The sequence below is a fragment of the Sorangium sp. So ce1153 genome (assembly GCF_051521595.1).
Lineage (GTDB): Bacteria > Myxococcota_A > Polyangia > Polyangiales > Polyangiaceae > Sorangium.
In genome coordinates this window covers 4,485,344-4,543,014 of record NZ_CP150361.1, presented here as the reverse complement: position 1 = coordinate 4,543,014, position 57,671 = coordinate 4,485,344, and the positions used below count along the sequence as shown (strand labels likewise).

General features: G+C 72.0%; 44 protein-coding genes and 1 pseudogene (2 of these 45 running past the window's edge). 16 read left to right on the top strand and 29 right to left on the bottom strand.

Annotated elements, in window-relative coordinates; genetic code table 11:
- The 6 genes from WME85_RS16215 to WME85_RS16190 all read left to right on the top strand — a co-directional run.
- Nucleotides 1–730 carry the 3' portion of a hypothetical protein gene (locus tag WME85_RS16215; RefSeq protein ID WP_437839251.1) on the top strand. It extends 155 nt beyond the left edge of the window, so the window shows 730 of its 885 coding nt (coding positions 156–885); the start codon falls outside the window, past its left edge; the stop codon is at nucleotides 728–730.
- 694 nt (nucleotides 731–1,424) lie between these two features.
- A complete protein-coding gene (gene tnpA / locus WME85_RS16210; protein WP_437828953.1) occupies nucleotides 1,425–1,763 on the top strand; it encodes an IS66 family insertion sequence element accessory protein TnpA in 339 nt (112 codons plus the stop codon).
- Nucleotides 1,757–2,179, top strand: a complete 423-nt coding sequence (tnpB, locus tag WME85_RS16205; RefSeq protein WP_437828956.1) for an IS66 family insertion sequence element accessory protein TnpB — start codon at nucleotides 1,757–1,759, stop codon at nucleotides 2,177–2,179. Before tnpA ends, tnpB begins: the two co-directional genes overlap by 7 nt.
- Nucleotides 2,176–3,852 (top strand): IS66 family transposase, encoded by a 1,677-nt coding sequence (gene tnpC, locus WME85_RS16200; protein WP_437828959.1) that lies wholly within the window; start codon nucleotides 2,176–2,178, stop codon nucleotides 3,850–3,852. Before tnpB ends, tnpC begins: the two co-directional genes overlap by 4 nt.
- A 339-nt stretch (nucleotides 3,853–4,191) precedes the next feature.
- Entirely contained in the window at nucleotides 4,192–5,187 is a 996-nt protein-coding gene (locus tag WME85_RS16195; RefSeq protein ID WP_437839249.1) for a hypothetical protein, read from the top strand.
- A gap of 144 nt (nucleotides 5,188–5,331) precedes the next feature.
- Complete coding sequence (locus tag WME85_RS16190; RefSeq protein ID WP_437839247.1) at nucleotides 5,332–5,577, top strand: hypothetical protein; 246 nt, start codon at nucleotides 5,332–5,334, stop codon at nucleotides 5,575–5,577.
- Nucleotides 5,578–5,791: 214 nt separating this feature from the next.
- On the opposite strand, the gene WME85_RS16185 is transcribed toward WME85_RS16190, so the two are convergent.
- From WME85_RS16185 to WME85_RS16175, 3 genes are read right to left on the bottom strand one after another with little or no spacing between them, the layout of a single operon-like run.
- Nucleotides 5,792–6,274 carry a hypothetical protein gene (locus WME85_RS16185; protein WP_437839245.1) on the bottom strand — a complete coding sequence of 161 codons (483 nt, stop codon included), beginning with the start codon at nucleotides 6,272–6,274 and terminating at the stop codon, nucleotides 5,792–5,794.
- Nucleotides 6,275–6,296: 22 nt separating this feature from the next.
- Nucleotides 6,297–6,644, bottom strand: a complete 348-nt coding sequence (locus tag WME85_RS16180; RefSeq protein WP_437839243.1) for a copper-binding protein — start codon at nucleotides 6,642–6,644, stop codon at nucleotides 6,297–6,299.
- The gene (locus WME85_RS16175) at nucleotides 6,641–7,351 is read right to left on the bottom strand and encodes an SCO family protein (protein ID WP_437839241.1); all 711 of its coding nucleotides are present in this window, start codon (nucleotides 7,349–7,351) and stop codon (nucleotides 6,641–6,643) included. Before WME85_RS16175 ends, WME85_RS16180 begins: the two co-directional genes overlap by 4 nt.
- A gap of 609 nt (nucleotides 7,352–7,960) precedes the next feature.
- Between WME85_RS16175 and WME85_RS16170 the strand changes: the two genes are divergently transcribed.
- From WME85_RS16170 to WME85_RS16160, 3 genes are read left to right on the top strand one after another with little or no spacing between them, the layout of a single operon-like run.
- Nucleotides 7,961–9,061, top strand: coding sequence for a PEGA domain-containing protein (locus WME85_RS16170; protein WP_437839239.1), 1,101 nt, complete (start codon nucleotides 7,961–7,963; stop codon nucleotides 9,059–9,061).
- Nucleotides 9,062–9,077: 16 nt separating this feature from the next.
- A complete protein-coding gene (locus WME85_RS16165; RefSeq protein ID WP_437839238.1) occupies nucleotides 9,078–10,682 on the top strand; it encodes a hypothetical protein in 1,605 nt (534 codons plus the stop codon).
- Nucleotides 10,683–10,721: 39 nt separating this feature from the next.
- Entirely contained in the window at nucleotides 10,722–12,260 is a 1,539-nt protein-coding gene (locus WME85_RS16160; protein WP_437839236.1) for a hypothetical protein, read from the top strand.
- 84 nt (nucleotides 12,261–12,344) lie between these two features.
- Here WME85_RS16160 and WME85_RS16155 read toward each other — a convergent pair whose 3' ends face one another.
- The 13 genes from WME85_RS16155 to WME85_RS16095 form a co-directional block, all read right to left on the bottom strand.
- Nucleotides 12,345–12,518: a hypothetical protein gene (locus WME85_RS16155; RefSeq protein WP_437839234.1), complete on the bottom strand. Its 174-nt coding sequence runs from the start codon at nucleotides 12,516–12,518 to the stop codon at nucleotides 12,345–12,347.
- A complete protein-coding gene (locus WME85_RS16150; protein ID WP_437839232.1) occupies nucleotides 12,515–13,447 on the bottom strand; it encodes a DMT family transporter in 933 nt (310 codons plus the stop codon). Before WME85_RS16150 ends, WME85_RS16155 begins: the two co-directional genes overlap by 4 nt.
- Nucleotides 13,448–13,460: 13 nt before the next feature.
- Nucleotides 13,461–14,201, bottom strand: a complete 741-nt coding sequence (locus tag WME85_RS16145; RefSeq protein WP_437839230.1) for an iron-containing redox enzyme family protein — start codon at nucleotides 14,199–14,201, stop codon at nucleotides 13,461–13,463.
- 71 nt (nucleotides 14,202–14,272) lie between these two features.
- Complete coding sequence (locus WME85_RS16140; RefSeq protein WP_437839229.1) at nucleotides 14,273–14,869, bottom strand: hypothetical protein; 597 nt, start codon at nucleotides 14,867–14,869, stop codon at nucleotides 14,273–14,275.
- 212 nt (nucleotides 14,870–15,081) lie between these two features.
- Complete coding sequence (locus WME85_RS16135) at nucleotides 15,082–16,413, bottom strand: DUF1254 domain-containing protein (protein WP_437839227.1); 1,332 nt, start codon at nucleotides 16,411–16,413, stop codon at nucleotides 15,082–15,084.
- A 397-nt stretch (nucleotides 16,414–16,810) separates the two neighbouring features.
- Entirely contained in the window at nucleotides 16,811–18,877 is a 2,067-nt protein-coding gene (locus WME85_RS16130; RefSeq protein WP_437839225.1) for a hypothetical protein, read from the bottom strand.
- A 74-nt stretch (nucleotides 18,878–18,951) separates the two neighbouring features.
- Nucleotides 18,952–19,359, bottom strand: coding sequence for a tautomerase family protein (locus WME85_RS16125; protein WP_437839223.1), 408 nt, complete (start codon nucleotides 19,357–19,359; stop codon nucleotides 18,952–18,954).
- A gap of 97 nt (nucleotides 19,360–19,456) precedes the next feature.
- On the bottom strand, nucleotides 19,457–19,873 hold the full coding sequence (locus tag WME85_RS16120; protein ID WP_437310210.1) for a MarR family winged helix-turn-helix transcriptional regulator: 417 nt from the start codon (nucleotides 19,871–19,873) through the stop codon (nucleotides 19,457–19,459).
- 295 nt (nucleotides 19,874–20,168) lie between these two features.
- The gene (locus tag WME85_RS16115) at nucleotides 20,169–21,707 is read right to left on the bottom strand and encodes a sigma-54-dependent transcriptional regulator (protein WP_437839221.1); all 1,539 of its coding nucleotides are present in this window, start codon (nucleotides 21,705–21,707) and stop codon (nucleotides 20,169–20,171) included.
- A gap of 332 nt (nucleotides 21,708–22,039) precedes the next feature.
- Nucleotides 22,040–23,452, bottom strand: a complete 1,413-nt coding sequence (locus WME85_RS16110; protein WP_437839219.1) for an SGNH/GDSL hydrolase family protein — start codon at nucleotides 23,450–23,452, stop codon at nucleotides 22,040–22,042.
- Between the two features lie 401 nt (nucleotides 23,453–23,853).
- Nucleotides 23,854–25,065, bottom strand: a complete 1,212-nt coding sequence (locus WME85_RS16105; protein ID WP_437839217.1) for an MFS transporter — start codon at nucleotides 25,063–25,065, stop codon at nucleotides 23,854–23,856.
- Nucleotides 25,066–25,230: 165 nt separating this feature from the next.
- Nucleotides 25,231–26,352 (bottom strand): Kazal-type serine protease inhibitor family protein, encoded by a 1,122-nt coding sequence (locus tag WME85_RS16100; protein ID WP_437839215.1) that lies wholly within the window; start codon nucleotides 26,350–26,352, stop codon nucleotides 25,231–25,233.
- 135 nt (nucleotides 26,353–26,487) lie between these two features.
- The gene (locus WME85_RS16095) at nucleotides 26,488–27,210 is read right to left on the bottom strand and encodes a hypothetical protein (RefSeq protein WP_437839213.1); all 723 of its coding nucleotides are present in this window, start codon (nucleotides 27,208–27,210) and stop codon (nucleotides 26,488–26,490) included.
- Nucleotides 27,211–27,335: 125 nt separating this feature from the next.
- On the opposite strand from WME85_RS16095, the gene WME85_RS16090 reads away from it, so the two are divergent.
- The 3 genes from WME85_RS16090 (at nucleotide 27,336) to WME85_RS16080 (ending at nucleotide 33,858) form a co-directional block, all read left to right on the top strand.
- Entirely contained in the window at nucleotides 27,336–32,432 is a 5,097-nt protein-coding gene (locus WME85_RS16090) for a sigma 54-interacting transcriptional regulator (protein ID WP_437839211.1), read from the top strand.
- Nucleotides 32,433–32,815: 383 nt separating this feature from the next.
- Complete coding sequence (locus WME85_RS16085) at nucleotides 32,816–33,265, top strand: BON domain-containing protein (protein WP_437839209.1); 450 nt, start codon at nucleotides 32,816–32,818, stop codon at nucleotides 33,263–33,265.
- 47 nt (nucleotides 33,266–33,312) lie between these two features.
- Complete coding sequence (locus WME85_RS16080) at nucleotides 33,313–33,858, top strand: DUF3341 domain-containing protein (RefSeq protein WP_437310201.1); 546 nt, start codon at nucleotides 33,313–33,315, stop codon at nucleotides 33,856–33,858.
- Nucleotides 33,859–33,938: 80 nt separating this feature from the next.
- Here the strand turns inward: WME85_RS16080 and WME85_RS16075 are convergent, their stop codons facing one another.
- On the bottom strand, nucleotides 33,939–34,538 hold the full coding sequence (locus WME85_RS16075; RefSeq protein WP_437839207.1) for a cysteine hydrolase family protein: 600 nt from the start codon (nucleotides 34,536–34,538) through the stop codon (nucleotides 33,939–33,941).
- A gap of 270 nt (nucleotides 34,539–34,808) precedes the next feature.
- On the opposite strand from WME85_RS16075, the gene WME85_RS16070 reads away from it, so the two are divergent.
- Nucleotides 34,809–35,726 (top strand): Ku protein, encoded by a 918-nt coding sequence (locus WME85_RS16070; RefSeq protein ID WP_437839206.1) that lies wholly within the window; start codon nucleotides 34,809–34,811, stop codon nucleotides 35,724–35,726.
- A gap of 167 nt (nucleotides 35,727–35,893) precedes the next feature.
- Entirely contained in the window at nucleotides 35,894–37,105 is a 1,212-nt protein-coding gene (locus WME85_RS16065) for a putative sensor domain DACNV-containing protein (protein ID WP_437839204.1), read from the top strand.
- Here the strand turns inward: WME85_RS16065 and WME85_RS16060 are convergent.
- The 8 genes from WME85_RS16060 to WME85_RS16025 form a co-directional block, all read right to left on the bottom strand.
- The gene (locus tag WME85_RS16060) at nucleotides 37,090–38,322 is read right to left on the bottom strand and encodes a PAS domain-containing protein (RefSeq protein WP_437839202.1); all 1,233 of its coding nucleotides are present in this window, start codon (nucleotides 38,320–38,322) and stop codon (nucleotides 37,090–37,092) included. The genes WME85_RS16065 and WME85_RS16060 overlap by 16 nt on opposite strands.
- Nucleotides 38,323–38,494: 172 nt before the next feature.
- Entirely contained in the window at nucleotides 38,495–39,532 is a 1,038-nt protein-coding gene (gene cheB / locus WME85_RS16055; protein WP_437839200.1) for a chemotaxis-specific protein-glutamate methyltransferase CheB, read from the bottom strand.
- Complete coding sequence (locus WME85_RS16050; protein ID WP_437839198.1) at nucleotides 39,529–40,359, bottom strand: CheR family methyltransferase; 831 nt, start codon at nucleotides 40,357–40,359, stop codon at nucleotides 39,529–39,531. The genes cheB and WME85_RS16050 overlap by 4 nt, the downstream gene beginning before the upstream one ends.
- A 10-nt stretch (nucleotides 40,360–40,369) precedes the next feature.
- On the bottom strand, nucleotides 40,370–42,730 hold the full coding sequence (locus WME85_RS16045) for a HEAT repeat domain-containing protein (protein WP_437839196.1): 2,361 nt from the start codon (nucleotides 42,728–42,730) through the stop codon (nucleotides 40,370–40,372).
- Nucleotides 42,727–45,264 carry a methyl-accepting chemotaxis protein gene (locus WME85_RS16040; RefSeq protein WP_437839194.1) on the bottom strand — a complete coding sequence of 846 codons (2,538 nt, stop codon included), beginning with the start codon at nucleotides 45,262–45,264 and terminating at the stop codon, nucleotides 42,727–42,729. The genes WME85_RS16045 and WME85_RS16040 overlap by 4 nt, the downstream gene beginning before the upstream one ends.
- Complete coding sequence (locus WME85_RS16035; protein WP_437839192.1) at nucleotides 45,254–45,688, bottom strand: chemotaxis protein CheW; 435 nt, start codon at nucleotides 45,686–45,688, stop codon at nucleotides 45,254–45,256. The genes WME85_RS16040 and WME85_RS16035 overlap by 11 nt, the downstream gene beginning before the upstream one ends.
- A complete protein-coding gene (locus WME85_RS16030; RefSeq protein ID WP_437839190.1) occupies nucleotides 45,685–47,871 on the bottom strand; it encodes a chemotaxis protein CheA in 2,187 nt (728 codons plus the stop codon). Before WME85_RS16030 ends, WME85_RS16035 begins: the two co-directional genes overlap by 4 nt.
- Before the next feature lie 7 nt (nucleotides 47,872–47,878).
- The gene (locus WME85_RS16025; protein ID WP_437839188.1) at nucleotides 47,879–48,262 is read right to left on the bottom strand and encodes a response regulator transcription factor; all 384 of its coding nucleotides are present in this window, start codon (nucleotides 48,260–48,262) and stop codon (nucleotides 47,879–47,881) included.
- A gap of 476 nt (nucleotides 48,263–48,738) precedes the next feature.
- Here WME85_RS16025 and WME85_RS16020 point away from each other — a divergent pair, with 476 nt between their 5' ends.
- The gene (locus tag WME85_RS16020; protein ID WP_437839186.1) at nucleotides 48,739–51,276 is read left to right on the top strand and encodes a hybrid sensor histidine kinase/response regulator; all 2,538 of its coding nucleotides are present in this window, start codon (nucleotides 48,739–48,741) and stop codon (nucleotides 51,274–51,276) included.
- Nucleotides 51,277–51,291: 15 nt separating this feature from the next.
- Here WME85_RS16020 and WME85_RS16015 read toward each other — a convergent pair.
- From WME85_RS16015 to WME85_RS16005, 3 genes and pseudogenes are all read right to left on the bottom strand, one after another.
- Nucleotides 51,292–51,367, bottom strand: a pseudogene (locus WME85_RS16015) (VOC family protein); the annotation flags it as partial.
- 36 nt (nucleotides 51,368–51,403) lie between these two features.
- Nucleotides 51,404–51,784, bottom strand: coding sequence for a response regulator (locus WME85_RS16010; protein ID WP_437839184.1), 381 nt, complete (start codon nucleotides 51,782–51,784; stop codon nucleotides 51,404–51,406).
- Nucleotides 51,785–51,866: 82 nt separating this feature from the next.
- Nucleotides 51,867–54,941: an ATP-binding protein gene (locus WME85_RS16005; protein WP_437839182.1), complete on the bottom strand. Its 3,075-nt coding sequence runs from the start codon at nucleotides 54,939–54,941 to the stop codon at nucleotides 51,867–51,869.
- 889 nt (nucleotides 54,942–55,830) lie between these two features.
- Between WME85_RS16005 and WME85_RS16000 the strand changes: the two genes are divergently transcribed.
- Entirely contained in the window at nucleotides 55,831–57,072 is a 1,242-nt protein-coding gene (locus WME85_RS16000) for an amino acid--tRNA ligase-related protein (RefSeq protein ID WP_437839180.1), read from the top strand.
- On the opposite strand, the gene WME85_RS15995 is transcribed toward WME85_RS16000, so the two are convergent.
- Nucleotides 57,073–57,671: the 3' portion of a hypothetical protein gene (locus tag WME85_RS15995; RefSeq protein WP_437839178.1), read on the bottom strand. The gene runs 118 nt beyond the window's last position; only the last 599 of its 717 coding nucleotides appear in the window; its start codon lies off the right edge, out of view — the gene reads right to left on this strand; its stop codon occupies nucleotides 57,073–57,075. It lies immediately after the preceding gene.

The following is a 57,671-nucleotide window of genomic DNA, read 5'->3' as shown; positions in this document are numbered from 1 at the left end:
ACCGTGCGGAACAAATACCAACGACCAGGGTTACTTTGAACTAGACTGTCCGAAGCTAAGAAGAATCTCGCTAGAGAAGGCGCAGGTTCTGATCAAAGATCCAGAAACCGATCAGTGGTGCCTGGGTAATGTTCTCGGGCGACTTCCCAGGTCTCATCGGTTCTATATATCGCGAACCGCTCACAACTGCTCAGCTACTTCGGAGGCGGCGACACAGCATAATTTGTATGACGATGAGACCGCCGACGGCGGAATCTTACCGTTTATGGACGCCGACGTCGAAGGCTGGTCGGTTTGGGACGCAAACGTTGACGACGATGACAGCAACGTTAAACATGGTCATCTTGCTATACGCATTGATGAATTTGTGTTCCCAGAAACAGAAACAAACCAACTATTTTTGAAAGTGGAAGTATGGTTTAAGAATGGTGACAGCGTTTCTTATAACCCTCCCATGGATAAGGTGGCGCTGGCCGCAAGTAGACGTAGACTTATAAAATTTAACGCTATATATGATTCGTATCGCTCAGATGCTCAAGATCTTCAGGATGTTCATGATCTTACCAGGTGCGCCATTAGTATTCGAGGTCGAGTGGGACACATGAATGATAATTTAACCATCAACGCTACTGTCCTCGTGAGATTCCGTAGCGGGTACTCGGCGTCCTGTATGCCTAAGTTGTCGAAGTGGCGTGGCCAGGCAAGTGAAAATTTTGTTGTTGCCCGATGAGCCTCATCGAATCATAGGTCCCTACGTTCTTGAGAACCGTTGCGTGTCCTTTAACTAGCGATTCGGTACGTTTTGCGGATATGTTGCTAGGATCGATGTTTTTCGCTGTTGTCCACATCCGGCAAAGGCGATCTCCATGATCGGAAGCCGCACGGATGGGGATGGCGATGAGCGGGCAGGCATGGCACGCGCCCGCCCGCCTGCTCATGGGCCGGCTTCGGTGGCGGCGTATGTAGGCTTTGGTCGTACCTGGCCGCTGTGACAACGGCCGTGGGGAAGGGTCGACCTCGGAGCCGCCATGCTGCGGGCCCGGTTCACGAGGCAGGGGGACCCCGGAAGCAGGGGGCAGCGTACAGGAGCCCCCGATGCGAGCCGGCGATGTCTGATTCAGTCATCCCGGGAAGCGGGGCGCGGTGTAAGTGAGGGATTTTGCGCGCCCGGAAGTGAGGGAATTTCACGGGCGACTGAGGTACCTCCCTCACTACCTGCCGCGCTGCCCTGGGATACCGCAAACGGTCTGGATGGGCTGGCTGAGCTTACCCTCCGGGACCGGAACCGCTCTTGGCAGGGCAGCCGCGCTGCCCAGGCGCAAGATCACGACGTCCGGCGGTCTATCGTAAGCGCCCAGCCAAGGGCATCGTGACCATCCGTGGGAGGCCGGCTACCTGTTCCCATCGCGACGAAGGAGGAAGCGATGGCGACGAGGGTGGAGTGGGCCGAGAGGGTGGCGCGATGGGAGCGGAGCGGGCTGAGTGCCGAGAAGTTCGCGCGCCGCGAGGGGTACAAGCCGAAGCAGCTGTACTGGTGGCGCTGGAAGCTGCGGGCTGACGGGCCCCCGCAGCCCCCGCCGTCGTCGGCGACGGAGCCGCCGCGCTTCCTGCCGGTGCACGTGGTGGCCGACGTATCGCCGGTCGTCGTGGAGCCGATCGAGATCGCGCTGCCCAATGGGCGGGTGGTTCGCGTTCGGCCGGGCTTCGACCCGGCCACCCTTGAGCGCGTGCTGGCGCTCGCCGCCGAGGAGATGCCGTGCTGACGCTGCCGCCGTCGGTGCGCGTGTACGTCGCGGCCGAGCCTACCGACCTGCGCAAGAGCTTTGATGGTCTGTCGGCGCTGGTCGCTCAGCGCTTCGGAGCCGACCCGCTCTGCGGGCATCTGTTCGTGTTCAGGAATCGGCGAGGCGACCAGGCTCGTGTGTTGTTCTGGGATCGTACCGGATACTGCATATTTGCCAAAAAACTCGCTCGCGGCCGATTCCACCTCGCCCGCGACCTGCCCAAGGGAGCGACCCACGTCGAGGTCGAGGCGGCGGAGCTGTCGCTGATGCTCGAAGGGCTCGACCTGTCGCAGGCCGTACGGCGCAAGCGCTGGAGGCCCGGCGTGAGAAACCTCGACGCGTCGAAGCAACGCTTGATGGATGCGCGCGGGATAGATATCCAGCGCGCCACGTGACCAGTCCCCCTCCGTCCCAAGCACAGCTCCCCGCCGACCTGGCAGATGTGCGGCGCAAGCTCGAGCAGCTCGCGGCCGATGGGCAGGTCCCGGCGCTCATCGAGCTGGTGCTCGGGCTTCTGGTCCAGCTGCGCGACAAGAACACCGCGCTGTCGGCGAGGCTCGCCAGCGCGCTGCGCGAGCTGTACGGCCGCAAGAGCCAGAAGGTCTCTACCGAGCAGCTGATGCTGCTGTTCGCCGAGCTCGGCGCCGAGGTGCCGCAGGGGTCCGCTGACTCCGCGCCCTCGTCAGAGCCCGGCGCGGAGGCTCCTGCGCAGCCGGACCAAGGGCTGGTGCCGCAACCTCCTGAGCCGCCGAAGCCGCCGCAAGGACGGCGTGGGCGCTCGCCGCTTCCCGCACACCTGCCGCGCGAGACGCGCGTTGTGCCCGTTCCGGAAGCCGAGCGGAAGTGCCCGCAGTGCGGCGCGGACAAGAAGTGCATCGGTCATCGTACGAGCGAAGTTCTCGAGTTCGTCCCTGCGCAGTTCCGGGTCATCGAGGAACAGAGGGAGAAGCTCGCCTGTCCGCGCTGCCCCGAGCAGGGGGTTACGACGGCGGACAGCGAGAAGGTGAGGGATCGGGGTCGCCCGGGACCGGGGCTGCTCGCGAGCATCATCGTCGAGAAGTTCGAGGACGCGATGCCGCTCTACCGGCAGGCGCAGCAGTACGCTCGCTTCGGCGTGTCGCTGTCGCCGTCGACGCTGGGCGAGTGGTCGGCGTTCGCGCTCGATGTGCTTGCCCCTGTGGCCAAGAGGATCCAGGAGCGCGTGCTGGGCTCGTGCTACCTGCGCGCCGATGACACCGGGATGCGCGTGCTGGATCAGGATCATCCAGCGGGGGTGAAGAGAGGTCATATCTGGGCCTTCGTCGGAGCCGAGCTCGTCGCGTTCCTGTACGCACCGGACTGGAGAGCGAAGCATCCGGCTGCGCTGCTGCAGGGCTTCACGGGCTACCTGCAGGGCGATGGCTACGCAGGGTACGGCGCGATGTTGCGCGGAGACGACGGTGGCGAGGTGATCGTGCCCGAGGAGCGCCGGCTCGGCTGTGGGATGCACATCCGCGCGAAGTTCGAGAAGGCGGCGAAGGGTGGCGATGCGCGAGCCGCTGTCGCGCTTGCGTACTTCAAGGCCATCTACCGCATCGAAGCGGCATGTAAAGTTGAGGCGCTGTCCGCGGAGGCACGCCTGGCGCGCCGGCAGGAGCTGTCGCTCCCCGTGGTCGAGGAGCTCTACCAGTGGATTCACGATCTGCACATGCGGCTCGTGCCAAGTACGCCGCTTTACGTCGCCACGCAGTACGCCATCAACCAGGAGGCAGCGTGGCGGCGCTGCTTCACGGATGGGCGCTTCGAGATCGACAACGGCGAAGTCGAACGGCGGATAAGATGTGTGGCGCTCGGAAGAAAAAACTACTTGTTCGCAGGCTCGGACAAGGGAGCTGAACGCCTCGCCGTCGGCTACACGGTATTTGGCTCGTGCCGGGTGCACGGAGTCAACCCGCTCGCCTGGGCGACGGACGTGATCGGCACGCTGCAGGCGGGCTGGTCGCGCGAACGACTGGACGAGCTGCTGCCCGACGCGTGGGCGCGAGCGTCGCTCGCGGCTCCGGCCGCTGGCGACGCCGACGCGTCCTGAATGGCGCGGAGCTCAATCTTCGTGCCGGGGGCGAGCACCTCGCCCCCCTGTCGTGTCCGCCCGCGTCCGCGCAGGCCTCGGGCAGGCGCCGCCCCCCGCCGAGCATCGTCGACCCCGGCGAGAGCCGCAAGGGGTCGCGCCCATGGCGATGGCTGGGCGCTTACGGTCTATCGACAGGATCGTGCCAGGCGCGTTGACGCATCGAGCCACGTCGTTATGCCTGGCCGGAACGTCCGGCGCGCGCCGGGCGCTCACCCCACATCCATCGCGGGGGTAGAGGGCGTCTGATTCCTGTCCTCCACGGCTCCGCGATGGAGACAAACGAGAGGTCATCCCCTCATGGCAAAGCCTTCTTCGGTCAAGAAAAAGCCGGCTCCCAAGAAGCCCTCGGCCGCGCCCCAGGCGGCGGCGGCTTTCGGCAAGGTACTCGCCGAGATCGAGGCGTTGAGCCCGGACCGGCTCATCCCCGTGAACCTCGACATCCCCCGCGTGGTCTCCCAGGTGCTCGGCGTTTCGCCTGGCCTCCTCGCGCTGCGCCCCGCCATCGCGGAGCACCTGCCCACGTTCGACGTCGCGCTGGTCGACCGGCTCGAGACCTACGCGCTCGCCGCCTGGTATGCGCACCTCCTGTCGCTCTCCAGCGGAGATGTCGAGAGCGCGCTGAAGCCACTCCTCGCCGACGCGGCTCCGCTGCGCGAGAACCTGCTCGGCGACGCCGAGGCGCTCGCTCGCCGCGGCTTGCTCGACGCGGAGACGGTCGCGGACATCCGCGCGGGTCAGGGATACATCGACACGGCCAACGACCTCGTGGCGCTCTCGGCGCTCTTCAGCGCAAGCTGGTCCGAGATCGCCGGCAAGACGGCGGCGACCGAGGAAGAGGTGAAGCGCGCCGGGGAGATCGGGCCGCAGCTGCTCGCCGCCCTCGGCGTCAGGGAGCACGGAAAGGGCCCCGGGCCGACCGAGGCCGCGGACAAGCGGGCGCGCGCCTTCGCGCTGCTCGTCCGTGCTTACGACCAGCTCCGCCGCGCCGTCGCCTTCCTGCGCTGGGACGAGGGGGACGCCGACGAGATCGCCCCGTCCCTCTACAAGGGACGCACGGGCCGGGCGTCATCGTCCACCGACAGCACGGCGGCGCCGCCGGGCGAGGCCCCGGCCGGGCCGGCAGCGTCGCCGGGCACGGTGGCCCCGGCCGGGCCGACGCCGTCGCCCGGCGCGCCGGCCCCGGTCACGCCGGCAGGTACGGCCGCACCGCTGGCCCCCGGTGCCGCGCCGTCCGGCACGGCGGCCCCACTGGCTCCCGGCGCTGCGCCGAGCGGCGCGCCCGCCGTCGGCTAGCCCCTCCCCGCTCGGTTCCGATGGCAGTTCACCAAGACAGCTCGGCTCTTGCTTGGTGGTACAATGCGCCATTCAATTCGCTCGACCAGCTGTTTGACGCTTGAGCTGTAATTCTCGGGTTCCACTTACGATCCCATCGCGCGGATGCTGCGGCTAAGGCGAGCATCCAGGCGGAGATGGTCTGGAAAACATCTGTCGGTATGGTTCGCCGTTGTCAGCGCGGGGGGGAAGCTCGAATGGACCAAGCGCGTCTCTTCCCTGCGTCATCATGTCACGTTCAGCGATGTTGATTTCGAGGACAAGACCGACGCCTGCGCGAACGGCACCGAGCCGACGAACGGTGAGGTCCGCGGCAAGGTCCCACAGGCGACCTACGACGGGCTGTCGTGAGTGCTCTCTCCACGGATGGCGGCGGCGCGCCTGGTTGCATGTCCGGCACGGATGATCCGGAGTGCGCCGCCATCTTCGAACGGCTCGGTATCGATATCGCCGAAGGGACGCTGCATCCCGAGGCGCAGGAGCTCTTCCGGGTGGAGTGAAGGGCGCGCGGTCCGCGCCGCCTCAGCGCGTTCCGGGGCTGAGGCGGTGCGTGGTCGGCGCCGCCTCAGCGCGTTCCGGGGCTGCCGCCGAGGAGCTGCTCGACCTCCGCCTCGTGCTCGGGGCAGCCGCGGGCGAGGAGCACGATCAACGAGGAGCCGTCGTCCCGCCCCTCACGCGCGAGCACGAACTGGGCGGAGGTCTCGAGCCGCGCGCCGCGCGCGCTCGGGTCCTCGGGCGTCACGCGGACCCGCGCGGCCATGAGCAAGCCCTCGTGAAACTCGAAGCGCGCAGAGAGGGGCGCCCTGGCGGGCGCCGTCTCGCCCCGCGACCATTCGATCGAAGGCCCGGCGCAGCCCGGGGCCTCGCTCCAGCGGCCGGTCGGCCCAGCGTCGAAGCGCCGCACGACCTCGCTCGCCGTCATCCCGAGCTCGATGCCGTGAACGGCGAAGGCGGCGTTCGCCGGCGGAGCGAAGGAGAGCGCCGCGAGGGTGACGATCCCCAGCCCCGCGGCGCTCAAGGCGGCGCCGAGCGCGTGGCCCCCATTCACGCGCCCGGCCCGTGCAGTCGGCTCACCTGCGCTTCTCGACCCGCGTAAGGACACGGCGTGCGTCCTCCGTCTCGAAGAAGTCGAAGGCGATGCGATCGCCGACCTCGATACCGTCGAGCTGCGACGGGCTCTGGGGTTCGAAAGACATCGTCATCGCGCTCATGTAGCCCGGGATGTCGTCGTGCGCGATGTTGACGTAGGCGCGCCCCGGGCCGAGCGAGCGGACGGCCCCGGTCGCATGGTGGACGCGCGGAGCGGCGGTGGATGCCGTCGAGCACGAGACCGTGAGGCTCGTCGCGATCACCGCCCCGAGCAGCAGGGACCGCGCGAGATGCGCGGCGCGGAGGCGAGAGCACATCGCTCGGTTCATGTCAGCTCCTTGGAGGCCAGTCGCTCCGCGTCGCGGACGAGCTCGTTCATCCGCTCTTCGTCGCCGATCTGGTAGTAGCCACGGACGCGACCGAGCCCGTCGACCAGGACGAACCATTCCCCGTGCATGATTGCGCCGAGCCCGGCCGACGGGTCGGCTCGCTCGAAGCGGATCTTGAACCCCTTCACCACCACGCGATTCAGCTCCTCGCTCCGACCAGAGAGGAACGACCAGGCCCCACGGCCGCTGCTGTAACGCGCGGCGTACGAGCGCAGCACGTCGGGTGTGTCGTTCTCCGGGTCCAGCGTGATCGAGACCAGGTGGACGGGGAGCGCCTGTCCGCGCGCCTCGCTGCGCTGGGCGAGCCGCTCCTGAAACGCCGCCATTTGCGCCGAGAGCCTCGGGCACGATACGGGACAGCTCGCGTAGAAGAAGTCGACGATGAGCGTCTGCCCGCGGAGCGACTCCCGCGTGACGGGGCGACCGTCCTGATCCGTCATCGAGAACGCCGGCATCTCGCCGAGCACGGGGGGCGAGGCAGGCGCCTCGCGCACGCGCGACATCACGCCAAAGAAGGCGAGCCCCGCCAGCGCAGAGACGCAGAGCCCGATCTGCACCGACCGGAGGAGCCCGCGCCGGCGGACCGGCGCCTCGTCGCCGGCCGATGATGACCCTGGAGACGTGGAGCAGAGGACCTCGTGTGCCATGCGCGCGACATTAGGTGATGCAAGCTGAGACGGACAATGCGTCACGGTGTCGCATCCCGTCGAACGATGCAGCGTATCGTTGCCTCGGAGCGCTCAGGGGCGCGCGGCGACCAGCGCGACATCGTGTCGCAGGGCCCTGGCCGGCCGGTGGCACTCGAGCAGCCCCCATGCGGAGCATGGCGGGAGCTCGGTGGCCGGCTATGTCCAGAAGCTCGCGCTCGACGACCTGCGCCAGGCTGTCCGTGAATCACAGCGGCCGAACCCGACGGCGAGCGGCACGCAGGCGTCCTCTTCCCTCCGCGCTTTGCGCCGAGACACCCCGGCAGCGGGCGAGGCGCCAGAAGAGATCGAACGCCGGGGAGACGGTCGCTCGCTTGGCCACAGAAGGCAGCACACCTGAGCCCCCTGGAAGGGTTCAGGAAAATGCACGGCACGTCGACTTTGGTAGCATGGTGTAGGACAGATGGCGGGCTCGTCCTGGTCGACGCTCTACACGTAGGGCGGATGACGGCGTTCCGGCTTCGGTTTCTCTCTTCTCACTTCCAGGCACTTGCAACGGCGATTTCCGAGGCATTGACGCCGTAACGCCGGCGTAAGTACGGTCCCTGCATGCGTTGCGTCGCGCATGCGTTCGCGAGTTTACTTTTCCTTGGAGTCGTAACCGGCTTCACGATCTCGGCCAGCGCTGAGGAGTTCTACCCGGAGCCACGGCCAAGCGACGGTTCATCGGTGAAGGAGCATGTTCGCCGTGCTCGTCGGGCACGCGATGCGGGACGGTTGGCCGAGGCACAAGCCGCCTACAAGGCGGCGCTCGAGGCGCTCGTCGCCGCGCCTGGCAGCGCGCGAGAGCGGGCAGAGATCGCCGGGGAGCTCGGGCTGTGTGAGCTCGCGCTGGGCCGCTACACGGATGCGGCCGAACACCTGGACTTCAGCCTTCACCAACGCGAGGCGCCTCCTCCGGCGCAGGAAAGAAGATTCGACGAAGGGCGGCGCAAAGCAGCGACGTACGTCGCGACGCTCATCCTCGCCGTGGATCCACCGGATGCCGAGGTCCTCGTCGACGGCAGAGCCATCGGCCGGACGGCGCGGACTTACAAGCTGTTCCTCGAGCCTGGCCACCACATGGTGCGGGCGCGCGCGCCCGGCCGGGAGGAGGCGCTTCATCAACTGCGTGCCGTGGCGGCCGCGGAGCACGAGATCACGATGCAGCTGCCGCGCACGGTGGCAGGCAGCTCCAGGCAAGCCGCGGCCCCGGCACCTGCGCCCTCGAGCACCGCCCCCACGGCGCACGCGCAGCCGCCTGGGCCGTGGGCTTCGTGGCCGGGGACGCTGCGCATCGCCGGCATCGGCCTGACCACGGCGACGGCTTCCTTCGGGGCCCTGTTCATGATCCATGCGCGGTCGGCCGACGGCGATCTCGACGAGCACAACCGCAAGCTCGACGAGCTCGGCGTCACATCGTGGGCTTGCCGGGACCCATCGCCGCCTGCGACGTGCTCCGAGCTGGCGCGCCTCCGACGACAGCGAGATCAGTTCGCCGCGCTCGGCACGGCGCTGATGGTCGCGAGCGGTGTCATCGGGGCCGCGACCGTCGCTTCGTTCTTCACGGATCTCGCTTTCAACCGCGCCGAGCCCACGAGCGCCCGCGTCGCGTTCTCGCCGGTCGCAGCGCCGCAGCAGGTGGGCCTCGTGGCGTATGGCACGTGGTGATCGAGGAGCCGACGACATGCGTTTTCTCCAGTGGCGACATCTGCGACGGCTGTGCGCCCTTGCTGCTCTCTCGACGGGCGGCGCGGGAACGCTCTCGGGCTGCATGTACGCGGAGGAGTGCGGCGACGACCGGATGTGCCTCGCCCCCCCGAAGTCGCCCTGTGAGGTGATCGAGCCCAGCGTGGGCCCCGTGATGGACGAATGCGGGGTGTTCGTCAGCGCCAGCGCTGGGGGGGATGGCCCGCGCACCGGTACCCGGCTCGATCCGTTCACCTCGCTGCAGCAGGCGATCGTGGAGGCGCAAGCGCGAGGCCTGCACCACGTCTACGCCTGCGGCGAGACGTTCGAGGAAGAGGTGACCCTGATCTCAGGGGTCCACCTCTGGGGAGGCCGCCGCTGTGACGATGGCGGCTGGGCGTACGGGTGGTCGTTCGACGGAGCCAATTCCCCGACCACCATCGCACCGCCCGTGGGGGTTCCGCTGCGGGTCGTCGGGGATGATGGAGCGGCGTCGACGATCTTCGGCATGCGCGTCGTCGCGGCGGATGCTTCCGCGAGCGACGGCAAGTCGTCGATCGCGGTGCTCTTGAGCCCCGGCGCGAAGGTGAAGGTGGTCGAGAGCGAGGTCTTCGCGGGGAACGGCAAGGATGGCGAGGCGGGCGAGGACGCGCTCAGCGTCCGGGCGGATGATGGCGTGCTGGGGAACGATGGCGCGGACGCCTGCACGGCGGACTTTGCGACGGGCGCTCTGCCCGTCGTGACCCTGTGCGACGACGGTATCGAGTCGATCGGCGGATACGGCGGCGACGGCGGGCTCGACGTGGGCGGCGATGGCGCTTCGGGGCAGCCGGAGCCGGCGGAGAACCTGGAAGACAACGGTTCTGGAGGGACCGGAGCGGACGTCGCGAGATGCGATGAAGGCGACGCCGGCGCTGATGGCGCTGACGCCGATCGCGCTGCCGGCGCGGAGGGCAGAGGCTACCTCACCGAAGACGGATGGGTCGGCATCCGCGGTGAGGACGGGAAGAAGGGCGGCGTTGGCCAAGGTGGTGGCGGCGGAGGCGGAAGCAAAGGACGAGGCGACATGGTCGCGTGCCGGGCGGGCAGCCCTCAGGGCGGGGCGGCCGGCGGCTCGGGCGGCAGTGGGGGCTGCGGTGGCCGGGGGGGCAAGGGCGGCGGCTACGGCGGGGCGAGCATCGGCATCGTCGCATTGCAGGGGAGCGCGCTGACGCTCGAGGCGACCCAGGTAGCCGCGGGCAACGGCGGCCGCGGTGGGGTGGGCGGAACGGGCCAACCGGGCGGCGGCGGTGGACACGGCGGCTATGGTGGAAAGCCTGCTCCCGGTGTCGGTGACATGTGGCCCGCGTGTCCCGGGGGCAAGGGAGGCAACGGCGGCCATGGGGGCGATGCAGGCGGCGGCCTCGGGGGCCCCTCCTACGGCGTCGCTTCCCTCGCTGCCTATGTGAGCCTCGGTCCAGACGCCCCCCTCCGCCCTGGAACCGCTGGTGATGGCGGTCCTGCAGGCAACGCACCTCCCGACGACCCCCTGGGCCAGGGCGAAAAGGGCCAGTCCCTGCCCTACGCTCAGTTCGATGCACCCGATCCTGCGCCGCCCCGTTGAAGAGCCCGAACCCCCCTGCTTCAACATCGAGGAAGAACCATGAGAATCACAAGGGCGATCTGCCTGTCCCCTACGCTGTTGCTCGTCGCGAGCGGCTGCGGCACCGCATCGGGCCCGAATGACCCAGGCGGAACGGCGTGCGACGGCGCGTCGTCGTGCCAAGGCGAGCCGCCGCCGGAGTCGGTCTGTCTCGAGCGTCTCGCCGACCATGTGCTGGAGGATGGGTGCGGTGTGTTCGTCGCTGGCTCCTTCGGCAACGGGGACGACGCAAACCCCGGCACGAGGGACAAGCCGGTGCGCACGCTGCAGCGCGGTGTCGAGCTCGCGCGTGGCGGACGAGGGCGCGTCTTCGCATGCAACGACGGGTTCTTCGATCCCCTCACGCTGCCGTCGGGCGTGGATCTCATCGGCGGATACAACTGCTTGTACTGGAATCATGAGCCCGGCGGGAGCCCGACGCATCAGATAACAAGAGAGTTTGACATCCTCCTGACCGTCGTGCCGGCGACCGACACCGACACGGGGGCCGCGGACGGGGTATCGACGATCGTCGACGTGCGGTTCAACGCGAACGGTCCGATCGCGGTACTGGTCCGCTCCAACACGGCCGTGGAGTTCCTCCGGAGCGATATCAAGTCCGACTACGGATGGAATGGCCGCGATGGCGAGAAATGGCCCTGGCCGAACCAGGCAGCGGAGGGACCCGATGGGCAGTACGGAGGCGAGTCGTGCTCGGCCGCTGTCGTCCCTGGCGGGGCTGCGGCGGTGAACCCGTGCGAGGGAGGAATCCCGAGCGTCGGTGGGAAGGGAGGGGACGGGCTTCCCGACGGCGCTGGCGACGGCGAGGACGGGCAGCCGTTCGCGCCGTCCAAGCCGACGTACGGGCGGGGCGGCGACGGGGACGTGGCAGGCACCTATTGCCAGGGAGGTCATGTTGCGCTCCACGGCGAGCCCGGTGTGGTCGGCGCCGCCGGCGACGGCATCGGGCGCATCACCGAGACAGGGTGGGAAGGGGGCAAGGCCGACGATGGAAGCAGGGGCATGCCGGGCCAGGGCGGCGGCGGGGGTGGCGGCCGTCGGGGCGGGCTCTCGGTGTGCGGTGCGGCGTCCAAGGGAGGCGCCGGCGGCGGCTCCGGCGGCGCCGGCGGCTGCGGTGGGCGAGGCGGCCGAGGGGGCGAGAACGCGCACCCGACCATCGCCATCGTCGCGCTCCACGCCAAGGTGACCCTGCGCGACAGCGTGATCAGGACGCGCGAGGCCGGACCGGGAGGCGACGGCGGGCCCCCCGAGGAAGGCGGCCGAGGTGGCCGAGGCGCTCCAGGGGGCGCCCTGGGAGACGGCACGTGGGGCTGTGACGGCAGCAGCGGCGGCGAAGGGGGGCCCGGCGGCTACGGCGGCCCCGGGCGTGGCGGCGACTCGATCGGCATCGCCCACCTCGACGACACGCAGCTCACGCTCGAGGGGGTCACGTACGAGCTGGGACCGTCGGGCACGGGCGGCACGAGCTGGGACTGGTCCGGCGAGACGGTGACGGGGCAGGACGGCAGCAAGTACGAGACGCTCCGTTTCCCCGAATAGGATCGGCAAGCGCGACGCGCCGGCGGGCTCGGCGGCGCTGGTCGACTTGGTGGCGCTTCTCCCTGGAGGAGATGATCCGGTCGCTCAGCGCTCCAGGAACTCGACGCCGGCCACCTCGATGCCGGCCGCGGCGCGCTGGTGCTCCGGGAGCTCGACACCGGCCGCTTCGACGCGGACCGCGGCGGCCGTCGTCCGCGCGGCGTACCTCGCACCCGAGCAGACAGCGCGGCCCGACGTCGAGGTCCTGACGGCCTTCACCCCGTGTTCTGGTGGCAGCGATACTCGGGATCTTTGTTGAAGGCGGAGCGGCGGAGCCACGGGTTCCACCGCGGCCGCGAGCTGGCCTGGACGAGCCCGATCCCGAGAAGGATGATCGCTCCTCCGGTGACGACCGTTGCGCTCAACGGCTCTCCCAGCACGACCCAGGCGATGGCGATCGCCGTCGGTGGAACCAGATACAGCAGGCTGGTGGTCCGACCGACGGGAAGCCTCGCGAGCGCGTACGACCAGGCCACGTACGCGACGGCGCTCGGGAACGCGCCGAGGTAGGCCACCGCGACCGTCGCCGCGAGCGGGGCCCGCAGGACCTCGGCCCAGAGCCCGCGCGAGAAGCCGGCGAGCAGCGCGGTTCCGCTCCAGACCGTGTAGCACGTGAGCTCCAGCGGGCTGTACCGCTGCAGGAGCGGTTTCTGCAGGACGAAGTAGACGCTCCAGGAGAGCGCCGCCACCACCACGAGCAGCCCCGCCGGCTCGACGCTGGTCCCCCGGCTCCTCCCGAGCACAACGCTCGCGACCCCCGTGAACCCCAGGACGAGGCCTGCCCAGCCGAGCCTGCCAAGGCGCTCCCCGAGCAGGATCCGGGAGAGGATCGCCGTGAAGAGAGGGGTGGACTGCGCCAGCAGGCTCGAGGCCCCGGCGCTGATCCCGCGCTGTCCGAAGTTCAGCGCGACGTGGTGGAGCCCGACCCCGAAGACCCCGAGCGCCCCGAGCCGCAGCAGGTCTCCCGCGCGAGGGACCCGGATGCCGGCCCACGCCGCATAGATGCACATCACGCACGAGGCGAGGATGAACCGCATCAACGCGACGTGGCCTGGCGAGTAACCGGTGAGCCCGAGGCGGATGCCGGTGGGCGACGACGCCCAGCACAGGATCGTGACCGCCACGGCTGCCGCTGTCCTGCGCTCCATGCTCAGGCAGCCTTCAGGCAGCGACGCGGATCCGGCTCATCTCCTCGTGTATGCCGCGCCAGAAGTCGGCCGTGATCTCCAGGAAGCGCTCGAATCCGCTCTTCAGCTCGGCGAGATCGGCGTCGCTCCGGCAGACCTGGTTGGCCGAGATCACGGCCTGCTCCTTGTGATCCTTCTCCGCCTCGCCGATGTGCACGTAAAAGTATTCGCAATTCTCGTGGAACTCATCCAGCGTACGGAAGAGATGACGGTAGTTGCGGGCCCCCTCGTACAGCCGGGTCAGCATCGAGTAGGCGAGCCATTCCTGAGCGAGCAGGGTACCGAGGACGATGCGCTCGCTGGGATCGGTGTAAAGCCGTCGCTGCTCGGCGACGAACCGCGACGTGGTGGGCAGGATCGGGAGCCGCTCCAGCTCGGCGAGCTGGTAGTCGCGGCCGGCGAGGCGCGACAGCAGCTGCGTCAAGAACTTCTCCAGGAGAACGATGTGCGCCTTCTTCGGGTTGCCGTAGCCGAACTCGGAGTGCAGATTCTTCACGATCTCGACCCGGGCAGCCAGATCGCGGGTGCCCAGGAACGAGAGCGCCACCATGGTGCTCGTGTTCGTCGTGCGAACCATGTAGTTGCGCGCGAAGATCTCCACGCGTTCGAGGTCGAGCATCGCCGACATCCAGGCGCTGTAGAAGTCGTTCCTGAGCGCTTCGTGCTCGAACACGCTCTCTGATAGCCTGGAGATAGCTTCTTTCACGTCAAGCATCGTGCGTTCCTCCACGGGATGGTCTGGCGCAGCGCGTGGGCGGCGCGGGGCGAGCGGGAGGGAGGTCTCCCTCAGTTGTCGCAGCCCTCGCTCCCGGCGGAGCAATACACGCTCCACCAGGGGTTGCAGTTGTCCGCGTCGCTGTCGTCGCCGTCGCTCATGGCGAGCAGTCCCGCGAAGCTGGTCGCGGCGTCCCCGTACCGCAGGTGCATGTGCTTCACAGCGCCGTCACCGTGGGGTGGGCGCATGATCACGTAGTGGAAGGGCTCGCAGCCATCTCCGCCGGAGGTGAGCGCGAACTGAAGCCACACGGATTCCGGGGTCTCCGGGAAGTAGTGGGGATCCGGAGCGAACCCCTCGTAGGCGTATCCGCACTGCTCCGCGAGCGGCGTCTCGCCTTCTCGGTCGCTGTAGAACGAGAACTCTTTCATCTGATGGAGGACGACTCGCCCTGGATTGCGCGGGTCGTCGGGGCACGCTGCGGCCAGCGGATCCGACGTGAATTCGCCGTCCACGCCGAGGTAGGGGACATCCTTGTTTGGCTCCTCGGGAACAGCTTGGGCCTCGTCGGAATCGTCGTTGCCGCAGCCGAGCACAACCACAGAGACGAGAGCGCCGCACAGCGCACCGATGAGTCGAGACGTCATCTTTCTGAGCTCCTCTGCCATCACGAACCGGTCGACCCCCGCAACGGCGGGGCCGAGAGGACCGTCATGTAACACACTTCTGTGGCGTGGTAGCACGAATTTTCAAATTCGTGCTACTGGGGCTCAGACGTGAGGGTGGGGGGATGGCTCGCGGTGCTGCGCGGCGGCGCGGGTGGGCGGCCTGGCTGCCGGCGCGCGGGCAGGCGTCGGCCGGGGAGCCCTCGTGCAGCGAGCTACGGCGCGGGCAAGATCGGGTTGAGCGGCGGCACCTCGTAGGGCTCCGGGCCCCAACTCTGGTCTTCCGGCATGTACACCCGGAGCACGAGATAGAACTCGGACTCCGGCGCCGGCAACCAGTTGCGCAGGGTGGGATCGGCGGGGTTCGTGGAGGGCGCCTCGCGCTGGATGTAGAGGGTCACGGAGCCGTCCTCCGCCTGGGCAAGATCGGAGTCCGATCCGAGGGAGTAGCGCTCGATCGGGTTGGGGACGAAGCCCATCGTGCTCTGGTCGTACATCGACAGCGACCAGAACGCCTTCGCGGGCGGCAGCCCGCCCTCCTCGAAGCGCATCGTGTAGCTCAGCTCGCCGGTCAAGACCCCGCCGACAGCGTCGTGGTAGGCGAGCGGATACACGGCCTCCCGGGGCGAGTTCATGTAGATGTGGCGGTGAGCGGCCTGGGCCCGCTTCCGGTAGTCCCGCCAGCCGTGGCCGAAGACCCGCGTGTCCCTCGGGGGGATGCTCCAGTCGTCGTCGCCGTTCCCCGCGCGCGCCCGGATCACATCGTAATAGGCGCTGGCGACCCCCTGGACCAGCGCCTGCTGGAGGTCCGGCGGGAACGCATCCAGGTTGAACGTCTTGCCTGGACCGACGCCGATCGCCGCGAACGCCCGCACCAGACGCTCGTCGACGCGCGGCGGCGCCTGGAAGGCGGTCAGACACCTGTTCACGAGGTGAAAGAAGCCAGGCAGCGTCGGGGTGTACTGCTGCGGCAGCGAGATCCGGGGAAATGTGAGCGCCGGCGCCGCGGGAGGAGCTGGTCGCTCGAGGAACCTGTGGAGCGGCGTGAGCCGGTACCGCTCCTGGAGCGCCTGCACGCTCGGCAGGTCCGCCTCGCCTTTCACCTGCGTCCGGCCGAGGACATACACGAATCGACTCTGGCTCTGGATCGTCTTCGCGACGCCCGGGACGGCCCCTTCCCAGCCGGGGCCCGCGATCAGGTAGCTGGCCGCGGCGAGCTCCCCCTCGTTCGTGCCGATGTAGCCGATGTTGTTCGTGAAGTAGTCGACCAGCTGGAAGCTGTAATAGCGGTCCTTGATCGCCGGCACGGACAGCACGTACGGCTCGGCGCGCAGGTCCAGCCACGCCTGCGAGTGGAGCGTGTCGTTGTTGGGCGTGACGACGTTCGTCTCGGGGGTGGCGAGCGACGTCGCGTTCCTGAACTGGTTGAACGGGTGGCCGTGCGCGACGAAGTTGTTGTACATCAGGCTGTAGTTCGCGACCATCGGGTAGCCATAGATGGCGGCCGCGCGGGCGAGGAACTGCACCTGGGCACGCGAGAGGGACATACCTTCTTCCTTTCGTGGATCGCTCGATCCCGGCAGGCAGGCGCGAGCCCGCCTCGCCGCAGCACGGCACGAGCGGCCGCGCTGCCGTATACGGACGCGGGTCAACAAACAACGTGCCGGCGTTCGCGATGTCGAACTCCGGCCTGGATCCCCGTGGGCGCGCGCGGACAGGCCTCCCCGCTATGCCCGCAGTGTCGCGGGACCGCGCGCGTCGAGGCGGGCTGTCCTCAGGTGAGGAGCGCTGTCCTCAGGGGAGCGGCTTCGATCGGGTGAGCCGGCAAAGCGAGCAAGGGATAAGGCGACATATCGAGCGAGCTCGACCTTGAATCAGGTTGCCCAGCGGATCGTCAGTGTCCAGAGCGAGCTCGACCCACGCGTCGGCTCGCCCGGCAGATCGTCAGTGTCCGTGCGGCTCGGGGACGAGCTCGCCGCCGTGGGTCAGCACATGCCAGCGCGCTTCCCGCGGCTCTGGCGCGGGCCAGCGCCGTCCCTGCGCGTCCGGCGCCGGCTTCGGGACCACCCGGAACCGCACCCGCCCGTCGCGCAGCGCCATCTGCGCCAGGTTCTGCGAGACTTCCACCTTGCGCGCCAGGACGAGCACCGGGTGACCCGGGCGATCCAGCGCCAGATCGAGCCGCCCGCCCGCCGGCGCCGCCGGCGAGCTCGCGAGGAGCGCCGCGCCGCCCGGAGCCGGCAGCACCGCCACGCCGTCCGGCACCGCGACCCGCCGCCACGCCTGCGCCGCGCCCGGCGGCAACGGGCTGCGCACGAGGGCCAGCAGCGGCTCGCGTCGGCCGGCGCTCGCGACGCTCGCGGGCGGCTTCGGCCCGAGCAGGAGCAGCGTGCCGTCCGGCGCCGCGACGATCTGCTCGACCTTCTCGGCCGGGATCGCGTGCTCCCCCTCGGCGCGCCACGGGCCCTGCGCGCCCGCCCGCACGAAGAGCGCCGCGCCCCCGCCGCCGCCCCGGCAGACCAGCACGCCGACGCCGGCCGCGTTGCGCAGCGCGACCGGCTGCGGGCACCCCTCCGGCGCCGCGACGGGCGTCACGGTGCCCGCGGCGCGGTCGACGACCGCGAACGTGGGCGGCCGCGCGAGGTGCGCGGCACAGGCGCCGCCCGGCGGCACGCGCGCCGGATCGCAGACGCCGTCGCCGAACGTGGCGACCGAGGTGCGCGTCGGTGGCGGTCGCGGCGGGACGCGCGAGAGCAGGCACAGCGCGCCTTCGCATGGGGCGCCGTACCCGCCCGTGATGCCGCTCACGACGCCGCCTCCCTCGTCGTCGGCCTTGCAGGGCGGCTCCCGTCCGACCGCCGCGGCGCCTCGCGCCGGCGGCTCGGGCGCCGGCGGGGCGACGGCGGAGCGGAGGGAGCCGGGCGCATGGGCCCGGATCGCGGTGGAGAGGTACAGCGCGGCGCCGAAGGTCTGCCTGCGGTACAGCAGCTCGGCGGGAGCGGCCCTGGTCCACTCCCGGCCGTTGCGGCTGAGCACGGCCGGGCAGACCGGATCGCCGTTCCAGATCCAGGAGCCGGCGCGCTCGACCGCGCGCGGCTGGAACGGGGAGCGGGCCCAGGTCTGCCCGCGATCCGACGAGAGGAACGTGTCGGGCGCCGCCGGGCGCTGCCCGCGTGCGGGCCCCTCGACGACGGCCGCGAGCACGCCATCGGGCCGCACGAGCACCGCGCGCACCGCCTTGCCCGGCGCGACGACGGCCGAGGTGAAGCTGCGGCCCTCGTCCGCGGTGACGCTGACGCGCTCCCCCGCCGCCGCCGCCACGAGGCCGCCAGCGGCGTCCCAGGCCGTCGCGCCGGGGACGCTGCCGCGCGGCTCGAAGCCGTCCGGCCGGAGCGCGTCGCGGACCTCGGCGGCGCGGTGGAGGGCCCCCTCCGGCGTGGCGGCGTAGAGGGCGTCGCCCCGCAGGCCGGCGACGCCGACCCAGGTTGAGCGCGCGGGCAGCTTCAGGGGGCCGACGACGCCGAGCTCCTCGTGGACCGCGAAGGGGCCGAGGCCGGAGCCTGTCGCGGCGACCGCCGTGCCCGCGGCGCCGGGCGTGCCCGCGGCGCCCGGCGTGCCCGCGGCGCCGGGCGTGCCCGCGGCGCCGGGCGTGCCCGCGGCGCCGGCGCCGTCTCCGGTCGCGGCGAAGACCGCGACGTGCGTGCCGAGGGCGACCTCGCGGTGGCCGCTGAACAGGTCCCGGTCGGCGCGCGCGCGCTCCGGCTCCAGGAGCGGCGGCTCGAGCCAGGCCGCAGGCGGGATCTCGGCGGCCGGCAACGCCAGCGGGGCCGACGGATCGACCGCGGCGGCCGGCGGAGCGACCGCGGCGCGTGATGGCGGCGCCACCGGGGCGGGAGGGAGCGCGATCGACACCGGCGCGACCGACGCCGGGGCTGGCCCGGCGGCGCGACCGCACGACGCCGCGAGCAGCGCCACCGGCGCAAACGACAGGAGCGAGAGCCGCCGAGTCACCTGCAGGGAGAGCCTCCTGCTCCACCTGTACCAGGCTCGCCCGATGGATCACCAGACGAGGCGACCGCGGTGGCTCATCCGGGCAGGAGCTTGCCGCGCACGTAGCGGTATTCCTGCGTGAGCCCGCCGTAGCCATAGGCCTCTGCGCGGACGTCGTGCACGTGGATGTAGCTCTCGTCGTGCAGATCGCCGAGCAGCCCTGCGAACGCCTCGAAGGCCGCGGCGATGTAGGCCGCCTTCTCGTCCTTGGTGTTGGTGCCGTCGACGATCTTGATATCGAAGTAGAAGCTGCGCTTGCCCTGCTCGGCGAGGGTCCTGCCGCCCACCACCCAGTGCTCGGGACGCACGAAGTCGAAGGTGATCGCGGTCAACTCTCGCTTCTTGCGCAGGATCCGCGTGGTGAGATCGAGCAAGATCTCGGTCGTCCGGTGAATGAGCTCCGGGCTGGGCTCGGCGCTGAGCTTGACATCGAGGATGGGCATGGCGGTTCCTTTCGTCGCGTGGGTTACCTGGTCACGGTTAATTAGCAAGCTAACTATCAGGCCGAGCTGCCGGGCACCCGGAGGGGGCCCGCGGCGGCTATCCGATCGCGGCGCGGATGCCGCGCAGCTGCCCGACGGCCTGCTCGAACACCTGCTTGCCGAGCGCCTGCTTGAGCTTCCTGGTGACCTCGGCGCTGGCGGCGTCGAGCGCCTCCGCGATCTGCTCGGCGGCGCGGGTCGGGTGGATGTGCTGCTCGCGCGCGTCGGCCTCGCCGGTCCGGCGCTCGACCAGCCCGCGGCCGACCAGCCCGTCGAGGATGCGGGTGGCGGTGGGCCGCGAGATCGTCATGATCTCGGCGAGCTCGCGCTGCGACAGGCCCGGGCGCCGGAGCACGACGCGCAGCAGGAAGCCCTGCGGCGGCGTGAGCTCGAACGGCGCGAACGCCGCGCTCCACGCGCGCTCGAGCAGCCGGGCGAGCGACGTCGTGTTGAAGTACAGGCAGTGATCGAACACGCAGAGACTCTAGCGCCAGATGATTAGCTATGCAACCGATTTCTGGAGCGCGGCCCTGGCAGAGACTTTGCACATTGGCAGCGGCGATGGAGGGTGAGATGACATGCTCGGGAAGATCTTGATGGAGGCGCGGCGCATCTTGCAGGGTCGCGGCTGAGGATCCCCTCGTTTGCAGCCGTGTTCAGAGGAGAAATTGAGCAGGGAGACGGGGAGTATTTTGAGATTTCCCTCCCCGCCTCCTCGCCTCCCTGTGAATTTTCCGGAGAAGTTGAGCGCGCCACGGTCGACCGGCTGCTCAGGAGCGCGGCCGGGGGATCCCGAGCCGCTGCCGGCGCTCCCACAGGGCCTTGCGGCTGATGCCGAGGCGACGGGCGATCTCGGTCTCGGTCAGCTCGTGCTGGTGCTCGAGGACAAAGCGGCGGAAATAGCCCTCGAGCGAGTCGGACGAGGGCGCGCCCTCGTGCGGGTGCGCGGGCGGGTGCGCGGACGCGGGCGGAGCGGGCGCCGGCGGAGCGGGCGGCGGCAGGGCGTCGAGCCCGAGCTGGGCCAGCTCGATCTCGCTGCCCTCGGCCAGGACCATGGCGCGGTGGACCGCGTTCTCCAGCTCCCGGACGTTGCCAGGCCAGGGCGCCGCCGCGATGGCGGCGCGCGCCTCGGGCGACAGCGTGAGCGGCGGCTGGCCCGTCGTCCACGCGCGCCGCTTGAGCAGCGACTCCGCCAGGCGCACGGCGTCGCCGGGGCGCTCGCGCAGCGGCGGCAGGCGGATCTCGAGGACCCGCAGCCGGAAGTAGAGATCGCTCAGGAACGACCCCTCGCGCACCATCGCCGCGAGATCCCGGTGCGTCGTGGCGATGAGGCGCACGTCGACGCGCCGGGCGCGCGCCGCGCCCACGCGACGCACCTCGCCGGTCTGCAGGAAGCGGAGGAGCCGCGCCTGGACCCGCGCCGGCAGCTCACCGATGTCGTCGAGCAGGAGCGTGCCGCCCTCGGCCGCCTCGCACAGCCCCGCGCGCGCCGAGAGCGCGCCGGAGAAGGCGCCGCGCTCGTACCCGAACAGCTCGGCCTCGATCAACCCCTCCGGGATGGCCGCGCAGTAGACCGGGACCAGAGGGAGCTGCCGCCGCGGGCTCAGCCGGTGCACGGCGCGGGCGAGCGCCTCCTTGCCGGTGCCGCTCTCGCCGAGCACGAGCAACGTCGCCTCGCTCGGCGCCACCTTGCGCGCCTGCGCGAACACCTCCCGCATGGCCGCCGAGCCGCCGACCATGCCCTCGAGCTCGTCGTCCGCCGGCGCTGGCGGCGTGGACGGCGATAGCGGCGCTGGCGGTGTGGACGGCGATGGCGGCGCTGGCGGTGTGGACGGCGATGGCGACGCTGGCGGCGTGGACGGCGATAGCGACGCTGGCGGCGTGGACGGCGATGGCGGCGCTGGCGCCGCGGACTGCGCGGCGCCCGGCGCGATCTCGGCGGGGGCGCCCTGCCCGGACCGCGCGCCGGCGAGGTGGTGCTCGACCAGGGCGAGGAGCTCGTCGTGGTCGAACGGCTTCGAGAGGTAATCCGCGGCGCCGCGCTTCACCGCGTCGACTGCCGCCTTCACCGTGGCGTAGCTCGTCATCAGCACGACCGGCGCGCCGCCGCACCGACCGACGAGCTCCGTGCCCGGCGCGCCGGGCAGGCGCACGTCGGCCAGCACCAGATCGAACGCGCGGAGATCGCGGTCCGCCTCGGCCTCGGCGATCGACCCCGCCTCGACCACGTCGTGTCCGTGGCGAGCGAGCAGACGCCGGAGCTCCGTCCGGATGATGACCTCGTCCTCTACCAGCAGGATCCGGCTCATGCCTCCGCCTCCGGCCAGGGCTACTCAGGACCGCAACGGCTGAATGCTCACGAATGCACAGCGCGACGCACCGACATGAAGCCGATCGGGCGTCGACAGGATCGCTAGAGCGACAAACGGGTTGAAACCACGAGAAAAAACAGGGATTTTCACAGGGAGGCGGGGAGGCGGGGAGGCGGGGAGCGAGAGACGGCAAGAGAAAGAAATTCATTTCTCTTCCTCCCCGCCTCCCCGCCTCCTTGTGAAATTCTCCGGGTCTCAACGTGATCGGTGTTCGCCGGGCGCGCACGAGCTCCACGCGCCCGGCCGTGCTCCCCGGAGCTACCTCGACGTCACTTGGTGAACAGCGAGAGGTCGACGGCCTTCGCCATCGTCTCGAGACCCGTCGGGTTCAAGTGCAGCCAATCGTCGAAGTCGAGGCTATCTTGCAGCTTCGAAGGATCGTTGGGGTCGCGGACCGCCGCGTCCAGATCGATGACCGCGTCGTACTCGCCGCTCGTGCGGATCCACGCGTTGACCTCCTGACGGGCGGCCTCGCGCTCGGTGGTGTAGTAGTCGTGGCCGTTGAACGGAAGGATGGGCACGCCGTAAACGAGCATCCCCTTGTCGTGGGCCTTGTCGATGAACTCGCCGAAGGCCGAGATCAAGCCGTCCGCGACGGTCGGGCCGGAGCCGGCGGCGGAGGTCCCGATGTCGTTCACGCCCTCGAAGATGACCAGCCAGCGCGCGCCGCGCTGGTCGAGGACGTCGCGCTGGAAGCGGGCCTTGGCTGTCGGCCCGAGCCCGCCGGACAGCACGTTGTTCCCGCCGATACCGAGGTTCAGCACGGCCACGTTCTCGGTCCCGGGATTGGCCCGCAGCCGCCGCGACAGGAAGTCCGGCCAGCGCGTGTTCCCGTTCGTGACCGAGCCGCGGCCATCCGTGATCGAGTCGCCCAGGATGACGATCGCCGCAGCCGTCGAATCGGCCATGACGTCGAGCCCGGTGATGTAGTACCAGTGATCGGTCTTCACCGGAGAGGACAGCGCCGCCGACGAGACCCCATCACCGGTCTGGATGTACGAGGTGGTCCGCGAGCCCGGGTGCCCGGTGATCCCGTTCGGGACGTTGCCGAACCGGATGGTCACCGCCAGCTTGCTGATGGGCTTGAGGCTGTAATCGACCGGATCGGAGAAGACAGCCTCGCCCACCGGGATGGTCACCGAATCGGCGCCCGCGAAGGTCAGGGCGTGATCGGTGCCCGTGTCGATGCCGTCGTCGGTCGTCGAGTCCGCGATGTGCACGGACTGCATGGTCACCGGCCCGTCGCCGAACTCGTTCGAGAGCCGCAGCCGCACGTTGCTGCCGCCGATCGAGGTATACACGACCTGACGCAGGGTGTTGTTGGCGAGGCCCGGCGCCGGCGGATTGTTGTTGGTCTCGGTCAGCTGCGGGCCGGTCGTCCAGGTGCCGACCCAGCGCCGCTCACCGGCGCTGCCGCCGGCGCCGCCATCGCCCCCCGACCCGCCGGTGCCGGTCGCTCCGCTCGCGCCGGCCCCGTTGCCGCCGCCGCCCTCCCCGCCGTCGCCACCTTGCCCGGTGCTGCCAGCGCCGCCGCCGGTGGCGCTGGAGGTCGTCGGCGCGCCGGACGACGCTGACGTGGTGGTCGAGCCGGAGCCGCTGGTCGAAGCCGTGGATCCGGTGGAATCATCATCGCCGCAAGCGGCGACCGATACAAACAGAAGAGCCCAGAGAATTTTCCGCATGGTCATCAACCCTCGAAAGGTTGCTCCGTTCGTGATCGCCCGAGTTCCCCCGCGGCGCAGCGCCCCAGCCCTCTGCCCCTTCAGCCCATCCGGCGCAAGATCGGCAGATCCAGATAGATCCCCGCCCTGCGTGATGCGGCTACCGGGCCGGTCAAAGAGTTCAATCAGATGGCAGCGTTGCCCGCCGTCGGTGCCGGGCGGCGCGCGCGAGAGCGCGAGTCGATGCCATTGCTCCTCACACGCGCGCTCTGCTGTACCACACGAGGATTCGAGGGCCTACACGTTTCACCGCCGCACGACGCGCGGATGGCCTCATTGGGCGAGGCCGCGTTACGATCGGTAACACCTCGGCGGCATCGCGGTGCGGCCGGCAACACGGGGCCACGCCGCGCCACGGCCTGTCATGCGTGGTCCGGATCGAGGGGGCGGCGTGGTCCGCGGGCGCCCCGCGCCGACCAGAGCCACAGCAGCGCCAGCGCCGTCGCCGACATGCCCCCGCCCGCCGCGCACACGCCGCCCCACCCCCAGCGCGTCCAGGCCGCGGTGCCGAGCCACGCCCCGGCCGCGCCGCCCACGAAATAGGTCGTCATGTAGATCGTGTTCATCCGGCTGCGCGCCTCGGGCCGGAGCGAGTAAACGCGCGCCTGATTCGAGATCTGGTTGGCCTGCGCCCCGAGGTCGAGCAGCACCACGCCGAGCGCGACGCCCCACAGCGACCGCCCGAGCAGCCACAGCACGCCGAAGGAGGCGAGCAGCACCGCGATCGCGAGCGCGTTGATCCGCCGGTCGCCGCGCACGTCCGCGTACCGGCCGACGAGCGGCGCCGCCGCGGCCCCGGCCACGCCGACGAGGCCGAAGAGGCCGGCCGTCTGCGGGCCGTGGTGCTCGGGCAGGCTCTCGAGGTAGAGCGCGAGCGTGGCCCAGAACGCGCTGAAGGCGCCGAACGTGAGCGCGCCGAGCGCGGAGTGCAGCCGCAGCACCGGCTCGTCGCGGGCGAGGCGCCCCAGCGAGCGGAGGAGGGCGAGGTACGGCATCGGCGTGACGGGCGGCTGCGCCGGGAGCGAGAGGCGCAGCACCGGGCCGAGCGCGAGCATCACCCCGGCGGCGAGCCAGAACACGGCCCGCCAGCCGAGGTGCGTGCCGACGAAGCCGGCCACCGTGCGCGACAGCAGGATGCCGATGAGGAGCCCGCTCATCACCATGCCCACGACGCGCCCGCGCTGCGCGTCCGGCGCGAGCTGCGCCGCGAACGGCAAGATCAGCTGGGGCACGACGCTCGCGATGCCCACGGCGAAGCTCGCGGCGACGAGCCACGGCAGCCCGGGCGCGAGCGCCGCGCCGACGAGGGACGCGCTCGCGAGCGTCGACATCACGACGATGAGCCGCCGCCGCTCGTGGCTGTCGCCGAGCGGCACGAGGAAGAGCATCGCCGCCGCGTACCCCACCTGCGTCATCGTCGGCACGAGCCCGAGCAAGCCGCCCGCGGGGGCGCCAAAGGCGCGGCCGATGTCGGCGAGCAGCGGCTGGTTGTAATAAAGGTTGGCCACGGTGGCGCCCGCGGCCGCCGCCATCAGCCAGACCAGCCCGGGGCGCAGCGACCCGGGCGAGGACATGGAGGAGGTCTGCATGGGAGAAGGAGGGCAGCGCAGGCATACGCCGCGTGCCCTCCCGCATCAATCGCACAAGCCTGTCCGGCTTCCCCTGATCAGGGAGGGAGAGGTGCGGGAGCTATCGAGTCGCGTCGCGGCACGCGGCGCGGCCGGCTCCCGCGGCGCCCGTCACCCGCGGGGGCACTCGCCGAGCAGCGCCACCGAGACGCCCGACTGGTGCGCGGCGCACGCGTTGCTGTACGTGCGGTCGTCGCAGCCGCAGACCGGGTCGTAGTTCGCCGTGCACGCCTCCGGGATCACCTCGCAGGTGCCCGTCTGGTCGGCCGCGCCGCAGATCGCATCGAGGCTGTAGTTGCAGAAGGACCCGGGGTCGCACGCGAAGCCGGCGAGGCCGCCGCAGATCTGCCCAGGGGCAGGCGCGCACTCGCCGCGCGACGCGACCGACACGCCCGCCGCGTTCGCGGCGCACTCGTTGCCGTACGTCTCGCCGTTGCAGCCGCAGACCGGGTTGTACTCGAACGTGCACGCCTCCGGGATCGGCGCGCAGGTGCCCGGCGCGTCGAACGTGCCGCACGCGGCCTCGGGCGCGAAGTTGCAGAAGAACCCGGGCTCGCACTCGACGCCGCCGCGGGAGCCGCAGAGCTGCTCGGGGGGAGGCTCGCACTCGCCGCGCGACGCGACCGACACGCCCGCCGAGTTCGCGGCGCACGCGTTGCCGTACGTCTTGCCGTCACAGCCGCAGACCGGGTTGTACTCCTCGGTGCACGCCTCGGGCGTGGGCACGCAGACGCCCGTCTGGTCGGCCGCGCCGCACTGGGCGTCGGGCGCGAAGTCGCAGAAGAACCCGCGGTCGCAGGCGAGGCCCGCGATGCCGCCGCAGATCTGCTCGGGGGGAGGCGCGCACTCGCCGACCGACGAGATCGACACGCCCGCCGAGTTCGCCTCGCACTCGTTGCCGTACGTCTTGCCGTCACAGCCGCAGACCGGGTTGTACTCCCTCGTGCACGCCTGAGGGATGCGCTCGCAGGTGCCCGTCTGGTCGGCCGCGCCGCACATGGCCTCGAGCTCGTAGTCGCAGAAGAAGCCGCGCTTGCAGCTGAGGCCGAGGAGGCCGCCGCACGCGCTACCCACGTGCCCGCCGCCGCCCCTCACCTCCTCCGCGCCGGAGTCGGTGTCGGTGCTCCCGTCGCTCACGTCCACCTGACAGCCCACGGTGAGCGGGATCATCGAGAGCGCGAGCCAGAGGACGGAACCGATACGGCTGCTCTTGATACGATTCTGAACGTTCATGATCTTCCTCCAACAGAGGCCCCGCCGCTGCCGGCGAGGCGAAAGACACGAGCGAGCCCCCTCCCCTCTCGAGAAGGGGCCCCTGGCGCCGAGCGCGAGCGCGGCGCGAGATCCGATGTCGTCTCCCCGGCCGGTCTAGTCGGGGAGCGTGAGCGTCAGGGCGCGGCGAGCGGTCTCGGGCGCCGTGATGTCGAGAAACAGCACGTCCTCGCGCTCGATCCCGCCGCCGTCCGCGCTGACGGTGACGAGGGTGGACTCGCCCGCCGGCACCACGAAGGCCGCCGCCGGGCTGACGCTGAACGGCCCGCCTTCGCGGCGCAGGCGCGGCGCCTCGATGGACACATCGTCGGCGCACGTGTTGCGGACGACGATGTCGCGGGCGCCGCCCTCGAGCGCGACCCACACCTCGGGCTCGGTCTCGAGGCACGGCAGGAGATCGAGCACCCGCTCCGTGGACCCGGCGGGCGACGCGGCGAGCAGCAGGTCCACGGGCGTCGAGCGGCGCTCGTCCTGCTTCACCTGGAGCCGCAGGACGTTCTCCGTCGAGGCGTTCAAGGTGATGAGGAAGCCTCCGTCCTCGTTCACCTCCGCGAGCACCGGCGCGTCCGTCGTGTCGAGGTTCGTCACGACGATCAAGCCCTCCGCCGGGTCGACCGCGCCCGGCATCCCCTCGAGGGAGATCTGGTTCTTCAGGATCGAGATCTCCCCGCTCACCCCGATCAGCCCGCCGTCCAGGATCGGATCGCGGACCGGCGGGCTCGGTTGCGGGCTGACGACGCAGCCGCCGAGGAGCACCGCGAGGAGCGCTCCGACGGCGCCCCGCCGGTCTCCGTGTCTGGCTGTGGTCCGCGTCGCCATGCCCTTCCCTTCAGCAAGGGTAATGCCGAACGAAAAGACGCGGAAATACGCGCGAAATTCAAGGCACAGGTGTCTCATTTAGTGTCTCACTGTCTCAGGTGGCACATCGGTGATACACTGTGCACGTGATCCCCGCCGAGGGAACCCTCGTCGCCCGCCGCTACCGGCTGATCCGCCCGCTGGGGCGGGGCGGCCTCGCCACGGCGTGGCTCGCGCGCGACGAGGCGCTGGGGCGCGACATCTGTCTCAAGCTGCTCGGGCGCGCGCGCAGCGCGGAGCGGGCGGCGTTCCGCGGCGAGTTCAGGATGCTGGCGGGCCTCTTCCACCCCCACCTCGTCCGGGTGCACGACTTCGGCATGCTCCGGGAGACCGGAGAGCCGCGGTTCTACTTCACCTCCGAGGCGGTGCTCGGGGCGCCCCTCGACGAGTACGTGACAGGCCGGCGCTTCGAGGAGGTGCGGGCCGCGATCGTGGACGTGCTCGACGCCCTGCGCTTCCTCCACCGCGCGCGCATCCGGCACGGCGACGTGAAGCCGGCCAACATCCTCGTGGGCGCCTCGGGGCGCGCGGTCCTGATCGATCTGTCGTGCGCGGCGCGGGTCGGCGCGCGGCCTGACGGCGGCGTCTCGGGCACCCAGGGGTTCCTCGCGCCGGAGGTGATCCGCGGCGAGCCGGCCGACGGCCGCGCCGACCTCTTCTCGCTCGGCCGCACCCTCGGCGCGATCGCCCCGCTGCTCGCGGAGCCGCTGCCGGAGGCGATCGGCGGGCTGGCCGAGCGCCTCGTCCGGCCCGAGCCGCGCGACCGGCCCGCCGACGCGGGCGAGGTGCTCGACTGGGTGGGCGCGTCGCCGCGCGCGCTGGCCCCGCCGCCGCCGGAGCCGCCCCACCTCGTCGGCCGCGACGCGGAGGTGCGCGCCGTGGCCGAGGCGCTCGCGGCGCTCGAGCGGGGCGAGCGCGGGCCGCGCCTGTGCGTGATCGCCGGGGAGCCCGGCTGCGGGAAGAGCCGCCTCCTCCGCGAGGCGAAGTGGAGCGCCGAGCTCCGGATGGAGGCCGTCGAGGGGTTCGCGCGGGCCAGCGCGCCGGTCGCGTCGATGCTCGGCCGCGCGACGGGCGAGGAGGGGCTGCCCGCCGGGGCGCTCGGCGCCCTGCGCGCGCACGAGCGGCTGACGCGCGGCCGATCGGGGGCCGGGGCAGAGCCGCTGGTTCTCGTGCTCGACGACGCGGACGAGGTGTGCGGGGCGGACCGGGAGATGCTCGAGGCGCTGGTCCGCCTGCTGGGCCCGGAGGATCCGGTGCTGCTCCTCGCGACCGAGCGCATCCCGCACGGGGGCGGCCGGGCGCCGCTCGCCGCCGTGGCCGCCGAGGCGGGGCAGAGCGCGCGCGAGGTCGCGCTGCCGCCGCTCGGGCGCGAGGCGGTGCAGCGCTGGATGGACGACATCGGCCTGGGCGACGCGACCGAGGCCGTGCTGCGCGCGAGCGCGGGGTGGCCGGCGGACCTCGTGGTGACCGCGGGGCGGGTCGCGGAGAGCGGGGACGTCGCGGGGCTCGACGCGACGACGCCCGGGGCGAGCGCGCGCTACGCGCTGCGGCTGCGGGGGCTGCGGGGGACGCTGCGCGACGCCGTGGCGACGCTGGCCGTGCAGGGCGGCGCCGTGGCCGACGAGGAGCTGCCGTCGCTCGGGCTGCCGGTGGCGCACCTGGCCGAGCTCGCGGCCCGCGGCGTCGCCGCCCGCGCCGCGGGGGGCTGGACGCTGACGCGCGCCGGGCCGATCGCCGCCCTGCTGGAGGCGCTCGGGGGCGAGGCGGTGCGCGCGGCGCACGCGCGGGTCGCCGGGGCGTACCCGGCGCGGGTCGAGCAGCAGGTGCTGCACCTCGCCCTGTCGGGCGACGCGGGGGCCGCCGAGCGCCTGTTCCTGGCGCGCCGCGCCGAGCGCGACGCGGACCCGCGGCGGTGGGCCGCGGCCGCGGAGGCGCTGCTCGAGGCGGCGACGGCGGCGGAGACGCGGCTCGAGATCGCGTCGACCCTCCAGCGCGGCGGCCGCGCGGCGCGGGCGCGCGAGGTGCTGGAGCAGCTGCTCGCCGCGGGACAGGAGGCGGGGGTCGGCGCGCGGCGGGGGCAGGCGCTCGTCCGGCTGGGCGCGTGCCTGCTCGAGCTGGGCGACCCGACCGGGGCGCTGGCGCGGCTCGAGGAGGCCGAGGGGGCCGAGCGGGAGGCGGGGGGCGCCGCGGCGTCGTCGCCGTTCACGCCGCGCGAGCGCGCGGGCCTGGCGGACCTGGCGAGCCGGGCGCTGCTGCGGCTCGGATCGCACGCGGAGGCGCGCGCCCGCGCCGAGCCGGCGCTCGCCTGCTGCGACGACCCGGAGGTGCTCGCGAGCCTGCACGAGGACGTGGGCGTGGCGGCGAGCTACCTCGGCGAGCGCCGGCTCGCCGGGCTGCACCTGGGGCTCGCGGCCGGGCTGCACCGCGACCGGCGCGCGCCGCGGGCGCTCGTGCGGGCGCTGTCGTACCAGGCCATCGACGCCTTCCGCGCCGGGGAGGTCGAGCCGGCGCTCGTCGGCTACCGGCAGGCGCTCGCCACCGCGGAGGAGCACGGCCTCGCGGACCTCGTCGCGCGGTGCAGCCTCAACGTGGGTACGGCGTGCCACCAATCGGGCGAGCTGGGCGAGGCGCTCGCCGCCTACGAGCGCGGCGCCCGGCTCGCCTCGGCGCTGGGGCAGGCCGACCTGGTGCTCGTGCTCGACTTCGACCTGGCGAAGCTCTGGGCCGACGTGGGGGCGTTCGAGCGCGCCGCGCGCGTGGCGTCGCGGGTGGAGGCGGAGGCGGCGCGGCGGGGGGCGCCGTTCTTCGCGGCGGCGGCGGCGTCCGTCCTGGGTGATTGCGCGCTCGCGGGCGGCGACGCCGAGGAGGCGGCGCGGTGCTTCGAGCGCTCGCGGCGGGGGTTCGAGGCGCAGGGCGCGCAGCGGGAGGTCGTGGAGGAGGAGCTCGAGCTGTGCCGGGCGCACCTGGCGCGCGGCGCGCTGGGCGAGGCCCGCGCGGCGCTGGGACGGGCGCGCGAGCACGGCGCGGTCCGGGAGGCGCCGGACCTGGGGGCGCGCGCCGCGCTGCTCGAGGGGCGGCTCGCGCTGCTCGAGGGCGGTGACGGCAACCTCGGTGAGGGCGACGGCAACCTGGGTCGGGCCGACGGCAACCTGGGTCGGGCTGACTCCAACCTGGGTCGGGCCGACGCCAACCTGGGTCGGGCTGACTCCAACCTGGGTCGGGCCGACGCCAACCTGGGTCGGGCTGACTCCAACCTGGGTCGGGCTGACGGCAACCTGGGTCGGGCCGACGCCAACCTGGGTCGGGATCTCGCCGCGGCCCGGGAGCTCCTCGAGCGCGCCCTCGGGCTCGCCGAACGCGCGGCGCAGCCGGATCTCGTCGCGGACGTACGCCTGGCGCTCGCCGACGCCGAGGAGCTCGCCGGCGAGCCCGAGGCCGCTGCCGCGCAACGGGCGCGCGCGACCGCCGCCTGGACCGCCATGGCGCGATCGCTTCCCGAAGCGCTGCAGCACGCCTTCTGGACGCACCCCCGCCGCCGCGCCGCGCGCCCCGCGCCAGCCGACGCCGCGCCGCCGCCAGGGGGCGCCGAGGCCCAGGCGCAGCCCGCGTCCGGGCGCGCCGCCAAGCTCGAGCGGCTGCTCGAGGTGTTCCGCAAGCTCAACTCCTCCGTCGAGACCGCCGACATCCTCGCCATGGCCATGGACGCCGCGATCGACCTCACGGCCGCCGAGCGCGGGTTCCTGCTGCTCGAGCAGCCGGGCGGCGAGCTCCGCGTGACCGTCGCGCGCAACGTCGACCGGGAGAAGGTCGGCAGGAGCCACCTCAAGTTCAGCTACAGCATCGCCGAGCGCGCGATCGCGACGCAGGAGCCCGTGGTCACCGTGGACGCGCAGGAGGACGAGCGCTTCCGCGAGCACGCGTCGGTGCACGCGATGCGGCTCCGGTCCGTGATCGCCGTGCCGATCCGGTCGCCGGACGGCGTGCTCGGCGCCCTCTACCTCGACAACCGCTTCCGGCGCGCCCGCTTCGCCCCCGAGGACGTCGACCTGCTCCTCGCCTTCGCCGACCAGGTCGCGCTCGCGCTGCGCAACGCGCGGCTCGTCGAGGACCTGCGCCGCCGCACCGTGGAGCTCGAGGCCGAGCGGCGCCGCGTCGAGGAGCTGCTGCGCGGGCAAGCCGCCGAGATCGACCGCCTCCAGGAGGAGGTCCTCGTGCGCCAGCAGGCCCTGGAGCACCGCTACGATTACGGCGCCATCGTGGGGCGCGGCCCCGCGCTCCGCGCGGTGTTCGCGACCCTCGACCGCGTGGTCGACACGCCGGTCAGCGTGCTCGTGACCGGCGAGAGCGGCACCGGCAAGGAGCTCGTCGCGCGCGCCATCCACTTCGCCGGCCCGCGCAAGGCCGGGCCGTTCATGGGGATCAACTGCGCCGCGCTCCCCGCGGCGCTGCTCGAGTCGGAGCTCTTCGGGCACGTCCGCGGCGCGTTCACGGGGGCCGACAGGGACCGGACCGGCCTCGTCGTCGCGGCGCGCGGCGGGACGCTGTTCCTCGACGAGCTGGGCGAGATGCCGCTCGAGGTGCAGGCGAAGCTGCTCCGCGTGCTCCAGGAGCGGGAGGTGCGCCCGGTCGGCAGCGCCGAGGCCGTGCGCGTCGACTTCCGCCTCGTGTGCGCGACGAACCGCGATCTGCTCGCCGAGACGGCGCGCGGGCGCTTCCGCGAGGATCTCTACTACCGCGTCGCGGTGGTCCAGATCGGGCTGCCGCCGCTGCGCGACCGGCTGGAGGACCTGCCGGAGCTCGCCCTCCACTTCGTGCGCCGCGCCGCCGAGCAGCTCGGCCGCCCGGCTCCGCTGCTCTCCCGCGAGGCGCTGCGGCGGCTCGGGCAGCACGGCTGGCCCGGCAACGTGCGCGAGCTGGAGAACGTGATCACGAAGGCCGTCGTGCTCTGCGACGGCCGCAAGATCGGACCCGATGACGTCGACCTGCCCCGGTCCCGCGACCGCGGCGGCCGCGGCGCGCCGCGGTCCCCGGGCGACGAGCGCGCCGCGCTGCTCGGCGCGCTCGAGCGGACCGGATGGAACGCGCTGCAGGCCGCGCGCGAGGCGGGGATGTCCCGGGCGACGTTCTACCGGAAGCTGCGGCGGCTCGGGATCGAGCGCCCGACGAGCGCCCGCGAGGACTGACCATGTCCGCGCCCTCGCGCGCCGCTCGATCTGACTAGCTCCAACGCCGGCGACGCGCGCTCTTCGCGCATCCGTCACAGGCGCACACGCCACAGGCGCACGCGTGCCGCAGTTTCGTCCGCGATGACCGATTCTCCTGATCTCGATGGCGGCTGCACGGGGCAGTTCGCCTCACGTGGGGCGGTCCGCCATGAACTTCACCATGAGCCCGGTTGCCGCCCTGCGGCGCGGTCCAGTTCACGGATGAGCCTTTCACGATGCAGCGCGGAAAAAGCCATCTCATCAGCGCGGGTGAGCTCCGGCATTGTCCGTCCTGGCCAGAGAAGCGACCCGACAGGCGCTCTCTGCTCGCGGTGGCCCGCGCCTTGCGAGGGCGCCGGGGCATGAACACAGCGAAACTCTTCCTCTTGATGTCTCTCTCGATCGCGGCCGCGGCTGGCTGCGACAGAGCGGAAGGCACGCCTCGCTCGGACAGCAACAACACCGCGACGGTGCCGGGCGAGGTCGCCCAGCGGGCGAACAACCCCACGCCCGCGGCGGCTGACAACACCGACAAGAACGATCGCGATCGCGATCCCGCCGCGCTGACCCCCGGGGATCAGGGCGAGAACGAGACCGATCGCACGATCACCCAGAAGATCCGGCAGGCGGTCGTGGCGAACGACACGCTGTCGATGAACGCCAAGAACGTCAAGATCATCACCAACGGGCAGGTCGTCACGCTGCGCGGCCCGGTGAAGAGCGACAAGGAGAAGGCCGATATCGCCGCGATCGCACAAGGGATCCCGGGCGTGCAGAAGGTGGATAACCAGCTCGAAGTCGACGTTGACTGAACGAGCTCGAGCTGACTGAACCAGTCCGATCCGAAAGGAAGACACCAATGGCAACGAAGAAAGCGGTCCTGGGCCTCGTGAGCACGCTCGCTCAGGCAGACATCATCGTCGGCGAGCTCCAGCGCGCAGGGTTCCTGACCAGCGACATCTCGGCGCTGTTCCCGGACAAGCACGGGACGCGGGACTTCGCGCACGAGAAGAACACGAAGGCGCCCGAGGGCGCGACGGCAGGCGCCAGCGCGGGCGGCGCGCTCGGCGGGACCATCGGCCTGCTCGCCGGCATCGGCGCGCTCGCCATCCCGGGGCTCGGGCCGTTCATCGCGGCCGGCCCGATCATGGCCGCGCTGAGCGGCGCCGCGGCCGGCGCCGCGCTCGGCGGCGTCACCGGCGCCCTGATCGGCCTCGGCATCCCCGAGGTGGAGGCCAAGCAGTACGAGGGCAAGATCAAGGGCGGCAACATCCTGATCTCCGTCCACGTGGAGAACAGCAACGAGCGCGCGCTCGCCAAGCAGGTCCTGGAGCGCGGCGGCGCCACCGACATCGCCGTCCTCACCGAGGAGGGCCTCTCGACGAAGGACAGAGCGCTCGCCTGAGCGCTGCTCGCGTGATCGCGCGATCGCGTGACGCTTGACCAAGAGCAGCTGCCCGCCTGAAGCCCTCCCCCCCAGCGGCGTCAGGCGGGCAGTCGCTCGAGGTCGATCTCGTCGGACGGGGTGACGTCGGCCTTGAGGAAGCGCTGCATCTGGCGCAGCGCATAGGCGTTGTCCTCCTCGCCCTCCGACGCGATGCAGTCCGAGGGGACGAGCAGCCGGTAATCGCGCATGTAGGCGTCGTTCGCCGTGAACAGGACGCAGATGTTCCCCGCCATGCCGGTGAGGATGAGCGTCTGCACGCCGAGGGATTCGAGCAGGATCTCCAGCGTCGTGCCGTAGAAGCCCGAGTGCTTGGGCTTGAGCACGAAGTAATCTTCCTCTCCAGGCCGCAGCAGCGCCGCGATCTCGCGGCCGCGCACGCCGTCCTCCAGGCAGTGCTCGATCTGCCGGTGGAAGTTGGACTGCCACCGACCGAAGTTGTCGTTCACGTAGACGGCGGGGATGCCGGCGTCGCGACACCGCTCCTTCAGCGCCCGGATGCGGTGCGCCATCGGGAGCCCGTGGGCGAGCAGCCGGTCGCCTTCCGGGAACTCCAGGTCGTTGATGACGTCGATGAGGAGCAGCGCCGTCCGGCTGTCGTCCGGCGCAGCTCCGTGCAGATCGTGGGTCCGACGCGGCATGTTGGCTGTTCGTTATACAGCGATCACAGACGAGCGGGGCCGCAATCGTCCATCGATCACGGGCGAGCGGGGCAGCAATCGTCACGCCGCGCAGCCCGATGTGGCGAAACGCGACATCGCGACCGGGCGGGGCGGCCGCCGCGGGCGCGAAGCGCTGGAACGGCCGGTTCGGGCCGTCGGCCGCTGGCTTGCATTGCTCCCGGGGACACACAGCGAACGGAACTCTGGGTAGGAACTCTGGGTAGGAACTCTGGGTAGGAAGGAGAGCGCATGCCGCGCAGCATCTGGAAAGGGAGTATCAGCTTCGGCCTCGTGCAGATCCCGGTGGCCCTCTACCCTGCAGAGGAGCCCAACGAGCTCCACTTCACGCAGCTCGACAAGCGGAACATGACGCCGATCCGCTACGAGCGCGTGAACCGGGAGACGGGAGAGCCGGTGAGCTGGGACGATATCGTCCGCGGCTATCCGTACGAGAAGGGCGAGTATGTCGTGATGTCCGACGAGGACCTGCGCCGCGCGAACGTCGAGGCGACACAGACCGTGGACATCCTCGACTTCGTGGATGAGTCCGACATCGACCCGATGTACTACGACAAGCCCTATTACCTCGCCCCCGCGTCGCAGAACAGCAAGAAGAAGTCCCCGGTGACGGCGTACGTGCTCCTGCGCGAGGCGCTGCGGAAGACCGGCAAGGTCGGGATCGCCAAGGTCGTGATCCGGACGCGCGAGCACATCGCCGCGGTGCGGCCGCGCGGCCGCGCGCTCGTGCTGAACCTGCTCCGGTTCGCGCACGAGCTCCGCACCGACGAGGAGCTCGATCTGCCGGAGCTGGACGCCGAGGGGAAGGGGCTCGGCAAGCGCGAGCTCGAGATGGCCGAGCGGCTCGTGGCCGAGATGGCCACGGACTGGAAGCCGGAGAAATACAAGGATGAGTATCGCGACGACGTGATGAAGCTCATCGAGAAGAAGGTGAAATCCGGCCAGACCACGACGCCCGCGGAGCCCGACGAGGAGGAGGACAAGCGCCGCGACACGGGCACGGTCGACCTCATCGCGCTGCTCAAGAAGAGCCTCGGCCAGAAGGGCGGGAAGGCCGCGAACGACGACAAGGAGCCCAGCGAATCCAGCACGAAGGTGCGCAAGACAGATACCCCGAAGCGGAAGAGCGGCTCTCGCCGCGCCGCGTAGCGCCCGGGCACCGGACCCGAGGACGCGCGCGGCGCGAGGAGCAGAGGAGACCGAGGAGAATCGGCCTCTCTGCCGCCTTGCGTCGCGCGCCGCTCTCGGGGGTTCGCAAGCGTTCGCAGGCGGCCGGCCGGGCTGACCGGTGACGCACAGGATGGTATACCGAGCTCATGCGCCCCAAGTATCCTGCGGATGTGACGGCAGCGTTCCTCGAGCTGGAAGGGCAGTCCCAGCTCACGGCGCACAGGCTGGCGCTCACGCCCAGGGACGCTCACGGGGCGCCGGCCCTCTCGGCGGACGTCCTGACCCAGCTGATCGAGACGATGTTCTTCGCGTCCATGGCGACCGAGGAGGGGCGCCTCAACCCGGTCGGCGTCGTCTTCGCCGGGGCCCCCGCCGACCTCGAGTCCGACGGGCCCGCCTGGGATCTCGTTCGCTTCGGGTCCACCGTGCAGTTCGACGTGGAGCACGTGGCCAACCTGGCCTCGGCGTGCGCGTGGCCGCGCTCGTTCCTCGCCGTCGTGCCGAGCGAGGGCTCGCTCGTGATCGCCGGCATCGCGACGCCGCACAGCCGGCATGCCTTCGATATCGATCAGCTCGTGCGCGTCGTCGTCCCGAAGCCGGGCGTCGTGGCCGTGTACCGCGGTGAGTGGGAGATCGTCCGCTACGAGCGCGGCGCCCTGCGCACGTGGATGCCAAAGCACCGCCCCCAGCTGGACTCCATCGAGAGGAGCGTCTGCGGGGACCAGGCCAGGCCGCTCATCCGGAACGTGCGCAATTACCTCCTGCGCGTCGTCGAGGGGATGGTCGAGCTCGGGCGCGGAGGGCTCCTCGCGATCCTGGGGCCAGGCGAGGGCTTGCCGCAGCTCTTCGGCGAGGAGGGGAATCCGTTCGACACCGAGGTCAAGCGGCTGGATCCCGCCCTGTGCCTCGGCTCGGCCATCCTGGACATCGCCGAGGCGCGCCCGGTCCAGCTGGCGATCGATCCGCGGCTTACGCCCGGGAAGGCGCCGGCGTCGCCGGGAGAGGCGCGCGACCCGGAGCGCGCAAGGACGAGCTCCGATCGCGTCCACCGGCTGCTCGACCTGATCGTCCGGCTGACGACCGTCGACGGCGCGGTGGTGATGAGCCACGCCCTCGACGTGCTCGCGTTCGGCGCGAAGCTACCCCCGGCGAAGACGATCATCTCCGAGATCTTCGCCGCGACGCCCGATCAGCGGATGGATGCGAGCTGGTGCCTCGACGCGCGAGGCACCCGCCACAGGGCGGCGGCGGCGTTCGTGGCGGGGTATCCGGAGCGGATCGCGTTCATCGTCTCCCAGGACGGCCTCGCGGCCACGTTCCAGGAGATCGAGGGGAAGGTCGTTTACTGGCCGCTGTGACGGGGCGCCAGGGCCGCGCGCTCCCGCGCGGGGCGCCCCTCCCGCGCCATCTGCTGGATGCAGTGCTGGAGGCCGGAGCGAAGGTTCGTGTGCACCGGGATGCCGGAGAGATCCACGCCGAGCGAGATGATCGTCTGGGCGACGGTCGCGCGGATACCAGTGATCACGGCCTCGGCGCCGAGCAGGCGGATGGCCCGGACGAGATCGATGAGGTAGGCCGCTGTCTGCGTGTCCACGATGTCGACGCCCGTGAGATCGATGATGGCGTACTGCGACCCCGAGCGGCTCACCTCGCCGAGCAGGTTATCCATGAGCTCCGAGGCGCGCGCGCTGTCCACGACGCCGACGAGAGGCGCGGTCAGCACGCCGTCCCACACCCGGATGATCGGCGTGGAGAGCTGCTGGATGAGCCGCTGCTGGCGCTGGATCAGCTCGAGCTTCGTGCGCAGCTCGCCCTCGGCGCGCTTCGACTCGGTGACGTCGAGCGTCACGGTGATGACGCCCTGGACCTCGCCGCGCTCGTCCAGATCCGGCACGTACCAGCTCTCCCAGCAGCGGTCCATGGCGGACGCCACGGCGCGCGTGCTCCGCTTCTCGTGCATGGCTTCCTTGACATGATGCAGCATGTCCCGCGCCCCTTCGTGGTCGCCCCAGAGCTGCCAGAGGCTCTGGCCGACCCACGATCGGCGCTGCGCGCCCGCCAGATCGACCGCCATGCCGTCGTGGAAGATGTAAGTGCCCTCCTTGTCGACAGCCCAGATCGCGATGGGAAGCGAGTTGAGGACGACGCTGAGGACGCGCTCCTCGACCGTGGGATTGCGGGGGCTCTGGCCCGGGACAGGCAGCCCCATGCAGATCCAGGACATCGGCCGGTCCCCCTCGCCGGCCACCACGGGCTGATTGCGCCACTCACACGCGAGCGTGCCGCCCCCCTTCTTCACGCAATCGAAGACCCGCGGCTCACCTTCCGCCAGGGCGCGACGCCACGCCTCGGCTTGATCGCCAGCGAAGAGGAGCTCGGCGATGCTCCGGCCGAGGGCCTCCTCCTCGCTGAAGCCGAAGCACCCCGCGGCGCCCTCGTTCCAGCCGGTGACGACGAGCTCGGCGTCGTGACGGATGACCGCGAAAGGAGCCCGCTCCAGGAGCTCGACCGATGCAACCGCGAATCTCTCGCTCTCGGTGGACCTGACCTGGGTGGCGGATGAGGGTAGTCCCATGATGATCCAGCCATCGTAAAAGGTGAAGGCCAGATCGATCAAGCGCCGTGAAGCCCTCGGCACAATGGCTCCCACGTCGCACCTTCTCCGTGCCGCGTGTCGCGCGCCACGCGCCACGCGACACGCGCCACCTACGGCGCGAAGGCACAGCCGGTCTGGCGTGCGGCGCAGCTCAGAGGTGGCGCACGATCGCCGCCGCCATCTCGTCGATGGGCGCCTCGGCCGCGGCGAGCCCGGCCTCCATGACGCGGCGGGGCATGCCGTAAACGACGCAGGACGACTCGGCCTCTGCGAGGATCTGCCCGCCCGCCTTGCGGATCGCGCGAGAGCCCTCCAGGCCGTCGTCCCCCATGCCGGTGAGCACGACCGCGAGGACGCCCGACCCGAACTCGGCGGCGGCGCTCGCGAAGAGCAGGTCCACCGACGGGCAGTACAGCGACATGCTGGATGCCTGCGCGAAGCGCACGCTGGCGCGCTCCAGGTGCCGCCGGATCTCGAGGTGCCTCCCGCCGCGCGCGATGACGGCGAGCCCAGGCCGGAGCTGGAGGTCGTCCGAGGCCTCGACGACCGAGATCGCGCTCGCCTCGTCCAGGCGGCGCGCCAGCGACTCCGTGTAGCCAGGGGGGATGTGCAGCGCGACGACGACCGGGACCGGAAGACCGCCAGGCAGCGCCGTGAGCAGCCGCGTCAACGCCTGAGGGCCGCCTGTCGACGTGCCGATCACGACGACCTGCGTGCGCGCCGCGACGGGGATCACGGCAGGCGGAGGGGGCGGCGGCGGCGGCCGAGGCTCCAGAGGCGCGCCCTTCGCCCCGGCCGCGGCGATCACCTTGCGGACCAGCTCGTCCGAGAGCTCGAACAGGCGATCGGTGGCGAGCGACGTCGGCTTCTCGACGAGGTCGATCGCGCCCTGCTGGAGCGCCTTGACGCCGAGCTCGCTGTCCGCCTCGGCGTTGCTGACCACGATCACCCGCGGCGCCCCCTCGCGCGGCAGCGACCCGAGCACGCCGATGCCGTCGAGGTTCGGCATCACGAGATCGAGCGTGATGACGTCCGGCTTGTAGCGCGCGATCTTCTCCAGCGCGTCCAGGCCGTCCATGGCCGTGTCGACGACCTCGATCGAGGAGCTCGCGCCGAGGACCTGCCGCAAGACCTTGCGCACGAAGGCGGAGTCGTCGATCACCAGCACGCGGATTGGAGACACCGTCATCGCTCTGCCTTCCGATAAACGAACACGCCACCCCGCTCCTCGCAGGAGAGCGCGGTGCCGAGCCGCAGGAGCGACTCGGAGACCCCGACCAGGAGGACACCGCCCGCGACGAGCGCCCCCGACAGGTTGCTGACCACCCAGCGCGCCGTGTTGTCGTGGAAGTAGATGAGCACGTTACGGCAGACGATGACATCGAACTGCCCGAGCGCCGCCACCTCGGTGGCGTCGAGCAGGTTGATCCGCCGCCAGTCGATCGCCCGCTGGAGCTCCGCGCTCACGGTCACGCGGTCGGGCGCGACCTGGAGCCAGCGGGCGGCGAACGCCGGCGGCGGGGCGTTGCTCCGGAGCGCGCGCGGCCCGAACACGCCCGCCCGCGCTCGCGCCAGCGCCCGCGCGCTGATGTCGCTCGCGACGAGCTCGACCTTGTCGAGCAGGCCCCGCTCGGCCAGGAGCATCGCGATCGTGAGCGGCTCCTCCCCGCTCGCGCAGGCCGCCGACCAGATCCGCGGCCGCTCCCCCGCGGCCACGCGCGGCGCGATGAACTCCGCGATCGTGACCTCGAGCTGCGCGAGCTCGCGGAAGAAATACGTCTCGCTCACGACGAGCGCGTCGGTCAGCGCGTCGATCTCGGCCCCGCCCGCCGGGTCGTAGCGGAGGAAGTAGTAGTAATCGAGCAGCGAGTCGAAGCCGAGCTCGAGGGCGCGCACGGAGAGCTTGTCGCCGAGCAGCTCGCGATCCCCCGCGTCGTAGTGGATCCCGATCTTCTCGGTGATGAGCGCGGTGAAGATCGCGAAGACCTGCGGGGAGATGGGGAGGCGGCTCGTCATGACCACGCCCTCATGCCCACTGCGAGAGAACGGAGGCGGACACCCGCCGCACCTCCGGGTCCGGATCGGTCCGCGAGGCGTGCTCGACCGCCGCGAAGGCCTCCCGCGTGGCCACCGCGGCGAGCGTCGTGGCCGCCGCCTTGCGCGCCGGCGCGTGCGGCAGCTGGAGCGCCTCGAGGAGCGCGGCGTGCGCCTCGGGCAGCCGCATCCGCGCGAGCGCCGCGGTCAGGAGCGGCGCGAGCTCGTCGTCCGCCGCCGCCAGCGCCCCGAGGATGCCGTCGATGCGCCCGGGCACGGGCGTAGCCAGCGCGGCGAGCAGCGGGGCCGGCGCCCGCGAGGCGACGAGCAGCGCGATGAGGCTCCGCGTCGCCTCGACCCCGGGCCGCCCCGCGATGAAGCTCTGCGCCGCGGCGCGCACGCTCTCGTCGGCGTCGCCCGCCGCGCGCACGAGCGCGGGCAGGACCTCGGGCGACGAGAAGCCGGAGATCGCCGAGACGCCGACGAGCCGGGTCGCCACGTCGGAGGACGAGAGCGCGCCGAGCAGCGTCGGCAGCGACGCCTCCCGCCCGGCGATGCCGAGCCCGATCAGCGCCGAGCGCCGCATGTCGGTGTCGCTCTCGCGCGCGGCCGCCTCGAGCGCCGCGAGCGCCAGGTCGCCCTTGATGCCCGACAGCGCCTCGACGGCCGCCACGCGCACCTGACCGCTCTCGTCGCGGAGCCTCTCGGCGATCGCCCCGGCCGCCGCCTCCCACCCGAGCTTCCCCAGCGACTGGCAGGCGTAGTAGCGGACCCAGGCGTCCTCGTCGCGGAGCCCCGCGAGGAGCGCCTCGATCACGCGGGGATCGCGCTGCGATGTCTGGCCGAGCGCCCGCATCGCCACGGCGCGGACCCGCCCGGAGGGGTCGGCCGCCACGGAGACGAGCGCCTCGATCGCCCCGGGCTCCGCGCAGCTCGCCAGCCCGTGGATCGCCCGCTCGCGCACCCGCAGATCGGGGTCGCGGAGGCCCTCGATGAAGATCGGCAGCGCCGAGGGGGGCGCGAAGTAGGCGAGGATCCGGAGCGCGCTCCGCCGCGCGGCGGGCGTCCCCTCGCGCGCCGCCGAGAGCGCGAGCGCCTCGACCTCCGCGCCGCCCAGGCACTGGATCGCCGTCATCGCGGCGTGCACCACGCGGGGGTTCGGGTCGTCGAGCAGCGGGAACAGCGCGCGCGCCGAGCGGGGCTCCGCGATGCGCCCGAGCGCGTCGCACGCCGCCGCGCGGACCTCGGGGTCCGGATCGTCGAGGCAGGCCTCGACGTCGGCCGCCGCCGCGGCGCCCCGCACGAGCGGCAGGAGCAGGAGCCTCCGGGCGCTGTCGCCGTCGCGCAGCGCCGCGAGCACCCGGGCGTCCGCGCTCCGGGAGAGCCGGCCGAGCGCGTCCGCCGCGGCGCTCGCCACCTGGGGCTCGGCGTCGAGCAGGCGGGTCAGCTCGAGGAGGACGTCCTCGCCCCCGATCGCGCCGAGCACGCTGCAGATCATGGCCTGCTCGGCAGGATCGGACCCGGCGAGGCTGTGGGAGAGCCGCCGCGCCGCGCCGGGCGCGAGCGCCTCGCTCCGGAGCGCCTCGTCGATCGGCTCGACGGTCCCGTAGCGCTCGCGGTACCGCTCGCGCAGCTCCGCGAGCGCCACCGCGGAGACGCGGGCGACAGCGTCGCTCGGGCGCCCGAGCAGGCGCACCAGCGGCGCCACCGCGCTCCGGCTGCCGGTGCGGCCGAGCGCCCGCGCCGCCTCGAGGAGGTACCGCGGATCGTCGAGGAGCGACGACAGCGGGCCGATCGCGCGCGGATCGCCGCTGCGGCCCAGGACGTCGATCGCGGGGAAGACACGGAAGAAGTTCCCGCTCGTGACGGCCTCGACGAGCGAGTCGACCGCCGCCCTGCCGCCGACGCGGCCGAGCGCCTCGATCGCGGCGACCGCGACGTTGTCGTCGTCGTGCGACGTGAGCTCCGCGAGCCGGGACACGGCCCCCGTGCTGCCGCGCCGGCCGAGGATCTGCGCCGCGTCGGCCACGATCGCCGCGCGGGGATCCCGGGTCAGCGCGAGCACGGGCCCGTCGACGTCGGCGAGGGACGCGACGAGCGCGTCGACCGTGGCCGCGATGCGCGCCTCGCTGTCGCGCCGCGCGCCGAGGCAGTCGCAGAGCGCCTCGACCGCGGCGCCGCCGAGCGCGGCGAGCGAGGCGACGACGGCCCGCCGCACGCTCCAGCTCGGGTCAGCGAGCATCTCGATGAGCCCGGGCACCCCCGGGCTCCCGGAGGCGGCGAGGCGATCGACCAGCTCGACGCGCTGCCGTTCGGGCTCCGAGAGGGCGAGCGGGGGCCGCCTCGAGCTCACGCGGGCTCCGGCGGCGCGTGGGGCTGCTTCCCGTTCGCCCTGAGGTGCACGACGGCGGCGGAGACGCCGGCGATCGTGTCCACGTGCTCCGCGCTCGCGTGCCGGATCTTGCCGACATGCTCCAGCACGTAGCCGGCGTCGGTCGCGACCGCCCCGGAGTCCCTGGCTTGCTTGGCGAGGGCGGCGAGCAGATCGCGCAGCGGATCGCGCAGCCGGGTGAGCGAGGCGGCGTGCTGCTCGCTCCGGGTCGCGTGCTCCGAGGCCGACCCGGTGACGGCCTGGAGCGCCGTCGCCTGGCGGCTCGTGCCCGAGGCGAGCGCGGCGACGGTCCCTACGTGATCGGTCACCGCCCGCGCCGTCTGCCGGGCGATGCGGCGCACGGCCTCGCCCTCCTTGACGAGGGCCGACGTCGCCTTGCTCTGGTCCGCCGCCGCGGAGGTCACCTGGGCCGCGAGCCGCGCGACCTGGCGGGCCGACGCCTCCAGCTGCTTCGCGGCCCGCGCCTGGTCGCCGGTCCCCCGCGCGGACTGGGCGGACAGCTTCCGGATGTCATCCATCGTGCGCGCCACCTCGGCCGCGCCGCCCGCCTGCTCCGCGAGCCCCGCGACCATCCGCTGCGCCGCGCCGGCGGCGTCCTGCGTGAGCGCCGTGATGCTGGCCAGGGCGCGCGTCTGCTCGGCCATGGCGCCGCTGGTCTGGCTGGTCAGCGAGCGCATCTGCGCCGCGACCTTCGCGAGCTGGGACGCCCCCGTCGCCTGCTCGTCCATCGCCCGCGACACCCGCTCCGCGCTCTGGGTGAGCTGCGCGTTGACCTTCACGGCGTCGCGCAGCGCGTGCGCCTGCTCGGCGGTCGCCTCCTTGGTCTGCCGGGCCATGCGGCGCATCTCGGCGCTGCCCTGCGCGAGCGCCTGGATCGCCCTGGTCTGCTCGGCGGCGGAGCGCGCGATCGCCTTGCCCTCGTCGCTCATGCGCGTCGCCGTCTGCGTCAGCGAGCCCACCGCCTGCACCTGATCGGCGTTCGCCCGGTCGATGTCGCGGATCGAGCGGCCGAGCTCCTCGACCCCCTGCAGGATGCTGCCGAGCGCCTGCTCGGCGTCGCCCGCGAGCCGGGTGCCCTCGTCGGCGACCTTCACGCCCTCGGTCGAGGCGGCGACCGCCTCGCGGGCGCTCGACTGGAGCGCGCGGACGATCTTCGCGATCTCGGCGCTCGAGACGGCGGCACGGTCCGCCAGATTGCGGATCTCCTCGGCGACGACGGCGAAGCCCCGGCCGTGCTCCCCTGCCCGCGCGGCCTCGATGCTGGCGTTGAGCGACAGGAGGTTCGTGCGATCGGCGATCAGGTTGATGGTCTGGACGATGTCGCCGATCTCCTCGGCGCGCTTCCCCATCTCCTTCATGACGGACGCGGAGTCGACCATCGCCTGCCGGATGCTCCCGAGGCCGGCGATGGACCTGCCCACCGTCGACGCGCCCTGGCGGGCGGTCGCGACGCCTTGTTCCGCGGTCGTGCGCGCGGTCTCGACGATGGAGACGATCCGCCGCGTGGAGGTCTCGACCTGCGACGAGGCGGCGGCGTTGCTGGCGGCCAGGGCGCTGATCTGCTCGGCGCCCTGCGCGACCTGCTGCGCGGTCCGCGCGAGCTCCTCGGCGGCGACCGCGTTCGCCTCGATCGTCGCCGCGCTCTTCTCGGCCGTGGCCGCGACCTCCTCGACCGAGCTCGCGATCTCCGTGATCGTGTTCGCGGTCGCCGAGGCGCTCGAGTCGAGGGCCCTCGCGCTCTCCGCCACCCCGCGGATCGATCGCGCCATCTGCTCGGCGGTCGCGGCGGTCTCCTCGACCGCGCTCGCCATCTCGGTGGTGTCCTTCGCGACGCGGTTGAGGGAGCCCGTCACGCCCGTGGCGGCCCCGGCGATGGTCGTGATCTGCGCCCCGACCTCCCGGGCGTCGGCCGAGAGGCGGCCGATGCCCTTCGACATCTCCTCGATGGTGGCCGCGATCTGCTCGAGCGCCGCGGCGCTGCTCGCGCCGCGGTTCGCCGCCTCGTCCGCGGACGCGCTCATGACCGAGACCGAGCCGAGGAGCTGCTCGCTGGAGGACGCGAGCTCCTCCGCGCTGGTGCTCACCGCCTTCACCGAGCGGGCGATCTCCTCGAGCGCCGCCGCGGTGGTCTCCGAGGACTCGGCGAGCGTGTCCGCGTCGCCCTTCACCGCGGCGAGCGCGGGGGAGAGGGCGCCGAGCCCGCTCGTGGTCGCGTCGAGGCCCTGGGCGACCTCGCCGAGGGCGCCGCTGATCCGCTGCCCCGACCGGGCGAGCGCCTGCGCCGCCGCCCCCGCCTCCTCGAGCTCGCCCGCGAGCGCCCCCACCGCGGCCCCCTGCTCCTTGCCGGTGGCGGCGTGCTCGGCGCCCAGGGCGGCGATCCGCGCGGCGGCCTGCTCGACGCCCGCCGCGGTCGCGATCGCCTGGCGGAGCGAACGCTCGGCCTGCTCCGCCTGCGCGAGCGCCCCGTCGATGTCCGCGATTGCATCAACTGCCATGATCTTGCTCCTCACCGATGATCCTGCCGACGTCGACGAGCATGACGAGCCGCTTCCCGAGCTTCGCGACCGATCTCACGAAGCCGGCGCTCTCCTCCGCCATGACCTCGGGGGGCGGGCGGAGCTCCTCGGCGGCGATGTTGACGACCTCTCGCGCGCTGTCGACCAGGAGGCCCACCGTGCGCCCTCCGCTCTGGACGACGATGACGCGCGAGTCCAGGGTGGGCTCGATCGTCGGCAGCCCGAAGCGCGCGCGCAGGTCGATGACCGGCACGACGCGGCCCCGGATCTGGATGAGCCCGCTGACATAGGGGCGCGTCCCCGGCACCCGCGTCGCCCCGGTGAACGACTCCATGTGGAGCACCTCGGCCGCGGAGATGACGTACTCGGTGTCCGCCACCTTCAGGACCACGTGCAGGCTCATGACGCCACCCGCACGAGGCCCGGCTGGCCGCCGCTGCCGCCGCTCCCGGAAGAGAGGCGGCCGCTGAGCGTCACGAGGTCGAGGACGAGCGTGGGGCGCCCGTCGCCGAGATCGGTCGAGCCGCTCACGCCCGGCACCTTGACCAGCGGGTCCTCGAGCGGCCGGACGACCACCTCCTGCTGGCCGAGCACGCGGGTCACGCCGAACGCGAAGGGCGCGCCGTTGCGCCGCACGACGAGCGCCCTGCTCGCGCCGGCGTCCCCGAGCTCGAAGAGGGCGCCGAGGTCGACGATCGGCACGACCTCGCCGCGGCGCTCGATGAGCTCCGTCCCGCCACGGGCGCGGCCAGGCGGCGGCGTCGCGGTCCCGCCGTGGGCGCCGCCCGGCGCGGCGGGCAGCGAGGCCCCGCCGCGGGCGCCGCCCGGGGCTGGCAGCGCCGCCACGCCCCGGGCGCGGCCGAGCGCGGGCAGCTCCGAGGCGCCCCGGGCGCGGCCCGGGGCCGGGCCGCGGAAGATCCGGGCCGGATCGATCTCCATGACCTCCTCCACGCCCGCCACGGGCGTCACGAAAGCCTGGTCACCGCACAGGAACGAGAAGGCGTCGACGATGGTGAGCGTGAGCGGGATCCTCAGCGTGAAGGTGGTGCCGGCGCCGCGCGCCGTGCTCACGGAGAGCTCGCCGCCGAGCTGCTCGACGGCGATGCGCCGCACGATGTCCATCCCGAGCCCGCGACCGCTGGTCTTCGTCGCCTGGTCGAGCGTCGACAGCCCGGGCAGGGTGATGAGGTCGAGCAGCGCCGCGTCGGTCTCGGGCGCGGGGCGGCCGGCGCGCCTCGCCACCTGCGCGCGGTCGATGCCGCGGCCGTCGTCGGCGACGCTGAGCTCGAGCTGGTTGTTCGAGCGCTCGAAGCAGGAGACCCGGATGACGCCCTCCTCGGGCTTGCCCAGCCGGCGCCGATCGGCGGGCGCCTCGATGGCGTGATCGACCGCGTTGCGGAGCAGGTGCACGATCGCCGGGAAGATGCGCTCCGCCACGGCCTTGTCGAGCTCCGCCTTGCCCGCGTCGATCTCGATCCGGACCTCCTTGCCCGTGGCGCGGCCGAGGCCGCGCACGACGAGCGGCACGCGCTCGAGGAGCTCGGTCACGGAGATCATGCGCGCGCGCATGATGGCGCCGCGGAGGTCGCGCAGCTGGCGGTCGTGCTCGCGGAGGATCTCCGCGAGGTCGCGGACGTCCACGCCGCGGGCGCGCAGGTCCGCGGCCGCCCGGGCGAGCCGGAACCGCGCGACGACGAGCGCCGACAGCTTGTCGAGGGCGTCGTCGAGCCGCGCCACCTCGACGCGCACGACGCCGCGGAGCTGAGGCTCCCGCTCCCCCGGCTCGTCCAGCTCCTGCTCCGGCAGCTCGGCGACGGCCAGCGGGGCGGGCGGCGCCACGGTGAGCGGGCGGACGACGTCCGCCGCCGCCGCCCGCGCGAGCTCCTCGTCCGGCGCGCTCGTGAGGACGAGGAGCGCGAACGCGATGCCGCCCGGGGCCTTGTCGGTCGCCGGGACCGAGAGCGGGACGACCTTGACGATCTCCGCGAGCTTGCCGACGCGCTCGCGGACGCTCGTGATGTTGAGCCCCTCGGCCGTGCGCGCCGGCGACGGGACGAAGTCGACCCGCAGCGCGCGCCGCCCGCCCGCCACCCCCTGCGCGAGCTGCACGCGCTCGCTCGACCCGAGCTTCGCGAGGATCTCTGGCTCGGCGGTGATCGTCGGCGCGGGCGGCGACGGCGCGGCGGCGACCTCGAGCGCGGCGAGCGCGTCGAGCAGCGAGGGCGTCGCGGGCGGCACGGGCTTCTTGTTGGCGAGGGCCCGGATCCGCTCCTCGATGGCCCGGAGCCCGCGGAGCAGCACCTCGATCGACGCGGCGGAGAGCCTCCCCGCCGCCCGGTCCGCCGCCCGGAGCACGGTCTCCATCGCGTGGGCGATGTCCACGACCGGCTCCACGCCGACCATGGCGGAGAGGCCCTTGATGGTGTGCAGCGAACGGAAGAGCTCCCGGGTCGCCTTGGGGTTCGAGTCTCCGGTGCGGAGGGCCGCCTCGGCGGCGAGGAGGTTCGCGGTCGACGCGGAGAGGTGCTCTTCCACCTCGACGAGGTAGCCGGCGACGAACTCGGTGACGTCGAGCGCATCGCTCATCCAGAAGTCATCCGGCGGCCGCGACGCCGTTCCCCAGCAGCGACCGCACGCTGGCCAGGATGGCGTCGGGAGCGAACGGCTTGGTCATGAACTCCGACGCCCCGGCGCCGAGCGCCCGGGCCCGGGACTCCTCATCACCCCGGGTGGTCACCACCAGAATCGGCAGGCTCCGGAGCTTGTCCTGGCCGCGGATGAACTCGATGACCTCGATTCCGCCGATATCCGGCATGTTGAGGTCGAGCACCACGAGATCGAAAGGCCGGAGCGAGAGCGTCTCAATCGCCTCGAGCCCGCTCGCCGCGTGCGCGAACCCATACTGCTCGGCGCGCAGGCAGGCCACCACCATCTCGCGCATCACTCTGCTGTCGTCGACGACGAGGATCTCTGCCACAGCGGTGCTCGACCGAGGGAATAGCTGGCCTGGACGCGAGGTGTCAATTGACCGCGGGAGCGTCCTTGAAAGAATCAGGGATCTCCCGTCGGACACGGCCCGAAGTGGACCTGACATCGCCGATTCCGGGGCTCGCCGGGCGCGCGACGGCCCCAGCAGGCGCCGAGGGCGCGGCGCTGGACGCTGGACGCGGAACGTGCGTGAAGGCCCCGCTCTACTACTACGGCGCGCGCGCGGGCGGCGACCTCGCCAGAGCGCCACGTCGGAGCGCCACGTCAGACGAGGTCCAACGAAGCTGACGAGCCGGCAGCGCTCTTTTCAACGCGCCGGGCTTGCGTCGCTTCGCGCCCTCGATCAGATGAGACTGGGCGGTAACGACGCTTGAGGGCTCAACGCCTCGTCGCGCACCGATTCCCTCCCGGAGAGCGGCCCCTCCGGGAGAGGAGTCTCACGGCCCCCGCTGCTCCTGGAGAACCATGAACCGGCCCACAACGATGGATTTCCTGCTCGCCGACGCGATGCGGGACGCGAGCGCCCCGCGGCGCTCCACGCTCGCGGCGGGGCCAGGCGCCCGCCAGGGGGGCTCCGAGCCTCCGCCGAGCGAGCGTGCGGCGCGCGCCGTCGTGTGGATCGTCGACGACTCGCCGCTGGAGGCCGAGATGGCGGCGCACTCCCTCGCCGCCCGGTACGAGGTCCAGGTCTTCACCGACGCCGCGGTGATGCTCGAGCACATGACGTCGCGAGAGCAGCCGGACGTGCTCGTGCTCGACCAGGTGATGCCGGTCATGTCCGGCACCGAGATCTGCAGCCTCCTCCGGTCGTGCGCGGCCACGGTCGGGCTCCCGATCCTCATCCTGACCGTGGCCGGGCAGGAGCAGGACCTCGTCGAGGGGCTCACCGCGGGCGCCGACGATTACGTGGTCAAGCCCTGTCCCCCGGCCGCCCTCTCGGCGCGCGTCGGCGCGCTCGTCCGCTCGAAGCGGCTCCGCGAGCGGGCCGAGCGGGCCGAGCGGATCGCGGCGGTGGAGCGCGATCTGCTGCGCGCGCTCATCGAGCAGAGCGGCGACGGCATCATGGCGATGGACGAGCGCGGGGTGATCCGCATCTGCAACCGCGAGGCCCAGCGGCAGCACGGCCTCGCCGAGCGCGAGGTCACCGGGGACATGGAGTCGCTCCGGACGCTCGGGCTGCTCGCGCTCGACGGCCAGCCGCTGCGCCTCGAGGAGCACCCGCTGTACCGCGCGGTGCGGGGCGACAAGGTCGAGAACGCGCGCTGGCTCGTGACGCGCCCAGACGGCTCGCTCCGCGCGCTCGCCGGGACGGCGTCGCCGCTGCGGCACCCGGACGGGTCGCCCGCGGGCGCCGTGCTGATCACGCGCGATCAGACCGACGCGATCGAGGCGGAGCGGGCGCTGCGGGACAGCGAGGAGCGCTACCGCGCGATCATCAGCGCGCTCGAGGAGGGCATCACGCTCCAGGACGATCGCGGCATCATCCGCACCACGAACACCAGCGCCGAGAGGATCCTCGGGCTGTCCGCGGCGCAGATCATCGGCTCGACGACGCTCGACCCCTCGTGCAGGGTCGTCCGCGAGGACGGCTCGCCGTTCCCCGAGGCCATGTACCCCCTCGGGGTCGCGCTCCGGACCGGCGAGCCCCAGTCGGGCGTCCTGCTCGGCATCGAGCGGCCGGCCGGGTCGGTCCTCTGGCTCTCGGTCAACGCGCAGCCGCTGCGCCGCCCGGACGGCTCGCTCGCCGGCGTCGTCTCCTCGTTCTTCGACATCACCGCGCGGAAGCAGGCAGAGGAGGAGCGGCAGCGCCTGCTCGCCGCGGCGCAGGCGGCCCGCAGTGAGGCCGAGACCGCGAGCCAGCTGAAGGACGAGTTCCTGGCGACGATGAGCCACGAGCTCCGCACGCCGCTCACGGCCATCCTCGGCTGGGCCCGGATGCTGCGCACAGGCAAGCTCACCGAGGATCGGCGCGAGAAGGCGCTGGAGACGGTGGAGCGCAACGCGCAGGCCCAGGCGCAGCTCGTCGACGACCTGCTCGACATCTCGCGGATCATGGCGGGGAAGCTCCGGCTCGACGTCCAGCCGATCGAGCTCGTGGCCGTGATCGACGCCGCGCTCGAGGTGGTGCGGCCGGCCGCCGACGCCAAGGGCGTGCGGCTGGAGCCGGTCCTCGACCCCGGGGTGGGCGCCGTGACGGGCGACGCGGGGCGACTGCAGCAGGTGGTCTGGAACCTCCTCAGCAACGCGGTGAAGTTCACGTCGCGGGGCGGGCTCGTGCGCATCCGCCTCGAGCGCGCCGACGCGTCGGCCGAGATCATCGTGTCCGACACCGGTCAGGGCATCGACCCTTCGTTCTTGCCCTACGTGTTCGAGCAGTTCCGGCAGGCGGAGAGCGGCACGACGCGCAAGCACGGGGGGCTCGGCCTCGGGCTCACCATCGTGAAGAGCCTGGTGGAGATGCACGGCGGCACGGCCCAGGCGCTGAGCGACGGGGAGGGCCGGGGCGCGACGTTCATCATCCGGCTGCCGCTCGCGGTGAAGCCGGACCACGCCGAGGGGCGCCGGAGGCCCTCGCTCGGGGTGTCGCCCCTCGACACCGATCGTCCTCCGGAGCTGGACGGGCTGAACGTGCTCGTGGTGGACGACGAGGACGACACGCGCGAGCTGCTCGTCACGATGCTCGAGCAGTGCGGCGCGCGCGTGACGGCCGTGGCGTCCACGACCGAGGCGCTGCTCGCGCTGAAGGCGCTGCGCCCCGACGTGCTCGTGTCCGACATCGCGATGCCCGGGGAGGACGGCTACACGCTCATCCGCAAGGTCCGCGCGCTCCCGGCGAAGGGCGGCGGCAAGACCCCGGCGGTCGCGCTCACCGCCTACGCGCGCACCGAGGATCGCACCCGCGCGCTGCGCGCCGGGTTCAACACCCACGTCCCCAAGCCCATCGAGCAGGCGGAGCTGCTCGCCGTGCTCGCGAACATCTCCGGAGCGAGAGAAGGGGCGTAGGTGTCGCCGGGCAGCTCGGCCCCGACAGGCCCCATCTGTCCTTGCACCAGCCGCACTCGCTCTCCGCGCCGCAGTTGCCGACGATCGCGTTCGGCGCCGGTGTCTGGGCAAACCCCGACAACGACGCTCACGCCCTCCGGCAGCTCCGCTCGATGGTGTCTATCAGCTTCGGGAGGTCGAACGGCTTGCTGAGGATCGCCTCCGCGTCGATGCCGGCGCGCTCCGTCGCGCCGCGCGCGGTCATCACCACGATCGGCGTGGCGGCGAGCGCCGGGTCGCGCTTCTGCTCGGCCCGGAACTGGAACCCATCCATGACCGGCATCATCAGGTCGAGCAGGACCAGCGCGATGGAAGACGGGTCGTCCCGCAGGTAGGCGAGCGCCTCGAGCCCGTTCTCGACCGAGGCCACGGAGTACCCTTCCTCTTCCAGCAGCTCGCTCAGCGTCAGTCGGATCGCGATGTCGTCGTCGACGATCAGGATACGCTTGCAGGGGCGGCTCATCGTCATGCGCACTCGCTCCATTCCCGAGGCGGGGGCCGGGCGACGCGGCCCCGGGCCGGAGCCGCCACTCCCCCGCTCCTGGGGTGCCTCAGGCCATCTCGGGGCCCCGCAGGGCTGGCCGGTGCGCGGCGCCAGGGCCGGCGAGCGGCAGGGTGACCTTGAAGGTCGAGCCCTCGCCGAGCACGGAGCTCGCCTCGATCGTGCCGTCCAGCGCCTCGACCACCTGCCTGGAGATGTAGAGCCCCATGCCGAGGCCTCCATAGTTCCGCGCCGACACGGCGCGCTCGAACCGCCCGAAGATCCGCCCGATGTGCTCCGGCGCGATCCCGATGCCGTGGTCCATGATCGCCAGCGTGGCGGTCGAGCCCGTCGACGTGACGGCGATCTCGATGGGGTTTCCCTGACCGTACTTGAGCGCGTTCGAGACGAGGTTGTCGACGACCTGCTCGAGCCGCATCCGGTCCCATTGCCCCGCGGCGTCGTCCTCCGCGCTGACCGTGATCCGGGAGCCTGAGTCCGCGACCTCGCCGCCCTCCTGGCAGCGGGACACCACCTGCCGGACGATCTCCGACAGCCGCACCGGCTCCAGATCGAGGGCGAGGCGCCCCGCCGCGATGCGGGAGACGTCGAGCAGGTTGTCGACGAGCCGCCTCAGCCGCTCGCACTGCCGGCGGACGAGCCCGAGCCGGTTCGTCAGCCACGTGAAGCGCTCCCTGTCCGAGCAGAGCTCCGACGCGCGGCGCGTCAGGATCTGGATCTGCAGCGAGAGCGGGGTGAGCGGCGTCTTCAGCTCGTGCGAGGCGATCGAGAGGAACTCGTCCCGGAGGGCGATCGCGCGCTGGGCGTCGTTGTAGAGGCGCGCGTTGTCCACGGCGAGCGCGCAGCGGCGCGCCAGCTCCTCCGCGGCCGAGAGCTCCGTCCGGCCGTACCGGCGCCCGGAGCGCGCGGCGATGAAGGTGAGGGTCCCGAAGGCCCGCCCGCGCGTCGCGAGCGGGACGCACATGAACGAGCGCCCCCCGATGGCCCGCATCACCCGGAGGTGCTCCTCGTCCTGGGCGATGGCGCGCATGTGATCGTCGGTGAAATGCTCGATGAGCACGGGCTTCAGCTCGATCATCACCCTGGACTGCGCGTTCCCGTGCGCGCCGTCGAGCACGGGCGCGAAGCGCTTCGCCGCCTCGGCCAGGGCTGCCAGCCCCGGGTCCGCGCAGCCCACGCCCACGCGCCGGAAGCCGCCGCCTTCCTCGTCATCCTTCAGGTCGACGAGGCAGAAGTCGGCGAGGACGGGCACCGCGAGCTGCGCCACCCGCGCGAGCGTCGTCGTGTAATCCAGCGACTCGGCGAGCGTCACGCTCGCCGCGTCGAGCAAGCGGGGCAGCTCCTGCGCGCGCTCCCGCTCCGCGGCCTCGGCCGCCGCCCGCCGCATCCGCGCCATCTCGATCTGCGTCCGGGCGCGGGCGAGCAGCTCGCGCGCCGAGAAGGGCTTCACCAGGTAGTCGTCGGCCCCCGTCTCGAGCGCCTCGACGACCGCCTCCTCCCCCGCGCGCGCGGACAGCAGCACCACGGGGACCATGCTCGTCCGCGGATCCGCCCGGAGCTCTCGCAGGAGCGCGACGCCGTCGAGCCCGGGCATCATCACGTCGCTCACCACGAGGTCCGGCGGCCGCGCGCGCGCGGACGCGAGCGCCGACCTGCCGTCCGAGACCGCCTCCACGCTCCAGCGCTGCTCGAGCAGGTGGACGAGGTAGTCGCGCATGTCCGCGTTGTCGTCCGCGACGAGGACCCGCCCGTCGCCCTCGCGGGAGCGCGGCGCCGCCGCGGCCTCGGCGCGCGCCTCCGGGCCCTCTCGGGCCGCGCCTCCGTCGCGCCGGCGCGGCCACTGGGACGCCTCGATCACGTGGAGGCGCGCGCTCGCCGGCGAGGGCGCGCACGCGCCGGGCGGGGCGACGCGCTCCGGCGGCAGGTGCGCGCGGCCCCTCGGGATACAGACGACGAACGTGCTCCCCTGCCCCGGCTCGCTCGAGACCCGCAGGCAGCCCCCGTGCACCTTGACGAGCTCCTGGACCAGCGCGAGCCCGATCCCGGTGCCCTCGATGCTCCGGCAGCGCGCGCCCGGCACGCGGTGGAACCGCTCGAAGATGCGCGGGAGCTCGTCCGCCGGGATCCCGGCGCCGGTGTCGCGCACGGACAGCTCGACGCAATCCGGGTGCGCGCGCACCGAGACGGCGATCTCCCCTTCGAGCGTGAACTTGAAGGCGTTCGAGAGCAGGTTCAGGACGACCTTCTCCCACTGCGCCCTGTCGATGTAGACGGGCTCCGGCAGCGGCGGGCAGTCGACGACGAGCGACATGCCCGCGCTCTCCACGAGCGAGCGGAAGGAGCTCGCGAGCTCCGCGGTGAGCTGCGCGAGCTCGGTGGGCTCGAACGAGGTCTGGAGGCGCCCCGCCTCGATGCGGGAGAAGTCGAGCAGCGTGTTCACGAGCCGGAGCAGGCGCAGGGTGCTCCGCTGCACCGCCGCGAGGCCGTCCCCGCCGAGCGACCTCGCCGGGCGGGACAGGGCGTCCTCGACGTGCCCGAGGATGAGGGTGAGCGGCGTGCGGAACTCGTGGCTCACGTTGGCCACGAACTCCGTCTTGAGCCGGTCGAGCGTCGCCAGCTCGTCCCGGTGCCGCGCGACCTCCCGCTCGAGCCGCCGCTGCTCGGTGACGTCGCGCCCCTCGGCGATCAGGAAGACGACGTTGCCCTGCCGGTCCTTGACGGGGTTGATGTTGAAATCGATGGTGATGATCTCGTGACCTTCTTTGCCTCCGATGATCTCCACGTCGTACCGGACGAACTCGCCGCGCGCCGCGCGCCCCACGGCGTCCTTCAGCCGCGCCTGCGCCGCGGGCGAGCCCTGCCACCAGCGGCAGTCCCAGAATGGGACTCCGTGCACGTCTCTCCGCGACACGCCCGCGCCGCGGACCGAGGTGTCGTTCGACTCCCAGCTCGTGCCGTCGGCGTCGAGCAGGCCCCAGAACTGGAAGGCGCTGTTCATCGCGACCCGCGCCGCGAGGAGCCGCATGAGCCCCGACTCGCGGCCAGGGCTGGCGCGCGCGATCTCCTGCTTCAGGAGCTCCATGTCCTGGAGGAGGTGGTCCTCGGTGTCGTCCACGGGCCTCACGAATGTGAGGTCTTCCAGACCTTCGATGAAGTCTCGCCCTTCTGACTGTTCCTCGCTCGACCGCTGTTCCATCCGTTGGCCCATCACGCTTGCGGCTCCGCTCGACGCAGGGGACAGCTCATCGTGAAACGCTTAGTGAAGATCGTTGATCGTGCAAGCTCTGATCAGCCCGTCCCTGCCGAGCGAGGCTTTGTGGAGGGCGGCGGCGCCGGGCGCGGGTGGGCTCTCGCGAGGCCGGAGCCCGGCTGTCCGTCGGCGTGGGTCCGTGGGTCGTCGGCATGGCGCGTGGCGCGTGGCGCGCGCGCCGGGCCGGCGGACGCGGCGCCGAGAGCTCTGGTAAGCTCGCCGGTCAACGAACCATGAGCGCTCCTCCCGAGGTCGTCGTCGTCGGCAACATCGGCACCGACACGAACATCTATCTTCATGGCGACTCCGACCCAGGTTGGGCCAGCCCGTGGATCCGACCCAGGTTGGGGTAGCCCCCTTTGAGGCTCCGGCTACATAGGAGGATCGCGGCGTCGGAAGGGGCATCTCCAGCGCGGAGATGGGTGCCACCCATCTTTTGCTGGACGCACGTCCACCGCGAGACGGGTACCACCCATCTTTTGCTGGAGGCACGTCCACCGCGAGACGGGTGCCACCCATCTTTTCGCTGGAGGCACGTCCACCGCGAGACGGGTGCCACCCATCTTTTTGCTGGAGGCACCGCTACCGCGAGACGGGTGCCACCCATGTTCCGCGGGCCGAGGCAGCTCCCCCGGATGGGTTCACGGCGTGGAAGCCGCCCACCGGACATCTCCCGCGCCAGGCGCCCATCGCCCATCCAGCGCGGCGCGCCCCTCGCAGAACCTGGATACCCGCACGCCGCGCGATGAGGCATGGTGCCCCCATGACCCCGCCGCGCCGGCTCCACGGCCGCATCCTCGAAACCTGGCAGGAAGGAGCGCTCACCTCGATGGCCCTCCTCGCCGGCGCCGAGAGGCACGTCGTCCGCGGTCTCCGCGCCGGTGCGCCGCTCGCGCCGGGCGACATCGTCGAGGTCGAGCTCGGCGACGGCGGCGCGCCGCCGGTCGTCCGCCGCGCGGGCGGCCCCGCCGCGGGCGCCTGGGATCCGGGGGGCGACGCCCTGCGCTGGCGCCAGCCTGGCCGGGCGCCGAGCCGGATGGCGCTGCTCTTCCAGCGTCAGGCCATCCTGCGCGCCGTCCGCGACTACTTCTTCGAGCAGGGCTTCCTGGAGGTCCAGGCGCCGCTGCTCGTGAAGGGCGCGTGCCCGGACGCCCACCTCAGCCCGATGCGCGCCGAGGGCGGCTATCTCACGACCTCGACCGAGTACCAGATCAAGCGGATGATCGTGGGCGGGTTCGAGAAGGTCTTCACGCTGACCCAGAACTTCCGCGGCGGCGACGTCGGAGCGCGCCACAACCCCGAGTTCACCATGCTGGAGTGGGCGCGCGCCTTCGCGCCGCTCGACGCGATCGAGGACGACGTGGAGGCGTTCGTGCAGCGGGCGCTCGATGCCGTCTCCCCCGGCGCCGAGCACGTGCAGGTCCGCGGCCGCGCCGTGCGGCTCGCGGGCGTCCGATGGGAGCGGCTCACCGTCCGCGAGGCGCTGGCGCAGCACCTCGGGGTCCACGTCGACCCGAGCTTCTCCGCCGCGTCGCTCCGCGCCGCCGCCGCCCGACCCGACCTCGGCGTGCCCGAGCGGTTCCTCGACGACCCCCCGATGGTGCTGTCGATGCTGCTCGATCGCGTCACCGAGCACCTCGGCCACGAGCGCCCCGTCTTCCTCCGCGAGTGGCCGGCGCTGATGACCTCCTCCGCCGCGCTCTCCCCGGGCTCGCCGGCGCTGGCGCTGCGCAGCGAGCTCTTCATCGCCGGGATGGAGCTGAGCGACGGCTTCCCGTCCCTCCGCGATCCCGAGGTGCAAGCCGCGATGTTCGCGCGCGAGAACGCCCGGCGAGCGCAGGAAGGAAAGGCCCCCGTGGAGCTCGACGCGCGCTATGTGGAGGCGCTCAGGCAGGGAATCCCGCCCGGAGCGGGCATGGCGCTGGGCTTCGACAGGCTGGTCATGCTCCTCACCGGGCAGGAGCACATCCGTGATGTGCTCGCCTTCACGTGGGACGAGCTCTGATCAGGCGACCCGGCGCGTGTAGACCTGCTCCGGCGTGCCGTCGACGACCAGCGTCCCCGAGCGCCGCATCCCGAACCGCTCGGCGACCCGGCTCCCCTCGTCGGAGACCGTGATCGCCGCGAGCCCCCGGAGCGGCACGGCCGCGATATCCTCGGCCAGCGCGCGGAGGAGCCGCCGGGAGCAGGACGTCCCCCGGAGCGGCCCGAGGACGCTGTAGTTGAAGAGGTAGATGAAGCTCCCCCCGGGATCGAGGGTCGGGAGCGCGGGCATGTTGCGACCGCGCAGCTCCGCCGGCCGGGCGGCCAGCGCCTCGAAGGTGAGCTCCGCGATCGGAAACCAGCCGGTGTACCCGACCGGAAGCCACCCGGCGCCAGGAGCCTCCGCCCACCACACCCTGAACCCCGCGGGGAAGGTGAACATCACCTGAAAGAGGCGCTCGATCCCGACCTGATCGACCGGCAGAGGGTAGCAGCTCCAGTCGGCCAGCAGCGTGGCCAGCACGAGCCTTCGCCAGGCGGCGTCGCCATACAGGCCGAAGGGCGGCGCCGGCGCCCCGACCAGGTCGAGGACCGACACGGGCCGGAAGGACGCCTCGATCT

Bases quoted from the DNA above. Each gene is read 5' to 3' on its own strand.
- tnpA (WP_437828953.1), top strand. From the start codon at position 1,425: ATGGCGACGAGGGTGGAGTGGGCCGAGAGGGTGGCGCGATGGGAGCGG.
- WME85_RS16195 (WP_437839249.1), top strand. From the start codon at position 4,192: ATGGCAAAGCCTTCTTCGGTCAAGAAAAAGCCGGCTCCCAAGAAGCCC.
- WME85_RS16190 (WP_437839247.1), top strand. From the start codon at position 5,332: ATGCTGCGGCTAAGGCGAGCATCCAGGCGGAGATGGTCTGGAAAACAT.
- WME85_RS16180 (WP_437839243.1), bottom strand. From the start codon at position 6,644: ATGAACCGAGCGATGTGCTCTCGCCTCCGCGCCGCGCATCTCGCGCGG.
- WME85_RS16175 (WP_437839241.1), bottom strand. From the start codon at position 7,351: ATGGCACACGAGGTCCTCTGCTCCACGTCTCCAGGGTCATCATCGGCC.
- WME85_RS16170 (WP_437839239.1), top strand. From the start codon at position 7,961: ATGCGTTGCGTCGCGCATGCGTTCGCGAGTTTACTTTTCCTTGGAGTC.
- WME85_RS16165 (WP_437839238.1), top strand. From the start codon at position 9,078: ATGCGTTTTCTCCAGTGGCGACATCTGCGACGGCTGTGCGCCCTTGCT.
- WME85_RS16160 (WP_437839236.1), top strand. From the start codon at position 10,722: ATGAGAATCACAAGGGCGATCTGCCTGTCCCCTACGCTGTTGCTCGTC.
- WME85_RS16150 (WP_437839232.1), bottom strand. From the start codon at position 13,447: ATGGAGCGCAGGACAGCGGCAGCCGTGGCGGTCACGATCCTGTGCTGG.
- WME85_RS16145 (WP_437839230.1), bottom strand. From the start codon at position 14,201: ATGCTTGACGTGAAAGAAGCTATCTCCAGGCTATCAGAGAGCGTGTTC.
- WME85_RS16140 (WP_437839229.1), bottom strand. From the start codon at position 14,869: ATGGCAGAGGAGCTCAGAAAGATGACGTCTCGACTCATCGGTGCGCTG.
- WME85_RS16135 (WP_437839227.1), bottom strand. From the start codon at position 16,413: ATGTCCCTCTCGCGTGCCCAGGTGCAGTTCCTCGCCCGCGCGGCCGCC.
- WME85_RS16125 (WP_437839223.1), bottom strand. From the start codon at position 19,359: ATGCCCATCCTCGATGTCAAGCTCAGCGCCGAGCCCAGCCCGGAGCTC.
- WME85_RS16115 (WP_437839221.1), bottom strand. From the start codon at position 21,707: ATGAGCCGGATCCTGCTGGTAGAGGACGAGGTCATCATCCGGACGGAG.
- WME85_RS16110 (WP_437839219.1), bottom strand. From the start codon at position 23,452: ATGCGGAAAATTCTCTGGGCTCTTCTGTTTGTATCGGTCGCCGCTTGC.
- WME85_RS16105 (WP_437839217.1), bottom strand. From the start codon at position 25,065: ATGTCCTCGCCCGGGTCGCTGCGCCCCGGGCTGGTCTGGCTGATGGCG.
- WME85_RS16100 (WP_437839215.1), bottom strand. From the start codon at position 26,352: ATGAACGTTCAGAATCGTATCAAGAGCAGCCGTATCGGTTCCGTCCTC.
- WME85_RS16095 (WP_437839213.1), bottom strand. From the start codon at position 27,210: ATGGCGACGCGGACCACAGCCAGACACGGAGACCGGCGGGGCGCCGTC.
- WME85_RS16085 (WP_437839209.1), top strand. From the start codon at position 32,816: ATGAACACAGCGAAACTCTTCCTCTTGATGTCTCTCTCGATCGCGGCC.
- WME85_RS16080 (WP_437310201.1), top strand. From the start codon at position 33,313: ATGGCAACGAAGAAAGCGGTCCTGGGCCTCGTGAGCACGCTCGCTCAG.
- WME85_RS16075 (WP_437839207.1), bottom strand. From the start codon at position 34,538: ATGCCGCGTCGGACCCACGATCTGCACGGAGCTGCGCCGGACGACAGC.
- WME85_RS16070 (WP_437839206.1), top strand. From the start codon at position 34,809: ATGCCGCGCAGCATCTGGAAAGGGAGTATCAGCTTCGGCCTCGTGCAG.
- WME85_RS16065 (WP_437839204.1), top strand. From the start codon at position 35,894: ATGCGCCCCAAGTATCCTGCGGATGTGACGGCAGCGTTCCTCGAGCTG.
- WME85_RS16060 (WP_437839202.1), bottom strand. From the start codon at position 38,322: ATGGGACTACCCTCATCCGCCACCCAGGTCAGGTCCACCGAGAGCGAG.
- cheB (WP_437839200.1), bottom strand. From the start codon at position 39,532: ATGACGGTGTCTCCAATCCGCGTGCTGGTGATCGACGACTCCGCCTTC.
- WME85_RS16050 (WP_437839198.1), bottom strand. From the start codon at position 40,359: ATGACGAGCCGCCTCCCCATCTCCCCGCAGGTCTTCGCGATCTTCACC.
- WME85_RS16040 (WP_437839194.1), bottom strand. From the start codon at position 45,264: ATGGCAGTTGATGCAATCGCGGACATCGACGGGGCGCTCGCGCAGGCG.
- WME85_RS16035 (WP_437839192.1), bottom strand. From the start codon at position 45,688: ATGAGCCTGCACGTGGTCCTGAAGGTGGCGGACACCGAGTACGTCATC.
- WME85_RS16030 (WP_437839190.1), bottom strand. From the start codon at position 47,871: ATGAGCGATGCGCTCGACGTCACCGAGTTCGTCGCCGGCTACCTCGTC.
- WME85_RS16020 (WP_437839186.1), top strand. From the start codon at position 48,739: ATGAACCGGCCCACAACGATGGATTTCCTGCTCGCCGACGCGATGCGG.
- WME85_RS16010 (WP_437839184.1), bottom strand. From the start codon at position 51,784: ATGACGATGAGCCGCCCCTGCAAGCGTATCCTGATCGTCGACGACGAC.
- WME85_RS16000 (WP_437839180.1), top strand. From the start codon at position 55,831: ATGACCCCGCCGCGCCGGCTCCACGGCCGCATCCTCGAAACCTGGCAG.